The sequence below is a fragment of the Cytobacillus depressus genome, assembly GCF_008923245.1.
Taxonomy (GTDB): Bacteria; Bacillota; Bacilli; order Bacillales; family Cytobacillaceae; genus Cytobacillus; species Cytobacillus depressus.
In genome coordinates, this window is the sequence record NZ_WBOS01000025.1 from 1 (window position 1) to 44,668 (window position 44,668).

General features: G+C 35.4%; 40 protein-coding genes, 11 pseudogenes and 1 riboswitch. Of the genes and pseudogenes, 39 read left to right on the top strand and 12 right to left on the bottom strand.

The features are described 5' to 3' along the window. The first annotated feature begins 213 nt into the window (after window positions 1-213). From F7731_RS24375 to F7731_RS24410, 8 genes and pseudogenes are all read left to right on the top strand, one after another. Complete coding sequence (locus F7731_RS24375) at window positions 214-1,200, top strand: NAD(P)-dependent alcohol dehydrogenase (protein ID WP_151537395.1); 987 nt, start codon at window positions 214-216, stop codon at window positions 1,198-1,200. Window positions 1,201-1,847: 647 nt separating this feature from the next. Continuing rightward, entirely contained in the window at window positions 1,848-2,048 is a 201-nt protein-coding gene (locus tag F7731_RS24380) for a hypothetical protein (protein WP_151537396.1), read from the top strand. A 265-nt stretch (window positions 2,049-2,313) separates the two neighbouring features. After that, window positions 2,314-2,886 (top strand): TetR/AcrR family transcriptional regulator, encoded by a 573-nt coding sequence (locus F7731_RS24385; RefSeq protein ID WP_151537397.1) that lies wholly within the window; start codon window positions 2,314-2,316, stop codon window positions 2,884-2,886. A gap of 91 nt (window positions 2,887-2,977) precedes the next feature. Next, window positions 2,978-3,913, top strand: coding sequence for an SDR family NAD(P)-dependent oxidoreductase (locus tag F7731_RS24390; protein ID WP_151537398.1), 936 nt, complete (start codon window positions 2,978-2,980; stop codon window positions 3,911-3,913). 366 nt (window positions 3,914-4,279) lie between these two features. Beyond that, entirely contained in the window at window positions 4,280-4,750 is a 471-nt protein-coding gene (locus F7731_RS24395; RefSeq protein ID WP_151537399.1) for a hypothetical protein, read from the top strand. Between the two features lie 285 nt (window positions 4,751-5,035). Further along, window positions 5,036-5,296: pseudogene (locus F7731_RS26975) on the top strand (ATP-binding protein); the annotation flags it as partial. A 409-nt stretch (window positions 5,297-5,705) separates the two neighbouring features. Beyond that, window positions 5,706-6,521, top strand: a complete 816-nt coding sequence (gene blaOXA / locus F7731_RS24405) for a class D beta-lactamase (protein WP_151537400.1) — start codon at window positions 5,706-5,708, stop codon at window positions 6,519-6,521. 256 nt (window positions 6,522-6,777) lie between these two features. Continuing rightward, window positions 6,778-7,134, top strand: a complete 357-nt coding sequence (locus F7731_RS24410) for a hypothetical protein (protein WP_151537401.1) — start codon at window positions 6,778-6,780, stop codon at window positions 7,132-7,134. Between the two features lie 461 nt (window positions 7,135-7,595). Here F7731_RS24410 and F7731_RS24415 read toward each other — a convergent pair whose 3' ends face one another. The 4 genes and pseudogenes from F7731_RS24415 to F7731_RS24430 form a co-directional block, all read right to left on the bottom strand. Beyond that, entirely contained in the window at window positions 7,596-8,519 is a 924-nt protein-coding gene (locus F7731_RS24415) for an ABC transporter substrate-binding protein (RefSeq protein WP_151537402.1), read from the bottom strand. A 122-nt stretch (window positions 8,520-8,641) separates the two neighbouring features. Further along, entirely contained in the window at window positions 8,642-9,664 is a 1,023-nt protein-coding gene (locus tag F7731_RS24420) for an ABC transporter substrate-binding protein (RefSeq protein WP_151537403.1), read from the bottom strand. Window positions 9,665-9,812: 148 nt separating this feature from the next. Further along, window positions 9,813-10,010: riboswitch (cobalamin riboswitch) on the bottom strand. Between the two features lie 184 nt (window positions 10,011-10,194). After that, window positions 10,195-10,427, bottom strand: a pseudogene (locus F7731_RS24425) (DUF3916 domain-containing protein); the annotation flags it as partial. A gap of 441 nt (window positions 10,428-10,868) precedes the next feature. Continuing rightward, on the bottom strand, window positions 10,869-11,288 hold the full coding sequence (locus tag F7731_RS24430) for a hypothetical protein (protein WP_151537404.1): 420 nt from the start codon (window positions 11,286-11,288) through the stop codon (window positions 10,869-10,871). Between the two features lie 383 nt (window positions 11,289-11,671). On the opposite strand from F7731_RS24430, the gene F7731_RS24435 reads away from it, so the two are divergent. The 4 genes from F7731_RS24435 (at window position 11,672) to F7731_RS24450 (ending at window position 14,646) form a co-directional block, all read left to right on the top strand. After that, a complete protein-coding gene (locus tag F7731_RS24435) occupies window positions 11,672-12,142 on the top strand; it encodes a geobacillin-26 family protein (RefSeq protein ID WP_151537405.1) in 471 nt (156 codons plus the stop codon). A gap of 426 nt (window positions 12,143-12,568) precedes the next feature. Next, window positions 12,569-13,336, top strand: coding sequence for an SRPBCC domain-containing protein (locus F7731_RS24440; protein ID WP_151537406.1), 768 nt, complete (start codon window positions 12,569-12,571; stop codon window positions 13,334-13,336). Window positions 13,337-13,349: 13 nt separating this feature from the next. Next, window positions 13,350-13,784 carry an SRPBCC family protein gene (locus F7731_RS24445; RefSeq protein WP_151537407.1) on the top strand — a complete coding sequence of 145 codons (435 nt, stop codon included), beginning with the start codon at window positions 13,350-13,352 and terminating at the stop codon, window positions 13,782-13,784. A 385-nt stretch (window positions 13,785-14,169) separates the two neighbouring features. Then, window positions 14,170-14,646: a GyrI-like domain-containing protein gene (locus F7731_RS24450; protein WP_151537408.1), complete on the top strand. Its 477-nt coding sequence runs from the start codon at window positions 14,170-14,172 to the stop codon at window positions 14,644-14,646. A gap of 68 nt (window positions 14,647-14,714) precedes the next feature. Here F7731_RS24450 and F7731_RS24455 read toward each other — a convergent pair. Beyond that, window positions 14,715-14,939, bottom strand: a pseudogene (locus tag F7731_RS24455) (IS3 family transposase); the annotation flags it as partial. Between the two features lie 407 nt (window positions 14,940-15,346). Between F7731_RS24455 and F7731_RS24460 the strand changes: the two are divergent. The 13 genes and pseudogenes from F7731_RS24460 (at window position 15,347) to F7731_RS24520 (ending at window position 24,737) form a co-directional block, all read left to right on the top strand. Beyond that, entirely contained in the window at window positions 15,347-15,736 is a 390-nt protein-coding gene (locus F7731_RS24460; protein ID WP_151537409.1) for an iron chaperone, read from the top strand. A gap of 699 nt (window positions 15,737-16,435) precedes the next feature. Continuing rightward, window positions 16,436-16,879: a MarR family winged helix-turn-helix transcriptional regulator gene (locus F7731_RS24465; protein ID WP_151537410.1), complete on the top strand. Its 444-nt coding sequence runs from the start codon at window positions 16,436-16,438 to the stop codon at window positions 16,877-16,879. Continuing rightward, window positions 16,880-17,918, top strand: a pseudogene (locus F7731_RS24470) (threonine aldolase family protein). 112 nt (window positions 17,919-18,030) lie between these two features. Next, window positions 18,031-18,251: pseudogene (locus F7731_RS26980) on the top strand (DUF6366 family protein). Between the two features lie 482 nt (window positions 18,252-18,733). Continuing rightward, window positions 18,734-19,228, top strand: coding sequence for a hypothetical protein (locus F7731_RS24480; RefSeq protein WP_151537411.1), 495 nt, complete (start codon window positions 18,734-18,736; stop codon window positions 19,226-19,228). A 111-nt stretch (window positions 19,229-19,339) separates the two neighbouring features. Then, window positions 19,340-19,636 (top strand): hypothetical protein, encoded by a 297-nt coding sequence (locus F7731_RS24485; protein ID WP_246197432.1) that lies wholly within the window; start codon window positions 19,340-19,342, stop codon window positions 19,634-19,636. 217 nt (window positions 19,637-19,853) lie between these two features. Next, window positions 19,854-20,705, top strand: a complete 852-nt coding sequence (locus F7731_RS24490; RefSeq protein WP_151537413.1) for a DUF3221 domain-containing protein — start codon at window positions 19,854-19,856, stop codon at window positions 20,703-20,705. Window positions 20,706-20,769: 64 nt separating this feature from the next. Next, window positions 20,770-21,534: a DUF4184 family protein gene (locus F7731_RS24495; protein ID WP_151537414.1), complete on the top strand. Its 765-nt coding sequence runs from the start codon at window positions 20,770-20,772 to the stop codon at window positions 21,532-21,534. 77 nt (window positions 21,535-21,611) lie between these two features. After that, the gene (locus tag F7731_RS24500; RefSeq protein WP_151537415.1) at window positions 21,612-22,049 is read left to right on the top strand and encodes a hypothetical protein; all 438 of its coding nucleotides are present in this window, start codon (window positions 21,612-21,614) and stop codon (window positions 22,047-22,049) included. Window positions 22,050-22,488: 439 nt separating this feature from the next. Then, the gene (locus tag F7731_RS24505; RefSeq protein WP_151537416.1) at window positions 22,489-22,692 is read left to right on the top strand and encodes a helix-turn-helix transcriptional regulator; all 204 of its coding nucleotides are present in this window, start codon (window positions 22,489-22,491) and stop codon (window positions 22,690-22,692) included. 2 nt (window positions 22,693-22,694) lie between these two features. Beyond that, window positions 22,695-23,162: a hypothetical protein gene (locus F7731_RS24510; protein ID WP_151537417.1), complete on the top strand. Its 468-nt coding sequence runs from the start codon at window positions 22,695-22,697 to the stop codon at window positions 23,160-23,162. A gap of 92 nt (window positions 23,163-23,254) precedes the next feature. Beyond that, window positions 23,255-24,067 (top strand): DUF899 domain-containing protein, encoded by an 813-nt coding sequence (locus tag F7731_RS24515; RefSeq protein WP_151537418.1) that lies wholly within the window; start codon window positions 23,255-23,257, stop codon window positions 24,065-24,067. A gap of 229 nt (window positions 24,068-24,296) precedes the next feature. After that, entirely contained in the window at window positions 24,297-24,737 is a 441-nt protein-coding gene (locus F7731_RS24520) for a hypothetical protein (RefSeq protein ID WP_151537419.1), read from the top strand. Between the two features lie 395 nt (window positions 24,738-25,132). Here the strand turns inward: F7731_RS24520 and F7731_RS24525 are convergent, their stop codons facing one another. From F7731_RS24525 to F7731_RS24535, 3 genes are all read right to left on the bottom strand, one after another. Next, the gene (locus F7731_RS24525) at window positions 25,133-26,338 is read right to left on the bottom strand and encodes a COG4705 family protein (RefSeq protein WP_151537420.1); all 1,206 of its coding nucleotides are present in this window, start codon (window positions 26,336-26,338) and stop codon (window positions 25,133-25,135) included. Between the two features lie 646 nt (window positions 26,339-26,984). Continuing rightward, window positions 26,985-28,616 carry a gamma-glutamyltransferase gene (gene ggt / locus F7731_RS24530; protein ID WP_151537427.1) on the bottom strand — a complete coding sequence of 544 codons (1,632 nt, stop codon included), beginning with the start codon at window positions 28,614-28,616 and terminating at the stop codon, window positions 26,985-26,987. A gap of 1,129 nt (window positions 28,617-29,745) precedes the next feature. Beyond that, window positions 29,746-30,354, bottom strand: a complete 609-nt coding sequence (locus F7731_RS24535) for a TetR/AcrR family transcriptional regulator (protein WP_151537421.1) — start codon at window positions 30,352-30,354, stop codon at window positions 29,746-29,748. A gap of 591 nt (window positions 30,355-30,945) precedes the next feature. Here F7731_RS24535 and F7731_RS24540 point away from each other — a divergent pair. Then, a complete protein-coding gene (locus F7731_RS24540; RefSeq protein ID WP_246197436.1) occupies window positions 30,946-31,509 on the top strand; it encodes a hypothetical protein in 564 nt (187 codons plus the stop codon). A 475-nt stretch (window positions 31,510-31,984) separates the two neighbouring features. Beyond that, a complete protein-coding gene (locus F7731_RS24545; protein WP_151537422.1) occupies window positions 31,985-32,425 on the top strand; it encodes an ASCH domain-containing protein in 441 nt (146 codons plus the stop codon). Between the two features lie 524 nt (window positions 32,426-32,949). Here F7731_RS24545 and F7731_RS24550 read toward each other — a convergent pair. Next, the gene (locus F7731_RS24550; RefSeq protein WP_212031242.1) at window positions 32,950-33,813 is read right to left on the bottom strand and encodes a glycerophosphodiester phosphodiesterase; all 864 of its coding nucleotides are present in this window, start codon (window positions 33,811-33,813) and stop codon (window positions 32,950-32,952) included. Between the two features lie 231 nt (window positions 33,814-34,044). Here F7731_RS24550 and F7731_RS26670 point away from each other — a divergent pair, with 231 nt between their 5' ends. Then, window positions 34,045-34,218: a hypothetical protein gene (locus tag F7731_RS26670; protein ID WP_170289798.1), complete on the top strand. Its 174-nt coding sequence runs from the start codon at window positions 34,045-34,047 to the stop codon at window positions 34,216-34,218. A gap of 118 nt (window positions 34,219-34,336) precedes the next feature. Next, a pseudogene (locus tag F7731_RS24555) lies at window positions 34,337-34,668 on the top strand (sigma 54-interacting transcriptional regulator); the annotation flags it as partial. A gap of 61 nt (window positions 34,669-34,729) precedes the next feature. Here the strand turns inward: F7731_RS24555 and F7731_RS24560 are convergent. Both F7731_RS24560 and F7731_RS24565 read right to left on the bottom strand, forming a co-directional pair. Further along, window positions 34,730-34,912: pseudogene (locus F7731_RS24560) on the bottom strand (YaiI/YqxD family protein); the annotation flags it as partial. 165 nt (window positions 34,913-35,077) lie between these two features. Continuing rightward, on the bottom strand, window positions 35,078-35,473 hold the full coding sequence (locus tag F7731_RS24565; protein WP_151537428.1) for an SET domain-containing protein: 396 nt from the start codon (window positions 35,471-35,473) through the stop codon (window positions 35,078-35,080). A 398-nt stretch (window positions 35,474-35,871) separates the two neighbouring features. Between F7731_RS24565 and F7731_RS24570 the strand changes: the two genes are divergently transcribed. The 10 genes and pseudogenes from F7731_RS24570 to F7731_RS24615 all read left to right on the top strand — a co-directional run bounded on the left by F7731_RS24570 (window position 35,872) and on the right by F7731_RS24615 (window position 44,502). Then, a complete protein-coding gene (locus tag F7731_RS24570; protein WP_026574136.1) occupies window positions 35,872-36,072 on the top strand; it encodes a cold-shock protein in 201 nt (66 codons plus the stop codon). A 218-nt stretch (window positions 36,073-36,290) separates the two neighbouring features. Further along, window positions 36,291-36,383, top strand: a pseudogene (locus F7731_RS24575) (VOC family protein); the annotation flags it as partial. A 228-nt stretch (window positions 36,384-36,611) separates the two neighbouring features. Next, a complete protein-coding gene (locus F7731_RS24580; protein WP_246197434.1) occupies window positions 36,612-38,294 on the top strand; it encodes a M14 family metallopeptidase in 1,683 nt (560 codons plus the stop codon). Window positions 38,295-38,562: 268 nt separating this feature from the next. After that, a pseudogene (locus F7731_RS27390) lies at window positions 38,563-38,673 on the top strand (YolD-like family protein); the annotation flags it as partial. Between the two features lie 129 nt (window positions 38,674-38,802). Continuing rightward, a pseudogene (locus F7731_RS27410) lies at window positions 38,803-39,119 on the top strand (YhjD family protein). 395 nt (window positions 39,120-39,514) lie between these two features. Continuing rightward, a complete protein-coding gene (locus F7731_RS24595; protein ID WP_151537425.1) occupies window positions 39,515-40,066 on the top strand; it encodes a GNAT family N-acetyltransferase in 552 nt (183 codons plus the stop codon). Window positions 40,067-40,098: 32 nt separating this feature from the next. Further along, window positions 40,099-40,251: pseudogene (locus F7731_RS26990) on the top strand (antibiotic biosynthesis monooxygenase); the annotation flags it as partial. Window positions 40,252-40,581: 330 nt separating this feature from the next. Beyond that, window positions 40,582-40,782 (top strand): cold-shock protein, encoded by a 201-nt coding sequence (locus tag F7731_RS24605; protein WP_027322326.1) that lies wholly within the window; start codon window positions 40,582-40,584, stop codon window positions 40,780-40,782. 1,005 nt (window positions 40,783-41,787) lie between these two features. Beyond that, on the top strand, window positions 41,788-43,599 hold the full coding sequence (ltrA, locus tag F7731_RS24610) for a group II intron reverse transcriptase/maturase (RefSeq protein WP_151537430.1): 1,812 nt from the start codon (window positions 41,788-41,790) through the stop codon (window positions 43,597-43,599). Between the two features lie 393 nt (window positions 43,600-43,992). Next, the gene (locus F7731_RS24615) at window positions 43,993-44,502 is read left to right on the top strand and encodes a DinB family protein (protein WP_151537426.1); all 510 of its coding nucleotides are present in this window, start codon (window positions 43,993-43,995) and stop codon (window positions 44,500-44,502) included. A gap of 81 nt (window positions 44,503-44,583) precedes the next feature. On the opposite strand, the gene F7731_RS24620 is transcribed toward F7731_RS24615, so the two are convergent. Then, window positions 44,584-44,668: IS3 family transposase (locus F7731_RS24620; protein WP_151537431.1), on the bottom strand; the 85-nt coding region annotated here is incomplete at its 5' end.

The following is a 44,668-nucleotide window of genomic DNA, read 5'->3' on the forward strand; positions in this document are numbered from 1 at the left end:
GAACATCGGAAAGCCGTATGAGGGAAAACTTCACGTACGGTTTGATGAGGGGAAACTGAAAGTAAAAGAGATAGCGTAAGCTATCCCTATGAAATCAGTTTTCTACTCTACTAAATGGCAGGATAGTTTAAGAACTGTTATCGGACTATTGGTCTAATTTATTCCTAATATTCGTATTTATATTAAGGAATAAAACGAATCTGAGGTGGATAAATGAAAGCCATTGTGTACACAAGGTACGGTCCCCCCGATGTTCTTGAACTAAGACAAGTAGAAAAACCTATTCCGAAAGAAAATGAAATCTTAGTTAAAGTAAAAGCCACAACCGTAACAGTAGCAGATATTAGGTCACGGAGTTTTACAGTTCCTCCTGCTTTTTGGCTACCTGCACGTATAACACTAGGTTTTAGACAACCCAAAAAAGAGATATTAGGAATGGAGTTAGCTGGAGAAGTGGTATCAGTTGGAGAAAATGTTAAAAAGTTTAAGCAAGGAGACCAAGTTTTTGCGGCATCCTTGGTTGGATTTGGTGCTTATGCCGAATATAAGTGTTTGGAGGAAGATGGACCTGTCGTTATTAAGCCTTCCAATATAACTTATGGAGAAGCTGCTGCCATTCCTATTGGTGCTCGTACAGCATTGTATTTTCTTAAGAAAGCGGGTATAAAGAGCGGTCAATTGGTTTTAGTGTATGGTGCTTCAGGAAGTGTAGGAAGTTATGCAGTTCAGATTGCCAAATATTTCGGAGCAAACGTTACAGGGGTATGCAGTACCACGAATTTGGAATTAGTAAAATCTCTTGGAGCTGACAAAGTAATTGATTATACAGCAGAGGAGTTTTCTAGTACAGACGAAACATATGATATCATCTTTGAAGCGGTAAACAAGAGTTCTTTTTCAGCTTGTATGAAATTGTTAAAGAACAACGGCCCCTTTATAAATATTACTGAACCGCTACCAAGTGTTCAAATGCTATGGACTAAATTGACGAGTAACAAGAAACTATTATTGAGTCGAAATCCACCTGAAACTTCAGAAGCATTAAACTTCCTTAAAGAACTTGTAGAGATGGGGAAGTTAAAAGTGGTCATTGACAGATATTATTCGTTTGATGAGATTGTGGAAGCTCATAGATATGTGGAGAAAGGACACAAGAGGGGAAATGTTGTCATAATTGTTGAACATAACAACAAATCCTAATATATGAAGCACTAAATGCACGCCCCCAAGGTGAATAAATTTGTAGTGTAAATCACCAAATTATGAATAATAAGATTGTGAAGAATTGTACTTAAGCTAACGGGGGCTTTAGTTCAGTTAAGAAAGTCTGCTACATCAGCTTTTTTTTATTCGACTAATGGGGAAGTTTAGTTGAAAAATGGTGAAATTCCCCAAGTTACAAAAAACATTATGTTAAGTATAATTAATTTATTTAATTAAGGTATCGCTATTAATAGGGTGAGATAATGGTTTTATTGGGTGCAATGTCTGTTTTGATTGGTTTTGTAGCGTTATTTGGTGGATTCGCCTATAATAAAAAAAACACGAAAACGATGGTTTAGATGGTTCTGGAGTTGATTCAATCATCGGTCCCATCATCGCTTTATTCGTTGTCATCTTATTGAGACTGTTGCCATATCAGGTTACCAAAACAATGTTATTAATATTTACCTTTATTTGTTTTTGTTTTAGTGTTTATGCATTTACTCACTTACACTAATGGGTGCAAGAGTTAAACAAGGTGTTGCAGCGGCAGCATCTTTTTTCTTGTTGTGCTAACGGCGCAGAATAGTTCAAGAAAGATAACAAAAATATTAGTGAATATGTTTGGCGTGAAAGGAAATGTAATGGATAAGGTAAAACTTTATTTAAAATATCGAAAGAAATCATATCTTTTAAATACTGCACTTTTTATTGCAGGTTTCATTGTTGTTATCTTTATATTTGGACCTCCGAAGTATTATGTTGTTCCTATTTTATCAATGATAACGGCTTATGGCTTTTTAGAGTTTGTAGAATATAAACGTTGGAAAAAAGAAAATCATTGAGTTTAGCATCCTCAACTAACGGGGGCATTAGTTCAATAAGGACTAATCTATTTCTTAGAACAATTTTGTAGTTATGATCTTCAGCAATAGGGCGCTTTTCTGAAATAAGGAAACCGTCTTTCTTCATGAAAAGGGCCAGATTGTTGAATAGAAAGATTCAGGGCTAAATTCGGTTTAGTAAAAAAAATATAGTTTTTTACTTTAATTATTAAGTTGACTTTGCTATACTCTTTATTAACCAATGGTCAATTAAAGGAGTTAGAAAATGTCCCCCCGTAAAACAACTTCTCAAGAGCTGACAAGAGAAATAATTTTAGAGAAAGCACGAACCCAATTTGTTGAAAAAGGTTTTCAACAAATTTCCATGCGCAGTATTGCAAAGCTACTGGGCTGTAGTCATGGAGCAATCTATTACCATTTTAAAAATAAAGCAGAACTGTTTTATGCGATTGTAGAAGATGATTTTTCTAGACTGAACAATCGGTTAGAAGAAACCATTCAAGGATCTGAAGATGATTCGACAAAGCTTTTTAATATACTTATTCGCTTTATTGAATTTGGATTAAACCATCAAAGCCAGTATGAAATCATGTTTATGGTAAGAAATACAGAAGTAGATGGTCTATCCCAATTCGCAGCAAACCAAAGTTATCAAATGTTTGCCCAAAAGGTCCAATCTTTGTCAAAGAAAAAGCTGAAGATAGTAGATGTGTGGTCCGCATTTTTAGCGCTACATGGCTTTGTTTCTCATTATCGTGGATATGTTAATAATTTTGAAGAAGCGAAGTTAGCAGCCAAATCACACGTAAATTTTATAATAAAAGGATTAAATGGATAGCGCAGCTCTAAATCATTTGCAGGTTTAGAGCTTGCATATATTTTTTAACTAAATTTGACCAGTGGTCAATAATAAAGGGATGGTGTTAGCGATGAAGAAAGCATTAGTACTAGGTGCAACAGGTGGAATAGGTTATGCATTGGTTCGTGAGTTGGTTGAACGAGGTGTAGAAGTGGTTGCTTTTTCAAGAGGTAAGGAAAAGTTACATGCTCTCTATCAGAATGAATCAAAGGTATTCATATTTTCAGGCGATGCATTAGTGGAAAAGGATGTGATCGAGGCAGCCGATGGTGTAGATGTAATCTTTCATGCAGTTAGCTTTCCTTATGAGGAATGGAAGGATAAACATCCTTTATGCATAGAGACAATAATTCGGGCTGCCGAAAAGCAGCAAACAAAAATTGCACTTGTAGATAATATTTATGCTTATGGTAGGCAATCCAAAATAGAAGTAATTGAAGATACAAAGAAGGAGCCACATACAAAAAAAGGAAAGATCCGGCTCACAATTGAAAATAGGTTAAAAAGAAGTAATGTTCCTTGTTTGATTGTGCATATGCCCGATTTATATGGTCCAAACGCGGAAAATACACTCCTTCATGAAACACTAAAAAACGTTGTTCTAAATAAATCCGCGAATTTTGTTGGTGACACTAAGGTGGCTCGAGAGTTTATTTTTACGTTGGACGGTGCAAAGGCAATGGTGGAACTAGCTTCACGAGAAGATACGTACAACCAAAATTGGAATATTCCATCTTCTCATCCAATAACAGGGGAAGAAATAATTGAGATATTGCGTAAAGAAGTAGGATATAAAAAGTCGATTAGAACCGTGTCAAAAGCAATGATTCGATTTATCGGATTATTTCAGCCGTTCATGAGGGAGATGGTAGAGATGATGTACTTGACAGAGGATCCTGTAATCTTAAGTGGTAAAAAGTACGAAGAGAAAATAGGACCGATACCACAGACACCGTATAAAAATGGAATTAAGGAAACATTACTTTGGATGAATGAAAAGGTTTAGAGGTAATTTCCTATTTAATGTGTAGTGGCGTAATTTAGTGGGTTTTAAGGGACATTATTTATCAAATATTCAACAATCGGGCGCTTTTCTGAAATAAGGAAAGCGTCTTTCTTCATGAACAGGGCCATTTAATGTAGGCATTTGGTGGCTGTAAACTATATGCTACGCCTCAAAAACATTCGATGGTAAACACTGGATGTTGCTAAAGACCCTTACAGTGGAATTAGATTTATCATTGCGGGTAACTCCACCTTGTTGCAAAACAGCCCGCTTTATACCTTGCAGCCTCATACCGTCGTACCCAAGGAATTTTTATTTATCAATTGGGAAAAATTAAATAAGCAGGTTTCATGAGGGGGATAAAAAATGAGTAAAGATCAGGATAAACAACCTAAACTTAAGGATTTTGAAGTGGAAACGGTTTTTGAAGATAGACCGTACGAGCGACATGCGTTTACCGTTAGTATTTACGGGAATGAGTATAAGGGGCATTTTCATGATGAAAAAATTCATTGGCTCCATCCACAGCCGAAACAAATTCTTGGCGAAATTAAATTAGAAGGCGTTGAAAAGTCCATCCATAAATTGATGAGAGAACAAGGAATTTCCAGTGAAATTGAGGACTTTGAAATTGAAAAGGTATTTGAGAATCAAATGCATGAACGCTATCAATTTACATTGCAAGTCTTTGGAGAGGAATTCAAAGGCTTTGTACACGATGGGGAAGTCCAATGGTTCCAACCTCAACCTATGCAAAAGCTTAAAGATAAGCATGTTCTTGCGATTGAATCAGAAGTGCAACATATGGTGAAGGAATATGAAGGTGGAAGTGTTTAAAATAAAGAAAGGCCTTCAGAAGGCTTTCTTTTTCTAAAAGGTAGGAGATTATCCATAACAGGCTTAATACTGATGAGTCTGTTACAGACCGCAAAAGTCAATTTAATAAAGGTTAAAGACTAATTTACAGGAAAATTGGATAAGCAACTGTTGATGAAAACAATCATTCTTAATGTCTTGTTATTGCGAGTGGCTAAATATATAAGATCGTGAGTAATCGTAAGTTACCGCGAAGGGCAAGTAAAAGGATTAATTGCATCGAAGGGTTGTTTAATAAAAATCAGTTTTGTTCGCATTCTTGTTCATTTTGATATTCCAGATGAGGTACTTAAAGCTAGAGTTTCTCAAACCCAACGTAGTACTAATATATTTAGGGGTGCATACTCTAATTTTGAGGAAGTTCTTGTTCGACAACAGGCTGAACCTCTAAATGAAGATGTAGCAGACCCAGTAGAAAGTGATGTAGATTATTTGTTTGTTATTAAAGTTAACAAGGAAGTTGATTCTGTAATTAAAGAAATTGTTTATATATCTGGGTGTGTATGATTGCTTTCTAGCTCATTGATAAAGGAAGTTTTTTAAGCTACAGTATGCGTTAGTTTATCAAGTTAAAAGTAGTAATCATAATATTTATCTTGATACTCAGCAATCGGGCGCTTTTCTGAAATAAGGAAAGCGTCCTTCTTCATGAAAAGGGCCATTTAATAAGAAAGAGGTTGTATAAAACCCCATTTTTTTATGCAGTATTAGGCCGCATTTGAAAGACGTAATCGTTGATTTATCAACGAGGTATAAATCACATTATGCAATAAACTTATACTAAGTAAATACATGCCAAAACATAAGTTATATGAATTTTTTGATCTTATCATTGAGTTATCATTCTTTTATTATTGAATTTTCTGAAATTATGCATTAGAATATACCTGTTAAATAATTCAATGAGGTGTCTGAAATGAGAAAATTGATTTTCTTTTCCATTTTTTTATTGTTTACAGGGATATTAAGTCTTACAGCTCAAGCTCAAACACCAAGTAAAGAAGTTACTTCTAAAGAAAAACTTAACGTTAAAAAATTTGATGTCGCTGAATTTTTCTCTGATCATAATGGAACGTTTATATTACGCGATGTTAAAACTGGAAAAACCTTTGTCTACAATCAGGAAAGAGCTAACATAAGACAAACCCCGGAATCTACATTTAAGATTCCTAATGCATTAATTGGGTTACAAGTCAAAGCTGTTCGAGATGAGTATGATGTAAAAAGATGGGACGGCGTCAAACATGAATTTGATACATGGAACCGTGACCATACCCTTGGGTCGGCTATGCGTGAATCAGCTATTTGGTATTACCAGGCAATGGCTAGGGATATTGGAGACCAACGCATGAATGATTGGGTACAAAAAATCTCGTATGGAAACGCGGATATTAGTAGAGGAATCGACCAATTCTGGTTAAGCAGCTCTTTGAAAATCAGTCCGCTTGAACAAGTTGATTTTATGGAGAAGTTGTATAAAGAAGAGCTTCCGTTTGATAATCCTGTAATGAAAACTGTTAAACGAATGATGATCCAGGTGGAAGGTGATCAGTACACACTTTACGGAAAAACGGGGACGAGATTGTCTGATTTAGGTTTAGGATGGTTTGTTGGATTTATAAAAGTGAACAATCGTTCTTATGTTTTTGTAACAAACATTGATAGTACGGGTACAAAAGCTAAAAACATTACATTGGATATCTTAAAGAAGTACCACATAATTACAGAGTAAAAAGTAAATCATTAAAGTAAACAGAAAAGAAATATGCTTTTCTTGTTGTTCCGCAATCGGGTGCAATTCAGTAAGAATTGTGCTCTTTCTTTATGTAAAGGGAGCGATTCTTAAATAAGAAGGATCGCCTCTTTCTTCTTCAAGATTCCATTTTGTTGTATAAAAAATTGGAAATTGAGGGAATTTATGGCATTTTTATAGAATATTTTAGTATTTTAGTTAAAGTAGTTATGAATGTAATAAAGGTTAAAAGGTTGTGTTTTTTTGGGGGGAAATTAAGAGTAATTTCCCATATGAGTTTTATTTTTCCTATTTTGTAAATATTGCTTTAAAAGATGATGTTAAAGAAATCGAAAAAACTGTTCGTTCTTTAAACCAACCATTAACTAAAATTGTACCTATAAAGGTTTTAGATAATACCCAAGCCATTGTATTCTATGAAAATGCTTCTGCTAACATAGAGTCTTTTGGAAATGTAAGGTTAAAGAAAAATTTATTTGGTTGGAAACTGGGCAATAGTAGCAGCAGTCAAACCCCAGATAATTATAAATTAGGTTGGCATTTTTCAAATTTAAAGTATGATTTTTCAGAGTGTACTGATTTGATAAGTTGAAAAAATTTAGACTCCAAAATAAAAGATGTTATTGTTGTTACTAAAAAATAGGGGGCGAACTATTTTGCGGACGGGGTCTTAGCCCCACGGGCACGAACGTTCTACCCCGGCTACCGTTATCATATATCGATATAAAAAATGGTCAACCAGAAATATTTTCTGGCTGACCATAGAATACGATCGGGCGCGATTGCCGAAAAATAACCAATTGTTAAATGAATTGATACTAGCATCTAACAGAGCTGTGGCTTTTGATGGGGCCACATCCTTCTTTTCTTTTGGAATGAACCTTCCGTTTTATAAAAAAGTTTGATCAAAACTCACTTAGAATTCTTTAAATAAATGAGTCAAAGTATCGCAACTTTTTAATCTTGGAGGCGTCAAACTAACCCCACCTAGTTACATCTTTAGAATTATGTCATAATAAAAAAACCGCTCGGTCCTTTTTGGGTAAATATCACTTACACCCATGATAATTCTGTATCTGAAATGGGGACAACCTTATTAACGCATGTTTCTGGAATTTCAAACAGTTGTGGATGGAAGAGGGCGGCTAGTAACTCAATCCCGTCTACCAATGTCGTACTTGGCCTTGTAAAGTAATCTGCATCTGCAAGATAAACTGCCTTGTTTTTTACTGCAGTCAATTCGCTCCACCCCGGTTTACTTGTTAGCTGATCGATTTCCTGTATCGATCGTCCAACCTGAAAACCACAAGGCGCAATGACCAATACTTCTGGATCATATTGTTGTACTTTTTCCCAAGGTGTCACTACAGAGTAACCTGCTGGATTGGACAACATATCCACTCCACCTGCCAAAGAGATTTGGTCAGGAATCCAATGCCCACAATTATAAATGGGATCTAACCATTCCATAATCATCACTCTTTTTGGTTCTACTTGATGTTCACGAAGTTTATCAGTAATAGCACGTACTCTTTTTTCTAAGGAAGCTAAATAATCAAGGCCAACCTTTTCTTCTCCTAGCTCCATTGCAATAGTTAGTGCATTCTGATATACATCACGCAGCCTTCGCGGTATTAATGGTACCACTTTTGGCTGCTTTTTAAGGGAGCCAATGGCTCTTTGAACAACAGAGGTGCTAATTTGACATACATCACATACATCTTGGGTAAACACAAGATCAGGTTCTATCTCCGATAATAACTCCGTATCCACATAATATAAACTTTTCCCCATATTTGATGATTCTGTTACAAAAGTTTCAATTTCTGCACTTGAAAGATTACGTCCCTCGAGATGAGTACGAACAATTTTGGGCTTATCCGACGGGCATTCAAACGTGACTCCATTTAGATATCTTTCTAGTCCCATTTCATAGATCATATTGGTAGCGGCGGGTAAAAACGAGCATACCTTCATTATTGATAGCCTCCTCAAGTTAAAGTCTATTCATATTTTATTTCCAATTTTTTAACACCAATCGATGGTTTCCTCAACAATTGATTTCTTAACCAACAAAGTCTTAGCAATGAAAGCATTAGTTATTTTGGGAAGATTTCGGGATAAATCGCTTTTGCAAATTCCTCCAGTCCTTCCGCCAAACGTGGCCCTGGACGATTGACAATTTCGGAATTCACATCATAAACCTGCTTTTTCTTTACCGCAGTTACATCCTTCCAAGCAGTACGGCTGTATACTTGTTCCGCGGGATTGTCGATATAATATCCATAGGTGGTGATGATCACTTCGGGATTAAGCGGGATGACTTTTTCTTCCGTTAATTGCAACCATCCATCTTGGATACCTGCCGCATTTCTGGCATGGAGCAATTCGATCATTTCATTCATAAATGTACCTTTTCCTGCGGTCCAAAGTGTGGGGTCGATTTCTACCCAGACTAAAGGTTGCTGCTCTTCCTTGACTTGACTAACTTTCGCTACAATCTCATGAACCTTAGTCTTCATCTGATCGATGATCGCTTCCCCTTTTTCCTTCGTTCCAGTTACTTGGGCAATCAACCTAATCGTATCATAAACTTCAGCAAATGAATCAGAAGCGGGAATCAAAACAACTGTAATACCTGCATCACGCAGCTGGTTAAACCTGCCGCCCGCCACTCCTATCATCGTACTGTCAGCAAGGACAAGATCAGGTTTTAAGGAGAGAACCTTCTCCACATTAAACTCTTGCCCACCAACCTTCTCTTTTCCTTCTACCTCTTTTGGATAGGTATCGTAATCATTCACACCGACAACTTCATCGCCTAAACCTAGTGCAAAAGTAATCTCTGTATTGCTAGGTAGCAACGATACAATTCGTTCCGGCTTCTTCTTAATCGTTATTTCTACGTCTGTAGCATCTTTAAAGGTGAAAGGATAAGAGTTTTCTTCTCGTAAATTGTCCTTTACTGGATTAACAGCTTCTGAATCATTGGTAGATAGACCTTTCTCTAGAGAAGTACCTACCTTTTGTTTTGTATGATCTGTACTTCCACACGCCGTCAGTAAACCTATTGCCAGAAATAAGGAAAATAGTAATGAATAAAACTTGTTGTTCTTCGTCATGCTTTCTCTTTCTCCCTTTTATACTAATTACATCCCAACAAAAAAAGCTCATCAATAGTAGATGAGCTAAAACGGCACAAAGATTGTAAAAATACAGAAAAAGATTAATTCTGTACTATGCCGTTTAACTTCTCACCCCCCGAAGACGTAAAACAATAGAGTAAAGGCAGGTCTACTGACTTGTGCATCATCTTACTTTGAACCCTTCCCAGATCAGTCGCTATTCACGTAGTTGATCCAGTGGCATGTTCATTTCATCGACACTTACAGTTGCGGGGACAGCTCTGGATTTCCACCAGATTCCCTATTAAGTCGAACATCGACACCATCTACTCTTCCAAATATTCATTTTTTAACCAATACAATATTATCCTATTTTAATAGTAGAGACAAGCCGTTTCGCTTTCCTAGACCCAAGAGAGCGCTCTATCATAAAATACGTTTGGACTGCGAAACTCAATCTCATGCCGTTAAAGATTTCACGGAGTTTCTCCAATTATTGCAGTTTAAACCATCGATTTTTTTTTCTCGTCATTTGGCTTCAATCCAATTAGATGTTCAGCTCTATCAAATAGTGTTTGAATGCAGAGTCGTTTGATTTTTTTGGTGTTTTGTCGGAACTTATAACGTCTTGAGCAACTGGTAGGTGCAGACCCCAATAACCATTGTAAAATTCTGTTGGAAACTCCAATGTTTTTTCTTCAATTCGTTTAATCATATTATTAGATTTCCGTTTAATTCCTCGAACTTTTTTCTCCCGCATAGATTTCTCCTCACATTTATTTACCATAACTGAACGTTCTAAGTTGTTCATATGTTGTTTTAGTAAAGAATAAAGTTTTTTAATCACTAAAAATAATGTCTCTCAAAGCCATTCATATCACTCACATTCATACTTTGTACAATAAAATAGAACGATTGCTCGTTTTATTCAAATATCAACAGAGTTATTTAACAGAGCCTAAAAGTAATATGATTATGTTTCAATAAGCTTTACTCTATTGAGATAGTAAGGGATTATAGTTTAACTAAGCGTAATGGTTAATCCTTTGTTCTGCAATCGGGCCAGATTGTTGAATAACATGATAAATTGTATAGTGAAGATTGTGAAGATATGTACTTAAACTAAATGGCAGGATAGTTTAATAAAAAAAACCCGTTATCAACGGGTTAATAAAATAATGCGGCCTTTTTTAAACAAATTTTACGTAGTAGGACTTAGTTCTTCAGCAGTGAAGACAACACTTAGTATATCCTCTTCTCGAACAAGAGGATCAGCAGCGGAACGAGTAATATCTCCCTCTAAAGTATAGGTGAAGGTTCCTGCGCCTGGTATATCGAGTGCAGTAAATGTAGTAGTGACACCATCAAAATCTGTGTCAGATACAGATCTTATGACATCACTATCCCGCCTAATAACATATTCTAATAGATTCCCTTCGAGTGTAGAATTCACTGCTGAATTTGGATTAAATGATTCAATTGACGCCATTAATCTAACAACATCAGTAGGGTTAATCACTGTAATGGTTACTGTTGAAATAAGTTCAACACCAGTAGTAATAACAACATTAGGTTCATTTACACCGACAGCAATTCCACAGCAGGGTACTCTTATACCCAATTAATCTCACCCCCTTCCTAAGCTTGTCTCTATAATAATATGAAAAAATTTTAAATTGGCTTGTACAATAATACTAATTATAGGATAAATAAGGTAAACATCTTTTTGAACTAACGGGTGCGTTAGTTTAATAAGACTTGTATTTATGATCTTCAACAAAAGGGCGTGCAATTATGCAGCAAGAATTACGCTCTTTCTTTATGTTAGGGGCCTTATAATGGAGGACGAGTATCAAAAAAAGTTGAATACTTATGGGAATGAAGGTGGTTGTTTGTGAAAGATTGTACTCAAACTAACGTGGCAGGTTTCTTTAAGAAGGAATTAAACCCATTTACCAAAATCTTGTAGTATCATTGTTTTTAATAAGGCATAGGGGGATGTACTTGAAAGAAAAGTTTTTAGTAATATTTTCTATGTTCGTTATACTTTTCATGGTAGTTGTTCCAATTGTATTTGCCAATTCACCTTTTGTCATTGGTGAAGAAAAAGCAGGAGGCTATCAATATACTGTAATAAAAGAACAAAACACATTTACTTGGAAAATTGGACATCAAGACAACATATCTACTGTCGTAGAGAATCAGGATAATAGCGAAGAGTTGGAGCGTTTCAGAATTGCAGTTGAGGATATTAACATGGGAATATTTAAAATAATAATATCTGCATCATATTTTTTAATTGTTGTTATAACAACGCTAATTTTCTACAAGAAGAACAAACAAATTCCTAAAGGTAATGGTGCAATTATTGCTATACTTGCAGGGATTGCATTGTACTATACAATAATAAATTCTATTAACCTAAATACTGCAATTCAGGATGCCAGATTTTATTATTTGTTGTTAACCAATTAAGTATTTATATTCCACTAACGGGGTGCTTTAGTTCAATAACGTTCTTCAACAATCGGGCACGTTTATTTAGGAACGCGTCTTTTTTTAATGGGAGAGTTGTATATAAGTAAAAAGCTTAGAAAAGTATATTTACTCTGTTATATTAGCATTTATTAGTTCATTTTTTATGGCCATACTCGTACAATCCATAGGGGCAATTCACGGATTTCTCATATAATTGAATAAAATAACAAACTAAAATCTGGTGTTGTCTCTTAAATGAGATAACACCTTTTTGAATTTGAATGTGTAAGGTGCTATTTTGAAAATATAATAGTAGAACGATAACTTGACCACCCTTCGTTCACGTGTTACTATAAGGTCACATGACGGGCGTGTGACTTTTTGTTAACATGTTTTCAAAAATTTGAAGAAAGGGTTTTATTAATGGATGAAAATCTTTCAACAGTATTTAAAGCATTAGGTCACCCTATCCGGAGACAGATTCTTGATATCCTTAAGCAGTCACCTAGAACAACAGGAGAACTAGATGAATATTTCCCGGAGGTAACTAGGTATGCAGTTATGAAACACTTAAAGATATTAGAGGAAGGAAATCTGGTGGTGATTAGACGTGAAGGAAAGTATAAACGGAACTTTCTTAACGCAGTGCCTCTCCAAGAAATGTATAACCGCTGGGTAGGGAAATATATGCAATCCACAGCAGGATCCCTATTAAACTTACGTTCAGTAGTGGATCAAAAAGGAGGAAATATAAAAATGAGTGAATTTCGTATAGAACAAGAGATATATATGGAAGCACCACGTGAAGAGGTTTTCAAAGCATTAACGGAAAATGTGGAGTATTGGTGGGAGTTTCGCATCGCTCCTAAAGGCGTAACCTCTCACTTTACATTTGATCCAGTTCCAGGGGGACAATTTATTGAAAAGTGGGGTGAAAAAGAGGGGGCCATCTGGGGAAATGTTTACTACGTTAACGCTCCAGAAGAAATTCGCCTCTTCGGTCATCTTGGTATGCAAGGGGCAGTAGACAGTGCCTATACGTATCGACTTCTTGAAAAGGATGGTGGAACGTTACTTCAGCTATCTCATACTGCATCGGGTGTTATTCAAGAACAATGGGAACAAGAGCACTCAAATGGCTGGGAATACCTTCTTGGAACATTACTAAAAAATTATGTAGAAAAGAAATAAGAGGGCAATGGATATGGTAGATGTATTCACGGAAATAATTATTAATAGACCCATTTTGCAAGTCTCAGAATATGCAGCGAACCCAGATCATGCACCCGAGTGGTATGTAAATATTCATTCTGCAGAATGGAAAACACCAAAACCACTCACTATAGGCTCACAAATTGCTTTTAAAGCAAAATTTCTTGGAAGTGAACTTGCTTATGTGTATGAAATTGTTGAATACGAACCGGGAAAGAAATTAGTTATGCAAACTGCAAACGGACCATTTCCAATGGAAACGATTTATACTTGGCAAGCTATTAATGAGCATCAAACATGTATGAAACTAACAAATAAAGGAAACCCTACGGGATTTAATAAGCTATTCTATCCGGTCATGGCTTCTATGATGAGGAAAGCAAACATAAAAGATTTGAAGAAAATAAAAGACATCCTTGAAAAATAAGCAATCAATTCTAGAGTACAAAACACAAAATTGCTCACCAATTATAAGGCCTATTCGCATCTGAATGGGGCTTTTTTCTTATATTCCTATATATGGATAAAATGTCGTAAACAACGATTTGTTCTGTTGATTGTGAAGAATTGTACTTAAACTCACGTGTAGCTTTTGTGAAAGAAGAATTAATTGACTTTAATATTGAGATCATATTTTAGTTATTCAATTAAAGGGCCATTTAACGGAATAAAAACCCTCTAACAAATTCGGATATTTATGTGGGATTGTGAAGAAATGTACTTAAACAAAAGGGTCAGGTTGGTTAAAGAAGAAGGTATATATGGGTGGTTTCTAGAAACTGTAATTTATCGTAAATAGAGGGGGAAATAAAATGTCAGAAACAATAATACAAAATAAGACTATTAAAGAGCTTGATGAATTAAGGTTAGTAGGTTTTCGAGTTTTATGTTCTGGCGACCAATATTTAGTTGAAATACCTAAAGCGTCATTAAGATTATGCGAGCGAATAAGCAAAATTAAACAGGTTGTTAATCCAATTGAGCAATTTGGTGCGTTTGTTGTGGAAAAGGAAACTGCTGATGATGATGGTTACTGGGTTTGTGTTGAAGTAAAAGAGTACGAGGATATACCAACTGATATGGTAACTCTAACTATACCACCTCAAAAATATGCGGCTATGAGACATAAAGGTTCTAATTATAAAATAATGGAAGCTTATAATGACTTACATAAGTGGATTGAAGAAAACAACTTTATAAGGCTAAAAAATAAATGGCATATAGAAAGGTTTTATGATTGGAAGGATACCCAAAAAGTTGATGTAGAGTTGTTAGACACTATTGAGTAAGATTTTATTCAGCTAACGGCGCTTTCCAGTAATTGAAGTGACCCCAAATAGTTAGACATTATATTAAGTTAAGCAGCTATGGAGGATTGAATTCGGTATTGTACCGGACTCAATCCTTTTAATTTCCCTTTAATACGTTTGTGGTTGTAGTATTCGATATACAGTTCAAGCTCACGCTTGAAGTGAACCATACTCTCAAATTCTTGCATATATTATAGTTCAGATTATAATAGACCAAAAAAATTTTCAATTACTGCATTATCTAAATAGTTACCCTTACGAGACATGCTTTGGTAATGTTGTTTTTAACTTCATTAAACAAATTGGTAAAGGGAGGAATAAAATGGATATCGTTCGGGTGTTTCTTTTACTATTTTTTCTATTCCCCCAATGCCCATTTTTGGTCTTTTGCTGCCCCCTTATAGCAACAGTTTTGTGATACTTAGCATTGCTCTTTTTATTTTTATAATTGGTTCTTTGTTGACACCTTTCTTTGTTACTTATAAAGAGTTTTTGTGAACTAATGTACTTAATCTAACGGGTGCTAAAGTTGAATAAGATCATACTACGAAAAAAGAACTTCCAGATAATTGGATGTTCTTTTTTTCTCTTTATATATCAACATTAAACGTTATCAGAGCCTTATGATAAAATGTTTTGAAATACTATAAAAACTTTATTTATGAAAAGGAGAAATACTATGGAACAACAAACCATTATTCCGAAATCAATTGATGAATATATTTTACAATATCCTCAAGAGATTCAAGAAATACTAAAAACATTAAGAAAGGTTATAAAGGAATCAGCGCCAAATGCTGAGGAAAAAATAAGTTATGGAATGCCTACTTTTGTTTTAAATGGAAATCTGGTACATTTTGCTGCATTCAAAAACCATATAGGGTTTTATCCAACTCCAAGCGGAATTAATACATTTAAACAGGAATTATCGGGATATAAGACATCGAAAGGCGCAGTGCAATTTCCTATAGGAAAACCCATCCCTTATGTATTAATTAGTAAAATCGTGAAATTTAGAGTTGACGAAAACAAAAGTAAAACTGAAGGGAAAATAAAAAAGAAGAAATAATTTCATTGCTATTATTTAGGAGGAGAGTCGCTTTCTTTCCAATATCAAGAAGATAATGATTGTGTAGAAATGTACTTAAACTCCCATGAAAAATAAAAAAGCTCAAAACCCAGAAAAAAGCATAACAAAATTGCCCCAGTAAAAACGCTTTTTAAAAAAAGGCTGAGCCTTCTGAGTGTTCATTATGGAGCTGACAGATAATCAAGAACCTTCTTTCAATAAAAAGTATAGAATTGGCTGACGCAACGACCAGAATAAGGATTAATCTCCCATGAGTGCTACCCATATAGGGTGCGACAGTCGGTGGTACACCGTGATTGTTGGAGTCAGACTAACGGATGGGCTCTATGGCACCATAGTGTATCGACCTTCTTCGTCAGCCGTAGAAACAGTATAGACAGGGGAAACCATTTTCATTCTCTGTGGTGAAGCGCTAATTTTTGCGCTTCATGGATGGCTAACGGGAGCTTTACTTCAATAGCGATCTTCAACTATCGGGCGCTTTTCTGTAAAAAGGAACAGCGCTTATTTTCATTATAGGGCCAGATAATTGAACAACACTAGATTTTAAAACTGCACCTAATTTCAGTGTGATTACTTACAACTTATCCATAAATGAATTACAAAATAAAAACGTTGACAGAGTCCACTAAATAAATTAATATTTGTTGACAGCGTCCACAAAAAAGGAGGGATGAAATGAACCTAAATGATAATATCATAGCTGATATACGGCAATTCAATCGGTCTTATACGAATATACTTGGTTTATTAGATAAGCATGTATTGAATACCGGATATTCTTTTACAGATGCACGGGTAATTTTAGAGATTGGTTTCTTGGAACAGTGTATCGCAAACAATTTAGTCGAAAACTTGGATATTGATCGCAGTTACATGAGTAGAATCATTACCAAGCTTAGTAAAGATGGACTAATTAATAAGGAATTTTCGACATTGGATAACAGAACGAGTCTGATTCGATTGACACCTAAAGGTATCACTTTATTTAATCAACTAAATGAAAAATCTGATGAACAAATAGTGAAATTACTGCAAGGTTTGTCACAAAAAGAAATTAAAGAAATACATGCTTCTATGTTATTGATTCAGAAGACATTAGATAGGTTGGAGGAGCTATGAATGATACGTTTTGAAAATGATTATACAGAAGGTGCTCATAAGCGAATTCTGAAACAAATAATGGAAACCAATGAAGAGCAGACACCCGGGTATGGTATGGATGAACATTGTGAAAAAGCCAGAACTTATATTAGAAAAGCGTGCAAAGTAGAGAATGCAGATATACACTTTTTAGTTGGAGGAACACAAACGAATACTACGATTATCTCTTCCATATTGCGTCCGCATTAGGGTGCAGTTGCTGCAATTACGGGTCATATTGCAGTACACGAAACGGGAGCAATTGAAGCCACTGGTCATAAAGTGCTTACTTTACCGAGTGATGATGGAAAAATTCAAGCTGAACAGGTAAAAGAATTATATGATACTCATTGGAATGATGTCACTCATGAGCATATGGTTCAGCCAGGCTTGGTTTACATTTCTCACCCTACCGAGAATGGGACGACTTACAGTAAATCCGAATTGGAGGAATTAAGCAAAGTTTGCAGGGAATGTGGTTTGCCGTTGGTTATGGATGGCGCTCGATTAGGATATGGTCTGGCTTCAAAAGACAGTGATTTATCCTTAGCAGATATTGCTAGACTTTGTGATGTGTTCTATATCGGTGGAACGAAAATAGGTGCATTGTTTGGGGAAGCCGTAGTCATCATAAATGATGACCTTAAAAAAGATTTTCGGTATTTGATCAAGCAAAAGGGAGGATTGCTGGCTAAGGGGAGATTATTAGGTATCCAGTTTGAAACCTTGTTTGAAGATGGCTTATACTATGAAATTTCTAATCATGCCGTGGAAATGGCGATGATGATTCGAGAGGCGTTTGTTGAAAAAGGATATTCATTACGATATGATTCCAAAACAAATCAACAGTTTCCCATTTTACCGAATGATGTATTAATAAAATTGGGAAAAAGTCGATGCTTCCCAAAGTGTTGTGAGATTTTGTACCAGTTGGGCTACAAAAAAGGAAAATGTTGAAATGCTGATAGAGGATATTAAGAAGTTAGAATATGGAAGCGTAAATGGTGTTTTGACATGAATCAGCAGTCTTATAGTTAAAGGAAGATGAAAAATGCAAACGATGGAGTTATATGCAGAGAATATGGATAATTGTGGTAATATAATAAGAATGATTGTTTAATTTATAGGGGGTGTTTAGGTGCAAAAACAAAGAAACTCCTGAACAAAAGAGAGAGATTAAGACAAGAAGAATTAAAAAGAAATCCAACAGGTAATATGAGCGATGCTTTTAATAGAGCAAACAGTGGCGGTCTAGCGGATTTAGTAGGCGGTTTAGGTTGGAAAGGTACGGGGGATTCTTATTCTTGTAATTATTATTGGATTTATAATTGCTTCAATCTTCTTAAAGTAATGGAGGCGGATCTACTAATGGTTAATGTTTAATGGATAAATGATGGCTATAAAGAGGATAATCGTATTTTTGGTTCGGCGTTTGAAGCTAAAGAATGGACAAACGCTTTATATCCAGATTTTGTTGCTTATTTAGGCAATCAAATTAATGTAGGATATGCAACACCTGATGAGAAAGTAATTAAATATTTAGCAGCCTTTTTACCTTAATGGGCTGATTATAACAATTTACATGTCGATGTCTGTACAGAAAAAACAAAAATAGACGGTCAAACTATCTATAAAATTTGGACACAGCAGAAGATATGGACATGGAAAGATTGTGAAAATATGTATACTTTAACTAAAGGGCCCGATTATTGAAAAAATATAATAGGATCAGATATATTATCCTAACTGTTACGTTTCTATAAAAGCGAAGATGGTTTTTTATTAGGGTATAAGGAACATTCTCTGACCCATTTCTTTAAGGCGGTGATATTATTGGTTACTGAACTTAGTATTTCATTATTTATTCGTACTGATTTAGTTGATAAAGTTATAAACGTTTTTAAAAACCATAATATTATGTTCAAGGTACCTGACTATGGGGAACAAAGTGATGTTTCTATTGAAGTTAAAGTAATTCTTAATGACAAGATAAACTATGAAACTGTTAAAGGGATCTATAGTTACTTAGAAAATGAATTACACATCAAACATATCGGGGAAAGATTTTCATTCCTGTGTTCAGATGATGAATACGATAAAGCCCCACTCTTCGTCTTAGATTCGACAGGGAATTCTAATAAAGCTTTCTTAAAAGATAAAGGAACTCAATTTAAAAATGAGATATTTTGTGACACATGCGGACTAATACTTCAAAATCAAGTTACTCCTTTAACTATAGATACGTCAACGATCAAAGACAGATATATGGTAAATGTGGGTGCATATTGGGTTGTTTCAGAGAAAATGGCAGAACTAATGAATAATTGAGGAATAACAGGATATGAATTAAAACCTGTAATACATAAAGGAACAGAAAAGGGCAAACAAGAAGCTTACCAAATTATCCCGACTAATACTCTTCCTTCTTGGAGTAATGAAATGAAACATTATTACTTTGCGACTGAAGAACAAGAGCAGTGTAAGGATTGTGGAATTAGAGGAAGAATAGATGGTCCTTATATCTATAACCAAAAAGATTTAATCGATGCTGCTAAGGATATTTACCTTCCACAAGAATGGACGCATATTGGCAAGAATGTATACCGTAAAACTTTATTTAGTAAGAAATTTCGAGACTTAATAATTGAGAATAAAATTTCAAGGGATATAAGGAAAATGAGTGATTTTAAATATGGTTCTCGGGATTGGGTCTTGGAGCCGATCTTATTGATTTAAATATTAAATTGAGTTATTCAATTAAAGGGCCATTTAATGGAGGAAGAATATCAAGAAAAATTAAACACTTATAGTATGATAGTATGGTGTTTGTGTAAGATTGCACTTAAAGTAACGAGCTGGATACTTAAAAATAAGAGATTTTTATAAAAATTTCATAAACTACATGCAACTAAAAGTCGCTGAATCCGACTAATTAGGTATGGAGGCGATATAGTTGAAAAGAATAATATTTTTCACTTTAGTTGCATTTGTCTTATCTGCCTGTGGACAAGGAGAAAAAAATACAATAACTAAAGATGAACCAAGTGAGGAACAGCCATCACCAATTGAAGAAGTTGAAGTAACTATTGCAGCAGTAACCGATGAGGAAGCTGTTGAACTCATTCGTAGTTATATTGCTGAGGAGCTTGATAATAATGCTTATTCAGGACTCTATTTGGCTCATGAACCATATAAGCATTTCGTTATCTTGATTCAAGACTTATATCCGCTTCAAGAAGTGGCAGCTAGCCTTGAAAATTTTTCGAAGCAAATTGGTAGAAGTGAAGGGGAATATCGTGTCAAACTAAAACCTGCAACTTATTCTTATCAAACATTAGAAAAGGTAGCGAATCGATTAAGTGCATCTCATGAGGAGATAATCGATACAGAACGTCGAGTATTGTCTATTGGCATTAACGAAGTTGAAAATCGAATCGATCTTTATGTTTCAACACGCGAAGATCTAAATGAGGAATTAATCGATGAAATTACCGCTGGAATTGAGGGGATTGTTAGGATAGAAGAAGGAGTCATGGGTTCAGTAGATGATAACGGGCTTCCAACAGCAGAACCCTATATTGTCGGTACGATTATGGAGAAAAATGAAGCCGAGAACATAGTTTTCTTGATTGAGGATCAGATTTATGTATCAGTCAACAGTGCAACTGTTATTAAAGATATTAAAGGCAATACTATCGGAGAAGAACAATTAAATGTAGGTGATAGAGTAACGGTTTGGACAGATGGCAGCATTTTGGAATCGCTACCTGCTTCTGGTTATGCTGTTGCAATTCAGCTTCAGTAAAGAATCACGTGAAAATATTAGAAAAGTAGTTTTTCGGTAAGAACATTTCTAGGGGTGAAAATAGATGCCATTGACTTTGGCTCATCCAGCAGCAGTTTTACCTTTTTCAAGGAATAGTAAATATGTAAATTTTTTAGCAATGGTATTAGGAAGTATGTCACCTGACTTTGAGTATTTTCTACGAGGAAAGCCGTATGGTGATATTGGTCATACATTCATCGGATTTGTAGTTTTTAATCTTCCTATCGTTGTAATCGCTTATTTGATTTACAAGACATATATACATAGAACGTTATTTAGTCATCTTCCATCTACTTTGCAAGATACCTATTCTCAAAAAACAAGTTCGACTAAGTTGTTAAAGGTATTTGTATTCTTATATTCTGCATTATTTGGAATGCTTACCCATGTAGTCTGGGACTCTTTCACTCATTTAGAAGGATTTATGGTGAGCAACTTATCAATATTAACTAATACTGTTCATATTTTTGATTTAAATATCCCCATCTTTAAATTCCTTCAGCACGGTGGCACGATAGTTGGTATCATTGCGATTATAGGATATATGTACATTCGAACAACGAAGAATAGGTATAATGGTGGCAGGCGTACAACACCAAAACAAAAATTGATGTATTGGGGTCAAATAGCATTGTTAACAACCATTTTGTTTTGTTTATGGTATCTAATTGATAAAGTTTCGATTGAATCCTATGGCATTATTGTTGTACGAATAATAGATTCAGCTTTAATTAGTTTGTTAATTGTTTCATTATATTTTAAGCACTTTATTATTAGAGCTAAAATAGTAGATTCTTTGTTAAAATGACAAAACTATATTAAACAAGGTAAATAGTATAATTAGGAGAATTAGTATTAAAACAAATAATTTTAGGAAGGGCATATATGAAAAAAATTACACTTTTCTTATTTATTATAATACTTTTAACTAATTCTTCTGTTCAGGCTTTAAGTTGGGCTTACCCGTTTGTAGTTTGGAGTGGAAAGGTATACGAAGTCACAGATGAAGAGGTAATTGATAGTCTAATTGGCAAGCGTATAGGTGAGGTCAAAACAAAGCCTAACAACATGACTGGGAACTACTATGGTAATGCATCAAATTATTTCCCGAAAGGAACGGAATATTTTGAAATAAGTGGTATATCCACTGATACTGCTATTGCTGTCAAAAAAGAAGAGGGAAAATGGGTAAAAGCTGTCTATGTTAATAAAGCTCCTTTTCATTGGATGAATTTATTTACAAATCCTTTCCCATTTCTTATTTTAATTGTAATAATATTATTTATTGGATTACGAAAAAAGAAGGCTAAAAGTAAGCAATAATAAAAAGTTTTTCATTAATTTTTCCTCCCTTTCGCCTTTTCAATATTCCGTAATAGGGCGCTTTTCTGAAATAAGGAAAGCGTCTTTCTTCATGAAAAGGGCCAGATTCTTGAAGAAGAATATCAAAAAAATGTACGGCTATTCTGACTAATGCAGCGAGACCCAAAAAACTCCGAGTATGGGATTTTTGTGTCCTTTACTCGGAGTAAAGTTCAGAGTGTAGTGTCTTTACTAGTCATTATTTGGCTCATTATGGTTGTAATTTAACAGTTTTATTTTGATACCTCTTGTTACGTCTCCCGGACATCTTCAATAAGGGTTCTTTGTTGTTTTAATCAAAAATAAAATTGTAAAGTTCGCTTGACATCCTAAAAAATGTAAATTAAACTTTACTTATCAACAAATGTAAAGTTTACTTGACACTTATGAAGGAGGCTTTATGAAAAACAGAATTCGCGAATTACGGAAATCAAAGAAGATTACGCAGGAGGAATTGTCTAAACAAGTTGGAGTCTCACGACAATCGATCAATGCAATTGAATCAGGAAAATTCAATCCATCTATAGAGCTTGCCTACAACATTTCAAAAGCTTTCAACTGCACGATTGAAGAAGTGTTTATATTCGAAGAGGGGAGAATTTAATTATGGGGGTTTCTATCGGGGGTATTATTGGATTGTATGGGGGAATGATTTGTGGGATCCTTGGCTGGTGGTTCGGACGGAAAAAAGCTAGGGAAAACAGAGGTTTAGATGAGCTATACTACCATATTTGGCAAAAGGCGAGATCCTATTCATGGTATGTGACATTAGGAGCGATTTATGTTTTCTTTTCGTTAATCGTGTTTGGGATTGAATTAAGCTCTGCAATGGTTTTAGGTATCCTTCTTTTAGCGCACTTAGGGAGTTGGGGAATAATTGGGGCCATTTTGTCCATCAACATGTCCAGTACAGTTCCGTTGCAGCCTTCCCGTGTGAAGTTTGGCATTATCGCCATTGCTGCGTCTATTATTGTTTTTACGATTATCTCGATCATAACGAATAACTGGATGTTTTTATTATTAAGTATTCCACCTAATTTAATTGGACTTTTTACTGCACTTACACCACCATGATGCTGGTAGGAATTCATGAGCACTAAACAAAGTCCATTGCTTTTTACTACAAAAAGTAAACAATTTTTAAAAATGAGAAGGGAGAAGACGATATGAAAAAAACGCAAAATCATCTACAACTACCAAATGTCGTGTCACGAGACGAATGGCTTGTGGCTCGTAAGGAACTGCTGGCCAAAGAGAAGGAATTCACTAGGGCACGGGATTCGCTGAATGCCGAGCGCCGTCGACTCCCAATGGTAGAGATTAATAAGGACTATGTCTTAGATGGTCCGCATGGTAAGACCAATCTACTTGATCTGTTTGAAGGACGTCCTCAACTTATCGTGCATCACTTCATGTTCGATCCTGATTGGGAAGCAGGTTGTCCGGCTTGCTCGCTTGCTGCAGACAACATCGGCCATCTCACCCACCTCCATGCACGAAACACATCACTGGCTCTGATATCCCGTGCTCCATTTCCCAAGCTCCAACGCTACAAGGAACGTATGGGTTGGAATATTCCTTGGTGCTCCTCCTTCGAGAGCGACTTTAACTATGACTTTCATGCTACGCTGGACGAATCCGTCGCTCCGATCGAATACAACTACTTGACCAAGGACGAGCTTGTTCAGAAGGGCGTACCCCTTGATTCCGGACAGTCAATGGAAGTCCCTGGTGTGAGTGCCTTTCTTCGTGATGGTGAAAGAATTTTTCACACGTATACGACTTATGCCCGTGGAACTGACCTACTAATTGGCATGTTCAACTACCTCGATTTAACAGCACTTGGCAGGCAGGAGGACTGGGAACAGCCACCTGGACGCAGTGACGGCAACGGTAAGACATGGCTCCGTCGTCATGACGAATATGAACACTCTTTTGAATCGGATTCTTGTTGCCATTCAAAAAAGAGCGATTTGTAATCAATGTAGTTCATCTAAATATTAGTTAACAGATGTTTAAGAGACGGGCGCTTTTCTGAAATAAGGAAAGCGTCTTTCTTCATGAAAAGGGCCAAATTCTGGAATAAGGTGCTTGCTCAAATCACGGGATTTTGAAATAATTGTTATTAAGGTATAGAGCAGAATAGTTTAATAAAATAACTGCTATTTTATGGTGTAACTAAGGGTGTTTAGGGGGATGAATTAATAAATGAATAAGACTCTTAGGACAAAATTTATGAAATATTTAGCCTTTTTATTAATTGGCAGTATTGTTGCCGGGGTCTCATATCTTATAGTTTACAAAGTTTCATTTTTACCAAAAGGATATGATATTGTTGCATTGCAAAAAGATAGTATATCGCTAAAATCATTCAATGTGTTAGGGATTGAAAAAACTATTACAACCGTATCCTTTTCAGAAAAGGACACTTGGAAAATTGATGCCATAAATTATGAAGTAAATAGACAAAAAGAATTTTTATGGCTGTTGTTTTTATTGGTGACTTTATCCATAATTTTGTTTGTTTATAAGGTTCGTAACGGATTGAAATTGTGGCAAGCAATAATTGAGAGTAAAATTATTTTTGCTGCCTTGCCTTTATACATTATTATTACCACATTGAATAGAATACGGGATCTAATTTACTGAGTTTTTCTTTAACAGCAGCGTTAGTTGAACAAGAATTAAGTAGTTTAGGATTGAGGAAATATTTAAGTTTCCATTAAAGGGCGCAATTCTGCAGCAAGAATTACGCTCTTTCTTTATGTTAAGGGCCAGGCATTTGAAGTTCTGTTTTTAATGTAGGAGTTCCTCTTAAACCAACAGGTACTTATTTTCAATAAGCCGATTCATTTTTGAAATCGGGTTTTTTGTTTTTTAAAAATAAATAGCGTCATAACTTAAAAGTTAGGGTATGGGTGCGATATTCCACAATCGGGCCAGATTGTGGAATAACATTTTTAATTGTTTCGTGAAAATGCAAAAGGCAGTATAATAAGAGGTTCCAATTAAAAAGGAACCGCGATTGGCGATTCCCAAGATTATTATTTATTTGCTGTATTTATGGTACTAAGTGAATTGTTAAGTGCTGTTTTACACTTGTTTATATCAGGATTCGATGAACGAACTGAAGCTAATACAACATCAATTGTTCCATCAATTTTCGTCCATGTAGCACCATCGATTTTTCGAAGCTTAGGTTCCTGTGTATCCCACTGATATTCCAAATTATCAGCACCTTTTTTTGATGATGCAAAGTCGTTTTTATTTACAGCGTTTAGAATGTCATTTTCAATTTTAACAAAATCGTCTAATTGACCTGCTAATGTAGCTTGCTCTCCAGCACCTTGCGATGCAATATTATTACTGCGCCAGATATATCCACTTATACTAACAACTAAGAAAATTCCAAGTACAACAATCGTTTGTGTTAGCACATGTTTCTTATTTGCATTACTTTGGTTTGTTTCTGCTATATCGCTTTTAGCATTTATATCAATTTTCGAGCTGGAAAGGAAAACGATGATCGCTAAAATTGCGATAAGAAAAATCATACTCGTAACGGTTGTCCCAAGTCCTAATCCGCCATTTGCTTTTGGTTGAGATAGGTAATCTCCAAGCGAAGCTCCAAGCGGACGAGTTAAAATATAAGCAATCCAGAAAGCTAATACTCCGTCAAGTTGTAAAAATTTGTAAGCTAAAAACACAAGAGCAATAATAATAACAACGCCTATTCCTGTGTTAAGATAACCAAAACCGAGTTGTTCAGAATATAAATCGCCGACCGCCGTTCCAAGTGCAAAGGTGAAAAGGATCGTAAGCCAGTAGAAAACTTCTCTTTTTGTATTAAAAATCGAGTGGATCGATAGTGTTTTTTCACTAAGATACCAAAATATAAAAGTCAGTCCTAGTAGCACCGAGAAAATAGCTGTACTAAGCTCAAGTGGTACGCTCATATTATCTGTCAAATTGTCCGTTACGAGTGTTCCAAATACGCTTATAAGAACAACTGTTACCCAGTAAATGACTGGAACATATTTGTTTGCTTTAAATTGAAAAAGCAACGCAATAAAAAACGCAACTCCCATAATAATGGTAGTAAAAGTTAAACCAAGTCCAATGTTGAAATTGATGAAGTCAGCAAATGTTTCACCAACAGTTGTACACAAAACTTTGATTATCCAAAAGAAAATCGTCACTTGTGGCACTTTGTTAAGAAAAATTTCCATTTTATTTTGATTTTCTTGCATATATATAATTTCCTTTCTTTAAAGATTTTTCCCACAACTTAATTTTATTGCTCACTCTCTAGATAAGGATACCCATCCAAATCCAAGTTTATTATTAAGGAACTCCGCGTTGTTTCTTCCCACAGTGGTTTCTATATTATTGATGGTTCTAAAATATATTGTAAATTGTGAAGTATCATTTTGAAATTTGGGTATTTATCTTTAGCTAACGGTGCAGGTTAGTGAAAGAAGTCAGCAGTGCTCAATGTGAAAAAGTGTTAATTGTAGGTGGGTGAATGGAAAATCTTAATCATTAACATTAAAGGTGCTTTAGATATAATGGTAAAAAGATTAAAAAAAGTGAAATACACTGTTAATGAGACGGATTTATGGAATGATTTTGGAATAGTAGAAGAGGAATTTTTGTATGTTATCTATTAAGGTTTAGCTTCGTTATTTTTATCCAACTTTATTACATTAACCGTTTGGAATAAATCCCCACCGTTCTGAAGAATGTTTAAAATGTTTAAAAAAAATTGTTGATGTTTGTAGAACAAGAAGTTAAAGGGTGGTACATATATAGCGTGGACCACCCTTAATATTTTAGTCTTGATAATTAAAAAAGTTTAACTGCTTAGAATTGAATGATCAAAAATATATCTGTATTTTAATACCCTATGGCCATGCCATCACCACGTGGATCGGCGCCTCCAAATTTCACAGAGGTATCAGGATCAATCAAAATCGCTCCGGACATACCCATTGTCGTTGAGAAATCTTCACTTTCTATGGCTATATCATGTCCACGCTTCTTTAATTCGTCAACGACCTGTTTTGGAATACGAGGTTCGAGTTTAAGTTGATTTGAGGGATTACCCCATGTGCGTCCATATACCCATCTTGGTGCATCAATGGCATTTTGGACACCAAAACCGTAATCTACAATACGAGTAACTAAAGCCGTTTGGGTTTGGGGCTGTCCTTCTCCTCCTTGAGTACCATAAAGTAGGTATGGTTTGTCGTTCTTAAATAACATAGCCGGATTTAATGTACTAAACGTTCTCTTTCTAGGCTCTAAATGATTGACCTCGTTAGGGTTCAATGAGAAATAGCTGCCTCGATTTTGAAGAAGGATTCCCGTACCTTTAGGAACAATAGCAGAGCCCCAATCAAAATAAATACTTTGATTAACTGAAACCGAATTACCGTATTTATCTGTCACACCAAACCAAACAGTATCCTTCTTAGGGTCAAGAGGTTTGACGTAATCTGCCGCTTTTGCCATATCAATACGGTTAGCCTGATCTTGACCATGCTTTTTGGATAGTAGGTAATCAAGCGGGATATTCACAAACTTCGGGTCGGTAAGCCACTTATCTCGATCAGCAAATGATTGTTTGATGGCTTCTGTCATAAGATGATAGTAGTCAGCAGACCCTTCTTTGATTGTGGATAGATCATAATTGTTCAAGATATTTAAGATTTCGAGTGAAGCCATCCCTTGGCTATTAGGCGGAAAATTGTATGCTTTAAAATCTCGATATTCAACGGAAATAGGCTCTACCCAATCTGCCGTATGCTGTTTAAAGTCATTGAGGGTTAATAAGCCGCCATTCGCCTGTACATCATCTACAATTTTCTTCGCGATAATTCCATTATAGAAAGCGTCGGCCCCTTGCGTTTGAATGATCTTTAATGAATTCGCTAAATCTTTCTGTTTTAGGATTTCTCCGGCTTTATAAGGTGACCCATCAGGTTTTAAGAATGTTTTTCTAAATCCTTCAAAACGTTGTAAGTTATGTTGTTCTTGGTCCAGTGTATTTTTTTCCTTTGTAATGTTTACCTTTGTATAAGATTCCAGGTTCGGTGATACCGGAAAGCCGTCTTCGGCATATCGAATAGCGGGTTCAATAAGCTTACCCCATGGCAAGTTATTACCCATTTCTTTTTGGGCGTATTTATATGCTTCTCCCCAGCCTGAAACAGCACCTGGAACGGTATTGGCGCTTAAATAGCCGCGTACTGGGATTCGATCGTACCCTTTACTTTTATAAAAATCGATCGTTGCTTTCTCACCGGAACGCCCACTTGCATTTAAGGCTTTTAGCTGCTTGGTTTTCGCATTATAAATGAGCCAAAAGTTGTCTGCGCCTATCGTATTCATATCAGGATAAACAACTGCCAGTGTAGATGCCGCAGCAATCGCTGCATCGATCGCATTACCGCCATCTTTAAGAACTTGTAAAGCTGCTTGTGACGCAAGATAATGGGGGGCTGTTACCATACCATTTTTCGACATTACCGTTGGACGGGTTGTTTGTGCTTTAGCATTGGTTTTATTATTCCTAATTTTTGAAGTTTCAGGAACATCAGCTGAACTGGAATATGAATGATTGTCCTCTCTATTTTTATCTAAGTTATACCCTATTTTTAAAGTTTCAGGAACATCAGTTGAACTAGAATGTAAATCAATGTTCTTCATATTTTTATCTATGTTATTATGATTACTATTTGTGGCACATGCAGATAGCATAAACATTAGAGAAAGTATTCCTATCAATACTTTGTTACTTGTCATTATTATCCTCCTTAAAATTCTGATGAATCGATTTTGTAATTGCATACCCATTATGGGTGTATCATTATTGAATAGCATAAGCTAAAACTTTGATATTATGAGTTCTATAAATTATTGGAAATATCATGTTTCTGGCATTTAACTAATGTATGTTAAGGCAGTATGTTTACTAATATTTTTGAATAACTTTTCAAAAATAAATTGTATGAATTCTAATATTTATACACATTTTGTGCTTATTGAACAAACGATCCATATTGTTGCATAAGGAATTATTTTCGCTAGGGAAAAATGATAAGATAATAAAAAAGATAAATGAGGTTAGAGAAAGTTGAAGAAGAAACTTTGGATTTCCATTTAAGTTTGACCGCAGTAACCACAGGGAAGCGGTTCCTGCAGTTTTTTCCGGCTGCTCAGATTGTCGACAAAAGGGTTCAGAATGAGACCATTGTGGCTTTGAAATAAAATTGAACTGTTTATTAAATAGATGAACCGGAATTTCCTATCATAATAAAGAAGGGATTTCGGTTTTTCTTGTGGATTAAGAACCTGTTAAGTGAAAATTAAGTTATTCCATTTAAGGGCGCATTTCTTGAGCAAGAAATGCGCCCTTATTAATGAATGGGGCCATTGTCTTGAGTAAGAGGTTGCATAAAACTCTACTTTTTTATGCAGCTGCTAGGCTTCTTCAGAAGCTAAAAACGTTGATCCATCAACGATGTATAAAATCCTGCATAAACGATAAAGAACGACCAAGAGCCAAACCATTGATAACACTAGGTTTGGCTCTTAGCAACTTCCAAAAATCGGAATTTATGTTAACTAAAAGTGAATAATGTGTGCATAATAATTAATCTTTCTTATTAGGTTCTTGTAATTGAAATAGCTCAATAATAACAGTTATTGCGTCCTGTATTTGAATTCGATTGTCAATAAAATGCTGCACATTAAATCCATTAAATAGAGCCATGCCTGCAGTTGCTAAGGTTCTGGCATCTAAGGGACTTCCGACAATACCTTCATTTTTCATTTCTTGAATAAAATGTGTAAGGAATGTTCTCCATTCCTCCATTTGGAGAATAAGCATCTCTTTTATCTGTGGTAATTCATTCGAAATCATACATCCTTGAAGAAGCATAGGTGAAGATCCCTTTTCGTTTGCTTCTTTTAACAAACGCTTTGAGTATTGTAAAAAATTATTAAACAAATCTCGATCTTTTTTATTTAGAACTGCCTGCAGATCATCGAAGTAAAAATCAATACCTTCTTTTATCAACTTTAGAAAAAATTCCTCTTTGTTAGAAAAATGAGCATAAAAGCCCCCTTTAGAGTAACCAGCGTGTTTTACAATTTGATCAATGCTTGTCCCAAAATAGCCTTGTTTAGAAAATAGTTCAATTCCTGATTGCATTAATTTGTGAATTGTATTTTTTGATTGTTTCTGATGATGATTTAACATAGGAAAAAAACCCCTTTTTTAGAAAATGTTTATTTTTATATTGTTCAGAACTCATTACCAGTATATAATATGAATCATTAAATACCAACTAGTCGGTATTTAAAATTCTACTTATAAGGGAGTTGATAATTTATTTCTACAATACCTATTTTGGAAGAGGATCAGAAGATAAAAAAATTCAAGATGTTTGTACATGGGCCTAAAAAAGTTGAAGCAGCATTATTTTTTGATTCATTCTAATTTTTAAGGGAGGAAAGGAAAAAAATGAATTTATCCCTCAAGGAACTATAAGAAATAGCTTTTCCTGTTTTTTTATGCTTTTCAATGTTTTTTGCATTTTCGCCACAGTCTAAGGAGAAAAAGCATCATCCCCTAACACGTTTCGTATAAACGGTAGGGGAACGAAACGGGATTTCGCCATTGGTTTACAAGCCAAAATTAGCTGTTCCGTCAAGGTTAAGATTTTAAGCGTGGCTATCAACATCCGTTCATTTTTTACGGCCAAGGTATCTAAATATAAATAATCGGGAGTGAAAAATTTTGCGCATAAAAAAACTTTGTCTTTCCGTAATATGTTCTCTTCTCGTTTTGATGGGAATGGTACCAGCGACATATGCAGCAGAAAAAGAATATACCATTAAATCATTCCACTATTTAACTGTGGATCAAAAAGATGTGAATTCGCTGGCCCAAGTAAATATCAGATCCAACAAAGAAATAAAAATAACCCTAGTTCTGCCTAAACAGAATCAAAAGGGCGATTGGTTGGCGTATGGATTTACGAGCGAGGAAACTTTCCAAGCATTTATTGAAAAAGATAAACAGAGACTTAATAACAACGTCGAGCAGAACGAAGTCGGTATTATGGCCAGCGGTCCTTGTTGCACTGATTTCTATGAGTTTAAAAATAAACGTGGAGAGTATATTTATTGGAGGTCAGGGTTTAAAGACTTGCCTTCCAGCTGGAATGACAGAATTTCCTCTTTAAGTACAGCGTCACCTTCTAATAGCTATATGACGATTCTGTGGGAGCATACGTCTAAACAAGGAAAAGGCAAAGGAGTCTCATTTAGACATTCCGATTGGTATGGTAAAACTGCTAATATGGCTTCGGATTGGGACAACAAGGCTTCGGCAATCGAAATCAAAAAATAACTAGAGTTTTAAAATCGCTATTCTCTCATCGATTTAAAAGGATGGGAGAATAGTGCTGTTATTGTAAGTTTCGTTGCATCGGTCACCTGTGCACAAGTCTTTTTACATACCAAGATGAATTTGTCAAAATACTTTCAACAGGGGAACTAATAAACGATTTTATAAAATAATCTTATTCCATTAAAGCCACTTTCCTGTAATAAGAAAAGTGCTCTTGGCCATTTAAGGGCCAAATTATGGAGTAAAGTATAGTATAAATAATGGAATTTTGAAATAATTGATTTTTAAAAAAAGGATGGAGTTTAATAAAGTTATAAGTAAAAGAAACGTGTGTAATCTGTCTTTAATGAGAAAAGTATCTTCCATTTACTGATCCGTTTTTAAGGGGGGACTAATTGTGTGGAAAATGATCATGCACTTAAAGAAACGGTGCATGTTAATAGAAAGAAATAATTTATTTAAAGGGTGATTATGTTTGAATAGGGCACAACAATTTTGGAATGATTTTTGTGCAGCAAATCATAAGGAAGGGATTAAGTATAAAGATGCTTTTCAATTTGGAGCTTCTGCTGATTGGTTAGCCGATTTAGTTGTAGAAGGAAAGAAGACAGCGACAACTTCAGGTTTTGTGTTTTATGAGTTAGTAAAAGAAGCTATACCTCAAGCTGGTGAATATTATATTGTTTTAGATGGTCAGGAAGAGCCAGTCGCAGTCATTCAAATTCAATCCGTTGAAGTTGTTCCGATGAATGAGGTAAAAGAGGAATTCGCTTTAGCAGAAGGTGAAGGAGATTATCGGTTTTGGTGGGATGCACAAGAAAAGTTCTTTACCGAATTATTAAAAGAATACGATATAGAATTTTCGCCAAATATGTTAGTTGTTTGTGAACGGTTTAAAAAAGTATATCCAAAATAAAGTAGTTAAATAATTTTAAAGTATTTAGGCAGATTAGTTCTGATTAAGGACAGCTAATAGAAGCTTATTGATCTTCAGCAATCGGGCGCTATTATTGAGCCAGGTAGAAAATGATCAATCTTTTTTATAAAAACCAATCTTAAATATACTAGAAATGAATCCTTATTGATCAAACTTTATATTAAAGCAACATCCGGTTCGGCAGCCGGGTGGAGATAAAAAAAGTAAGGAAGATACCAAGCGCCTCATTGAAGGGTTGGCACGCTAATCCTTCACTTAGTACGGCTTCTTTTCACAGCCAAATGATCAAGTATTAAGATGGGAATGGGCTTTCAACTCCAAGTTACCGAACGTTTTACGACATCGTCAAGGCCAATAACTCTGCATTAAAATCCTTGTCCAAAATCTAAATTTCTCTCACAATTAATTAAAAAGGATGGGCTAATTCCTTGCCCGAGCAATTCCATAAATAAAGGATCGAAGGCATTCTTCGATCCTTTTATAATTTCGGCATGGCCTCGAACTTACTTACCTTTCTTTACTTCATGAAGCAAATCTGGGAAGTTTGTGAACATTCCTGTAACGCCCCAATCAATTAACTGCGTCATTCGTTCTTTCTCATTTACTGTGTATGGATGGATTCCAAGCCCATTGTTAACGACCTTTTGTACGTATTCCTTGTTTAAATAAGTGTGGTTAGGACCTACTCCAATCGCATACTTTTTAATGGCTCCAATTTCTTCATCTGTTATTACTGCATTTGTTTTATATGATATTAATTGAATTAGCTTAACAGATGGATCGAGTTTATGCATAATTTCTAAGCTTTGTTGGCTAAAAGATTGAACAAGAAGTGTCTCTTTATCTACATCGTACTTATCGATGAGGCGTAAAAGTTCTTTTTCCATACCTGGATAAATTTCAGGTGACTTTGTTTCAATATAATATTTGTTGTTCTTACCGAACTTTTGGAAGATTTCCTCAAGAGTTGGTACTTCTAATCCTGCATAATCTGGATTAGCGTATTTTGGATTTTTTTCGTTAAACCAGCTTCCTGCGTCTAATTGCTTGATTTCCGCTATTGTGTAATCCTTAACAAGGCCTGTCCCATCTGTCGTCCGATCAACTTTCTCATCGTGCATAGCGATTAATTGTCCATCCTTTGTCATTTGTAAGTCAATTTCAATATAGTCCCCGTGCATTTTTTCTCCCATGTCATAGGATACTATAGTGTGTTCCGGAGCATGACCTGAAGCACCACGGTGTGATACATTTAAAATATCCTTTTGTTTTTCTTTCGCAAAGGCAGTCCCTCCTCCAGTAAAAACACCGATTCCTAATACAAGAGCACCAACAGCAGGTAACCATTTTCCTCTCAATCTGAACATCTCCTATCATTTCATTAATATAAATACATTACCTATTAAAAATAACAATAGAATATAAATTTCTTAGAAGATTGATGTAAAATGAATGTAAAAATTTGTAAGATTAATTACCTATATGACAGATCCTACTAAATTCCTAAAGTTCAGAGAATGCTAATAAACACAGGAATTTCCAATAATCTATTTAATGAAGATTGTTTATATTGTTCAAGAATACGAGGAGTTAAAAAGTTGAATAGTAATATGATCATAGAGGACTTCATGATTAGTATTTTTGATTCTTTATATGATGGAATCTTTGCCACTGATACCCAAGGTGTATGCGAATATGTAAATCAAGATATGAAAGAATATCGGGCTTACAATCAATTAATCTTATTGGCAAACATGTTGGTGAGTTGGTAAAAGAAGGGGTAGTATCGCATGCAGTTTCGTTAGATGTACTTAAAGATAAAAGTAGAAAAAGTATTAATCAAAAAATTATGTACTGGAAAGGAATTATTAGTTACTGGAAACCCTGTATAGAATATCAAATGTTGATTCCAACGTTTTAATTATGGGTGAGACGGGAGTGGGAAAGGAATTTATTGCGAATATGGTTCATCAAACAAGCAAAAGGGAAAGTAATCCTTTTTTTAAGATTAATTGTGGTGCAATACCGAAGGACCTTTTAGAATCTGAACTTTTGGATATGAGCAAGGTTCTTTTACTGGGGCAAAAAGGGCAGGAAAATTGGGTTTGTTTGAGATGGCTGATAAGGGCACTATTTTGTTTGATGAACTTGGAGAACTTCCAGTGGAACTACAAGTAAAGTTATTGCGGGCGGTTCAGCAACAAGAATTTATACCTGTTGGTTGAATAAAACCTAAAAAGTAGGTACAAGAATCATTGCCGCAACAAATCAAAATTTACTTCAAATCCGATAATCCGCAGTATCTGCTCCAGAATCAACATAAATGGTTTCCACTCCGGATGGTTGTTCCGCATTAGAAAAATGAGAAAAGCCAGTAACAAGGATAACAGGAATTTCAGCATTCGTACCTTCAGAGATAATGATATCTTTTACCGGACAAGCATCTGCATCAACATAAATTTTCATCTTTACCTCTCCCCGTAAATAATTTTGAGTTGATGATAATGGGGAATTTAGCCTTTTTCAAACGGTAAAGATGGTTTACCAAAATCATTAAAAAACAGAAGAACAGGAAATTAGAGTTAAATTTGTAACATATCATTTTTAAAAACCTAATTTCCTGCCAACTTTTTAATCATTACTTGAAACTTGGTCTTTATCGAACCATAGCGGTTCCTTATCAGCAACATCTCCATTGTAGTTGATAAGGATCTCTTCCCCTGCTTTTATATCTGTGTAGGCATGGAAGTCAAACGTATGGTTCTGAAAGTTAATCACATAAGTGGCATTAGGCTCATACGAATGATTAAAAAGCATACCGTATCCGAGCAAGATAGCGGTATGATTTTTGCCATACTCGAACACATAATCTGCAAGCAAAGTTTTTTCTATGAAAACATGTTCCTTATTAGGATATGGAAGGACTGGAGCTTCATGGATCAGCTCACCTTTCACTATATCAACGGTTGCAAATACTCCTCGATTAAATTCTCCATCACTTAACGGAGATGTCTTAATTTCTAATATGTTAATCACCTTCAATTTCTTTGATGTTCATTATCTTTATTATCTTAACAGTTTTTTATATCAAAGTTAATAAAAAAGAAATTTGAAATTTTTGCGAGAATCTCAAAGCTTTGGGTTGGAAATTTTAACTGTTTCCAATGAGGAACGCAACACAAACTTTCACAAAAAATGTGGTTTTGTACCTGGTTAAGGAGGAGTATGGCAATCAATTCAACTATAGGGTGCTTTTGTTAAAGAATAAGGGTTCCTTGCAAACAATTTCAAAAAATGCTATTCTAAAAATGAATTATTTTTGTTCGGTGTAAAGGATAGTATAAGTAAGAACTTTTCGTCTTGATGATCACTGAGAGCAAGGATAGTAATACATTGTGTGTTTTTCACACTAGGAGGCAACAAAAATGGAAAATGGTAAAGTAAAATGGTTTAACAGCGAAAAAGGCTTCGGATTCATCGAACGTGAAGGTGGAGAAGACGTATTCGTTCATTTCTCAGCTATTCAAGGCGAAGGTTTCAAAACTTTAGAAGAAGGTCAAGCTGTGACTTTCGATGTTGAGCAAGGTCAACGTGGAGCTCAAGCAGCTAACGTGCGTAAAGCTTAATAATAAAACCAAACTCAAGCAGGCTCTTTATAGAGTCTGTTTTTTATTTATCTTATAAGCCAGGAACCCACTCACGAATGAGTAGGGCACATATGATTTGAAATAAAGTCACGATGTTTATAAGAAAGATGCGAAGTTTTGAATAAAGTTGCGACGTTTTTTAAAAAGATGTACCAGAATGATCTACTTTGGCGTTTAAATGTTTGGGGGAAAAGCCAGTGATAAAAGGACTCTATGAAGCACATTTACCAATTAGTGATTTAGAACGGTCAGTCAAGTTTTATGAAAAGTTAGGTCTAAAACTATATAAAATGAACCTGTCGCTGTCCCTAACCAAGCTCACGCAATACATAAGCCCTTCTACCGATGATCTTTGATACAATAAAAAGGCGTTCCTATGCCATTTGTCTAGCTTCATTTAAAATAGGATTAAGTTGAAATTCCTGTTTTTGACAGAATTGCATTTTATTCATTTTCATTCGCGGCATTTTATGATAATTTTGAATTGTTCGATAATTCTAATTTTAGGAGGGTATCTGATGAAGAAAGTGCTACGTGTTACTTCCATGGTTGCAGTGCTTACTTTTTCGTCTAGTTTGCCTTTTACAGGGGGGATTTATCAAGAAAAGGCATATTCGTGCGAGGATCAGAGTGAATTTACCCCTTATTATGGAAAAGGCCCAAGCTATGTTCAACCAGAAAATATCGCTCACCTTTTCCCAAAACCAGCTATGCAATTTCAAACACCTGGATTTGAAAAAGGAAAAGTCGCCTTTACAAGTCAGGAAGAAATGATGTCCTTTCTGAAAAAATTAGCAAATAAAAACAAGCAAGTTCACCTTGACATCATTGGCAAATCTTTAGAAGGCCGTGATATTCCTATACTTGTTTTCTCGACGGACAAATTAAAAGAAGTCAAAAACAACAGTAAGAAGCCACTCGTTTGGATTCAAGGACAAATTCACGGCAATGAACCGGCTGCAAGTGAGTCAAACCTTGTCGTAGCCCAGCTACTAGCTGAGGGGAAGCTTGGCGATGTCCTTGATAAAGTGAATGTAGTGATCGTACCGCGGATTAATCCAGACGGCTCCTACTATTTTCAGCGGCAAATCGCTACAAATCTCGATGCCAACCGTGATTATATGAAAGTCGAATATCCTGAAGTACAGGCCGTTTTTAAAGCTTTTAACGAATACCAGCCTGAGGTTGTTCTCGATGCCCATGAATATACGGTCAACTCATCCTCGCTAAAACCATATGGCGAAAAAGGCTCCGTCTCATCCTATGACCTGCTCATCTCTTCGGCCAAAAACTTAAATATCCCAGAGCAGCTTCGCAATGCATCCGATCAGCTTCTCCTACCTGAAGTCCAAAAGGAATTGGATAAAGAAAAACTAACTCATTACGATTACTATACCCTTAGCACAAATAAAGATGGCAAACTTGTCGCAACGGAAGGTAGCACGGAAACACGCAACGGCCGAAATGCTCTTGGTTTGAAAAATACGCTCACATACTTAATTGAAACACGTGGCATCAATATTGGGCGTGCAGACTTTGAACGACGCGTCTATGCGCAAACGATTGCACAGACCAACTTTATTACAGCAACAGCCAAAAATGCGCAAACGATAAAAAATTTAGTGAAAGATGCCCGTGAAGAGGTCATCGCAAAAGGGAAACGCGTCAATGATAATGATAAAATTGTGATTCAAAGCAAAAACAAGCTGATTAAAGATCAAACGCTCGTTGTCGTTGATCTTGCAAAAGGTGAAAGAACGGCCATTCCAATTGATTGGGTAGATTCTACAGAGGCATACGCCACACTTGAGCGTGAACGTCCAACGGCTTACATTATGCCTCCAGCTTACCACGATATTGCAAGGAAACTGCAGATTCTCGGCGTCGAAGTAAAGAAGCTGGACAAACCAGTGACCCTTTCCATTGAGAGTTACAAAGTGACAAATAATAAGGTATCCACAACTCTCGAAAACGGTCATTATACGAAGGAAGTAACAACTGAGATTTCAACGAAAAACAAGCAATTCCCTAAAGGAAGCTATGTTTTCTCCATGGCACAAGCAAATGCCAATTTTATTGCATCGGCCCTTGAACCTGAATCCATTGATAGCTACGTCACATTTAACTTCATCCCTGTTCAAAAAGGCGATGAGATTCCGATCTATCGTTATTTGAAGGAAGATAAACTTCTTGTGAAATAACCTTTATATTTTTTAAGCTAGTCCTGATAGGATTTACTTTATGAGATCTAGATCATTATATTTATTAGTTTAAGTATGTGAGGCTATAGGAGACTTTTGTGGAGCAAGGTTCATTGAGATGACCAAACTTTTTTTAAAAAAATTCATATAGAATTTAAAAGGTTTACTCCATTTTGATCAATCTTTATTCAAAATGGAGTTTTTTGTGTAGGCTATTAAAAAGGTTGTAAGCAAAGAAGCCGCAACTGGATGAGCAAAGCTCGAAGAAGTCGGCATAATTGTGATGGAGTCGATTAACTACACTCTGCAAGTTAAGATTACATTTTGGGAAGATGGATATTTTAAATATTATTCTGGTGTGGTAAGTAAGGTGGATTAGTTAATAAAGTACATAGTATTAGAAACTGAAACTGATATTGAACAAATAATGAATAGTGATATAACTGCTGTGGAGAGGATATAAATGACCAGGATACCTGATGATGACAGAGATATTATTGAGCGAGCAATGTATCTGACATTGGTACTTACAATACTCGAAAAAGACCGTTTGATATTTGATAAAGCTCTGTTTAAGCTTAAATAACCATATCTTAACTTGCCTGATGAAACGATTAAGGCTGTAAAAAAGGATCTGAAGGTTGCTAAAGATAAGATGAGAAAAGGCAGGATGAAGCTGCAGCAAATTGGTCATGATGAAACATTTACACATTTTATGTTTTTCTTAAGGGCTATAACGAGCAACATAACTATTTTAATCCCCGGATCCGGAACAAAGTGAATGAGCTTCTTGAACATTATTTATATAAACGATTTTATTCGTAATTTTGTCACGAGGACTTTCTTCCTATTCGTCTAATTAATAAGATAGGAGGGATTGAATTGAACAAACCACTTGGCTTTGAAGAGGATGGGGTAAAATATTGTATTTTCGCTACAAAAAGAGGTAAGCCCTACTAAATGAGTACGGGCATTTTTTATTATTATGGGTAGCATCAGGAAACCGTATTTACTACGATAATCATATTGATACAAGTCTTATTTAAAAGTAATATGATTATGTATCAATAAGCCTTACTCTATTGAGATAGTGAGGGTTTATAGTTTAACTAAGCGTAATGGTTAATCCTTTTTTCCGCAATCGGGCCATTTTGTTGAGGTAGATATAGGTCACATAATAATATTGAATAAAGAAAAAAACATAGAGGAGAAATGTTTTGATGATTGAATTACAGTATTTTGAACGCACGGATTTCAAACAACTTATCAATTGGGTCAGTTCACCTCAATTCTTACGTCATTGGGGTGGGCCTGCATTCCAATATCCCTTATCAGAGAATCAATTAGAAAAGTATATTGAGAATGCCAATAGAGATAGCTCGGATACCTTAGCATATAAGGTGTTGGATAAAGAAACCGGTAGTGTTATTGGTCATATCTCTTTGGGGAAAATTGATCGAAAAAATAAGTCTGCAAGAGTTGGAAAAGTCTTGGTCGGTGATAAAAATGTAAGAGGAAAAGGAATAGGTCAGCAAATGATGAAAGAAATTCTCAAAGTCGCATTTGAAGATCTTAATTTACATAGAGTTAGTCTTGGTGTGTTTGATTTCAATGTATCAGCAATTGCTTGTTATGAAAAGGCTGGTTTTACAAAAGAAGGATTACTTAGAGACTCTAGAAAAAATGGTGATGAATACTGGAGTTTATGGGAAATGAGCATTTTAGAAAATGAATTTATGACCAATAGAAGATCATCTAATATTCCGTTATAGGGCTAGCTATTTGGAATACTGATCGGTGATGCAAATATTTACTTTTGTTAAAATGGGGAGATTTGGAGGATCATACAATTGGATTCCGTCAATCCCCGGAATATCAAGAATAGAAAAACCTTTTGCATCATTTTTACGGTCCTTTCCCTACAGTTGAACATTTTCAAAGGGTTTCCCTTTCATAATTAGTAATGCTTTGGATATTCCATAAAAGGGAGCTTTTCTCTAATAAGACGGTTTCTTTTCTTAATAGTCAAGTTTCTGGACTCATACATTTAAGGGAATATATATGTTAAAGTGTAGAAAAGATTGTGAAGGTTTCCACTTAGATAATATGGTACTTTAGTCGGGGTGCCTTGGGTTCCTTGCAAAGGATTTCAAAAAAGGCTATTCTAAATATGAATTATTTTTGTTCGGTGTAAAGGATAGTATTAGTAAAACTTTTCGTCTTGATGATCACTGAGAACAAGGATAGTAATACATTGTGTGTGCTAACACACTAGGAGGCAACAAACATGGAAAAAGGTAAAGTAAAATGGTTTAATGGCGAAAAAGGCTTCGGTTTCATCGAACGTGAGGGTGGAGAAGACGTATTCGTTCATTTCTCAGCTATTCAAGGCGAAGGGTACAAAACATTAGAAGAAGGTCAAGAAGTGACTTTTGATGTTGAGCAAGGTCAGCGTGGAGCACAAGCAGCAAACGTTCGTAAGGCTTAATTATAATGCCAAACATGAACAGACTCTTTTTTTAGAGTCTGTTTTTTATTTTTCTTAAAATACACAAAACCCCACTCACGAATGAGCAGGGAACATGAAAACAGTAAATCAAATGGTAAACACATTGTAACATATAATTTGTAAGGTTCCTAATTTCATCACCTAAATTGAAAGTATCTGCTAAATATTGAACCTAACGAAAAAGTGCTAAATGTGAAGATTTTTACTTAAACTAAAGGGTGCAAGAGTTGTGCGAAATGTTTCTAATTTAAATTGAGGATGGATACATTTCTCTAGTAAAGGTTAGACAGTTCCTTTCGGAACTGAAGGATAATATCGAAGAATCAAATGATGGAGTAACGCCCTGAAGGGTTCTCTCTTAGTCGAATAGCACTGGATTTAGTAAGAATGACAGTGTTATAAGCTCGGCGAAAAGGCGTGAGAAATTACCGTAGCAGTTCGGCTGCCGAAAGCCTACTCGATGGAGTGGTGTAATTCATGGTGCTTGAGTTGAATGAATATGGTGAGAATGCAAATGAACCTAAAAGAAAAGGTTAAGCTGACGAACTTCTGAATGTACGGGTCTACATGCACGATACATAGAAATGTGTATATCACTAATTGTGAGGTTAGCAGTGGATGAGTAAAACTAACTCATATGAAAATCCATGATATGTTATAGGCATATCAACGGTTAACAGGCTTATAGGAAGCACCTAAGTTCATTCTATAATAGGTATAATTCAACATTGTAAGCTGATAACGTGGAGAGCTTACTCTTTATGAAGTGGTGATTAGGAAAGCGATAATGATATTAGTTACTGTATAACTTTTCTTTATATCAGTGAAAGTGGTGGCATAGTACCAATGAAAGGTCTAATCCACCTGGAGGGATAGCCACTAGACTAAAAAGAATCATTCAACCATGTAAGACAGTTCTTTATCGGTTAATAAGGTTCTTGTGAGACTAAGAGAGGTTCAACTCCTAAGGGAGTCACCGACTTGTTGAAACGGAAGAAACTGAGACACAGTGAATATTATGACATGCAAAATTGCTTTGACAATTTATATGTTCAAAGTGTCGATGGTCAAAATTTCTATGACTTAATGAAACTGATAAACTCTAATAAAAACATACGTCTTGCTTATCGAAACATAAAAAGAAATACTGGGAGTAAAACAGCAGGGACTAATAAATTAACGATTGATGACGTTAAGCATCTGTCTGTAGAAAAGGTAATTGAACACGTTCAGCGTATGTTCCAATCATATACACCAGAATGTGTTCGGCGTGTTTTCATCCCTAAAACAAATGGAAAAGTAAGACCATTAGGAATACCAACAATCTGGGATAGGATTATTCAACAATGTATCTTACAAGTGTTAGAACCAATTTGCGAGGCAAAATTTCATAAACATAGCTATGGCTTTAGACCGAATAGAAGTACCCACCATGCGAAGGCAAGATTTGAATCGCTTATCAATATGGTGGGTCTTTATCATTGCATAGATGTGGACATAAAAGGGTTTTTCGATAACGTGAACCATAGTAAGTTACTCAAACAAATATGGTCAATGGGAATTAAAGATAAATCTTTACTCTCCATTATTTCGAAGCTGTTAAAAGCAGAGATTGAAGGAGAAGGCTTGCCAACCAAAGGTACCCCGCAAGGGGGTATACTTTCACCTCTTTTATCCAATATCGTTTTAAATGAACTAGATTGGTGGGTTAGTAATCAATGGGAAACGTTTAAAAGTAACCATGAGTATAAACATAATGGAAGCAAAGTAAAGGCACTAAAGAATTCAAACCTCAAAGAATGTTACATCGTAAGATATGCGGATGATTTTAAGGTATTATGCCGTACTCGATCGCAAGCTATTAAAATGAATTTTGCCATCAAGGATTTTCTTAAAACTAGATTACATCTTGAGACAAGTGATGAAAAATCAATGGTTATCAACTTAAAGAAGAATTCTTCCGAATTCCTTGGTTTCTCTTTCAGAGCAATTAGAAAAGGAAAAACAAGGTTTGGATTTGTAGCACAATCAAATATGACGAAGAAAGCTAAGTCCAATGCACTCATTAAAATTAAAGATTCTATAAAAGCAATTCAGAAGAAGCCTTGTGCTGAAACGGTTTGGCATTACAATACAGTTGTAATGGGAATCCAAAACTATTACGCAACAGCTACTAACATTTCTAATAATTTAGGTGAGTTGTCCTCCCACTTAAACAAGACTCTATATAATCGATTAAAGAATATCAGAACAGAAGCTAAGTTTGATGACATGACTGGTACGCTCCAAAGACGCTATAAAGGATACTCACCGCAATTCTTTAAGATTCAAAACATGGTATTTGTCCCAATTTATGCCCAAAGGCATAAAACAAATCTCTGCTTTTCGCAAGATGTGTGTAATTATACTACCGAAGGTAGAGCAAAAATACACAACAATTTAAAAGTGATAAATAAAAGCGTGTTAAGCTATATCATGAAAAACTTTATTCCAAATCGCACGATTGAATATAATGACAATCGCATTAGTAAGTTCATAGCCCAATACGGAAAGTGTGCAGTAACTGGAGCAGAACTTGGAAAAAGCGATTGGCACTGTCATCATAAGAATCCTCATCATATTTCTAAGGATGACAGATATTCAAACTTGATAGTGCTACATGAAACGGTTCACCTACTTATACATCTGAAAGATATAGATAAAATCAAATCTCTTCTTGGTGTTTTAAAATTGAACAATAAGCAAAAAGAAAAAGTTAATGAACTCCGAAAACTATGCAAAAATTTCACAATCTGATGGGAATTAAATTTGCTTCAAAGAATACATAGAAATGAATGAATTGGATTAGTTGGAACGCCGTATGCGGTTAAAGTCGCACGTACGGTGTGAACAGGGGGAAAAGGGAGCGATAACTTCAAACCCTTACCTATCTGTATACAGAAAGTAATCGCTGCGGCGGTCTTTTTTCTTGTTGTACTAACTGGCAGGTTAGTGGAATAAAAAGTGAATTAATCCATTATTATGTGTATTATGTTAACTGCATAAATCAGTTGTACAGAGGTAATAAAGTTGTTTAATTCGCATTTATTTTGCGGTAATGAAATTAAATATCAAATAAAGGAAATATTTTCTTGACTGTCGAATAATAGTCTAGAACCATAATTAACTATTCCGATGAGGAGGATTCTTGTGCGTCCACGACCATTATCTATTGAAAATCCAGAGCATGCTAGGTATGTTAGTCTTGTGCCAGATGGAGATATTGAAGAAATACTTAGTAAGCAACGAACTAAGACCATTACCTTCTTGAGCAGCATATCAGAGGAGTCAGCAAGGAAGGCGTACGCACCAGGGAAATGGACTTTAAAAGAAGTGATTGGGCATATGGCCGACTCGGAACGTGTGATGTCGTATCGAATGCTTGCCATTGCACGAAATGAAAGTGCGCCACTCCCAGCAATGGATCAGGATCAATACGTTTCTGCGGCAAACTTCAACAAATTATCTTGGGAGCAGCTAATAGCTGGTTTAGACACGGTACGCTCCAACACGTTAAGTCTTATTTCAACCATTGATGATCCAGCATGGGATCGTAATGGAACTGTAATGAACAGCCCAGTTTCGATAGGTACCTTTGCATATGGCATTGTCGGGCATGAGTTACACCATTTGAAAGTGATTAGTGATAAATACTTATAAGTCTTTTTCTATTGATTAAAAAACCTAATTTCTCATTTAATGCTGTGAAGTGACCCCAAAAAGTTAGACACGGTTATTTCATCAGGCAGCTTGCTCAAAATGAGTTCGGTATTGTACCGGGCTCATTTTTAACTTCGCCTTCATCCGTTTTGTATTATAGTATTCT

Bases quoted from the DNA above. Each gene is read 5' to 3' on its own strand.
- F7731_RS24495 (WP_151537414.1), top strand. From the start codon at position 20,770: ATGCCATTGACTTTGGCTCATCCAGCAGCAGTTTTACCTTTTTCAAGG.
- F7731_RS24415 (WP_151537402.1), bottom strand. From the start codon at position 8,519: ATGAAGGTATGCTCGTTTTTACCCGCCGCTACCAATATGATCTATGAA.
- F7731_RS24445 (WP_151537407.1), top strand. From the start codon at position 13,350: ATGGTAGATGTATTCACGGAAATAATTATTAATAGACCCATTTTGCAA.
- F7731_RS24605 (WP_027322326.1), top strand. From the start codon at position 40,582: ATGGAAAAAGGTAAAGTAAAATGGTTTAATGGCGAAAAAGGCTTCGGT.
- ggt (WP_151537427.1), bottom strand. From the start codon at position 28,616: ATGTCGAAAAATGGTATGGTAACAGCCCCCCATTATCTTGCGTCACAA.
- F7731_RS24570 (WP_026574136.1), top strand. From the start codon at position 35,872: ATGGAAAATGGTAAAGTAAAATGGTTTAACAGCGAAAAAGGCTTCGGA.
- F7731_RS24595 (WP_151537425.1), top strand. From the start codon at position 39,515: ATGATTGAATTACAGTATTTTGAACGCACGGATTTCAAACAACTTATC.
- F7731_RS24500 (WP_151537415.1), top strand. From the start codon at position 21,612: ATGAAAAAAATTACACTTTTCTTATTTATTATAATACTTTTAACTAAT.
- F7731_RS24440 (WP_151537406.1), top strand. From the start codon at position 12,569: ATGGATGAAAATCTTTCAACAGTATTTAAAGCATTAGGTCACCCTATC.
- F7731_RS24395 (WP_151537399.1), top strand. From the start codon at position 4,280: ATGAGTAAAGATCAGGATAAACAACCTAAACTTAAGGATTTTGAAGTG.
- F7731_RS24375 (WP_151537395.1), top strand. From the start codon at position 214: ATGAAAGCCATTGTGTACACAAGGTACGGTCCCCCCGATGTTCTTGAA.
- F7731_RS24390 (WP_151537398.1), top strand. From the start codon at position 2,978: ATGAAGAAAGCATTAGTACTAGGTGCAACAGGTGGAATAGGTTATGCA.
- F7731_RS24505 (WP_151537416.1), top strand. From the start codon at position 22,489: ATGAAAAACAGAATTCGCGAATTACGGAAATCAAAGAAGATTACGCAG.
- F7731_RS24540 (WP_246197436.1), top strand. From the start codon at position 30,946: ATGGGAATGGTACCAGCGACATATGCAGCAGAAAAAGAATATACCATT.
- F7731_RS24515 (WP_151537418.1), top strand. From the start codon at position 23,255: ATGAAAAAAACGCAAAATCATCTACAACTACCAAATGTCGTGTCACGA.
- F7731_RS24385 (WP_151537397.1), top strand. From the start codon at position 2,314: ATGTCCCCCCGTAAAACAACTTCTCAAGAGCTGACAAGAGAAATAATT.
- F7731_RS24520 (WP_151537419.1), top strand. From the start codon at position 24,297: ATGAATAAGACTCTTAGGACAAAATTTATGAAATATTTAGCCTTTTTA.
- blaOXA (WP_151537400.1), top strand. From the start codon at position 5,706: ATGAGAAAATTGATTTTCTTTTCCATTTTTTTATTGTTTACAGGGATA.
- F7731_RS24550 (WP_212031242.1), bottom strand. From the start codon at position 33,813: ATGTTCAGATTGAGAGGAAAATGGTTACCTGCTGTTGGTGCTCTTGTA.
- F7731_RS24465 (WP_151537410.1), top strand. From the start codon at position 16,436: ATGAACCTAAATGATAATATCATAGCTGATATACGGCAATTCAATCGG.
- F7731_RS24580 (WP_246197434.1), top strand. From the start codon at position 36,612: ATGAAGAAAGTGCTACGTGTTACTTCCATGGTTGCAGTGCTTACTTTT.
- F7731_RS24420 (WP_151537403.1), bottom strand. From the start codon at position 9,664: ATGACGAAGAACAACAAGTTTTATTCATTACTATTTTCCTTATTTCTG.
- F7731_RS24460 (WP_151537409.1), top strand. From the start codon at position 15,347: ATGGAACAACAAACCATTATTCCGAAATCAATTGATGAATATATTTTA.
- F7731_RS24450 (WP_151537408.1), top strand. From the start codon at position 14,170: ATGTCAGAAACAATAATACAAAATAAGACTATTAAAGAGCTTGATGAA.
- F7731_RS24380 (WP_151537396.1), top strand. From the start codon at position 1,848: ATGGATAAGGTAAAACTTTATTTAAAATATCGAAAGAAATCATATCTT.
- F7731_RS24535 (WP_151537421.1), bottom strand. From the start codon at position 30,354: ATGTTAAATCATCATCAGAAACAATCAAAAAATACAATTCACAAATTA.
- F7731_RS24510 (WP_151537417.1), top strand. From the start codon at position 22,695: ATGGGGGTTTCTATCGGGGGTATTATTGGATTGTATGGGGGAATGATT.
- F7731_RS24485 (WP_246197432.1), top strand. From the start codon at position 19,340: ATGAAACATTATTACTTTGCGACTGAAGAACAAGAGCAGTGTAAGGAT.
- F7731_RS24525 (WP_151537420.1), bottom strand. From the start codon at position 26,338: ATGCAAGAAAATCAAAATAAAATGGAAATTTTTCTTAACAAAGTGCCA.